This is a genomic window from Glycomyces xiaoerkulensis, assembly GCF_002798405.1.
GTDB lineage: Bacteria > Actinomycetota > Actinomycetes > Mycobacteriales > Micromonosporaceae > Glycomyces > Glycomyces xiaoerkulensis.
The window spans coordinates 341132-396886 of sequence record NZ_PGGV01000016.1 but is presented as its reverse complement, the minus strand read 5'-3'; the positions used below and the strand labels follow the sequence as shown (position 1 = coordinate 396886).

Genomic DNA, 55755 nt, shown 5'->3' with positions numbered 1-55755 from the left:
TATTCGGCCATTCCGCTTTCCTGAAGGTAACTGTACCAGGGGTCGTCCTCCCACCAATGGGACGATTGCTTGGAGAGCGGGCCCCGAATCTCCCGGTACCGAGATCCGAGCGCCACCGTGGCAATGAACTCCGGTACATCGGCGCACTCGACCAGTACGCCGGTGTCCCAACCGTGTTTGAAGTACGTGTAGTGATAGAGGAGGATGTTCCCGGATTCCTTATCCAGCAGCAGGGCGTCTTCTCCGACATCGCCGACCTGCACGCGATCGCGGTCATCGATGGGCTCGCCGGCCGCATCGACCGCGACTTGGTCCCGGAATCGTTTCTCGATCCGCATCACTATGTCGCCGAATCGGCCTCCGTTGGTCGCCGAGAAGAACTCGCCGAGCCCTCCGGGATAATCGCCCGACAATTCGGCCGGGTCGCGCAGTGTCAGCCTGGAGTCGTTGTAGCGGTCGGCGTATTCCTCATCCCAACGCCGCTCCATCTCATCGACGGCGTTCGACGAGCGAAGCGTCCGAATCTTCCGGCTCATCTCGTCGAGGTGGTTCATCGGAGGTCTCCTTGCCCTGGGTCCGTGGAAATCGGCGCCGTCCGGATCTTCGATGTCGGACTCCCTACATGATATTGACCTTTACTCTGGCGCCGTCGGGCACCCGTGAGAGCTGCGAGTTGATCTGACCGCCCATGCCGTGATTCGTGGCGGCGTCGATCGCCCACATGTTGGCGTGCTCGTCTCGACCTCCGAGCTGCAGTTCGTGGGCGTGATCGATCTGCTGGCCGTCCAGCTCATAGATCCGCTGGTCCAGGTCCTCCTGACTCTGAGCGTTGAAGAAGATCTCGCGTTCCTTGGCGGAGCGCCAGGTATCGACGGCGCCGCTGCGGTCCTCGCCGTCGCCGGTCTTCTTGTTGAGGGCGCCGTCCTCACCGAGCTGGCGGAGATGGTTGGACTTAGAGTCGAAGTCGCCTTGATCCCAGTCGTCGTGCTTTCTGAGATTGATCGTCCAACTGTCGGTCTCGGAATCGTACTTGGGCGGTGGCAGATTCTCGGTGTACCCGCTCGTGTAGTTGGTCTCCGGCCTATCCCGCGTCTCGGAATCCGGCATGGTGATCGTCGTCGTCTTGCCGGTCTCCGGGTCGGTGACCTGCCGCTTCCGCCCCCGCGGCAACCGTTGCCTCGGCGGAGTCGGCGCGGCGGGGGTCTTCGGCCGTGCCGTCGATCCGGTCGCCGTCGCGGTCAGGCTCGACTGCTGCCGGCCGACGGGAGCATCCGAGCCGGCGTGATTGGTCCTCGGTCGGCCGCCGCCGCTGTCGCCGTCCGACCCGCCGGAGGAGCCGGACCTGTTGCGCGGCTTGTAGAGGCCGGTGGCGAACACGATCGCCGTGAGCGCGAGTGCTCTGCTGAGGAATCGGGGAAGTCGTCTGCTCATGCGGCGGCCTAGATGTCGAGGAGGGCTCGGAGGTTCTGAATACTCTCCACCAGGCCCGTCAGGATGCTGAAGATGGTGCCGGTCCACTTCACAACCGCTGCGGCGAGCTGAGCGGCCACCACCGGTGTGGCCAGCCCGAGGCTGAAGACCACTTCGGCCAGCCAGACCACGACCCGGGCGATGCAGTCGGCGATGAATTCGCGGACGAACTCCCGCACCGCGGTCACCAGTCCACCGGCACCCCGGGTCGCCGACGCCATCCCGAGTGCGGTTCCGCCCGAGCCGTAGGCGACATCGGCGTTGACGCCCAGCATCTCCCGGTAGGCGTCGGCGGCCTGCCCCTGCCAGGTCTGCAGGTCGGTTTCGAGCCTCGCGACCAGCTCGTCACCGATGGCGAACAGCTCCTCGGCCATGTTGTCCCAGGTGATCGCGTGGGTCTCCACGGTCTCTGGGTCGCCGGCGAGCCAGTCGAGCGCCTCCCTGAGAGGCTCGACCTGCTCCATCGCCCACGAGATGCCCATCGCCAGCAGGGAACTGAACGGATCGATCACGGTGGCGGCGACATTGAGGCCCGCACCGATGCCCGCGACGGAGCCGGCGACCCAGTCGCCGGACTCGATGGCCTGCGAGATGCCCTTGTAGTCCTCGGCGAAGGACATGCCCGTCCAGCCGTCCCGGGCCATCGACGGGTCGATGTCGTCCGCGGAGGCGATCAGGGAGTCGTCCGCCATGCCAATAGCCCCTAAAGCTCGTCGGAAGCGTCGCCGAAGTCTCCGGCGTTGTCGTCGTCGGTGGCCTCGTAGTCGTCGGCGCACCCCTCCACCGCTCCGGCCAGCGCATCGACGTTGAACGCCAACTCGTCGACGAGCTCGTCCTGGGCCACGTGGCGGCCCTCGAGGATCGGCGGCAGCCATTGGCACAGTTGCCCGTAGGCCTCGTCGGCCTGGAAGATGTGGCCGCTGGCCTCCTTGACCGCCGCGAAGCGCTCGTGGATCGTCCGGAGGCTCGAGGCGTGGGCGCGCAGTTCCTCGGGGTCGACTTGAACGTGGTCCGGCACGGTCACCTCGCTCCGGGTTCGTCGCCGTCGTCGAGGCGCCGGGTGAAGCCGGACATCAGCGCCTTGCCGGTGGCGGAGTCGGATCCGACGGTGTCGGCGACGATCGCCGCGGCCTCTTCGGCGAGCTGCACCTGGGCCTTGCGATACGTGTCCAGAATGGTCGCTTGGGTGTGCTCGGCTGCTTGGCGCTGCACGCGCGAGGACAGCCTGATGTCGGTCATGGTGCCGCCGGAGTCGACGGTGATCTCGACCAGACCGTTGTCGTCCCCGGCGGTCACGGCCAGTTCTTGGAGCCTGGAGCCTGCCGCCTGCGTGTCGGCGGCCATCCGGTCGGCGCGATCCTTCCACGCTTCCAGGCGCTGGCGTGCGTCCTCCATGCCCAGGATGGGGTTGTCCATCGCGCCTCCCTGCTCCTGCCCGAGTTGAGGTTTCGTTAGCACTACTCTACCGATTCGTAAGTACTCGCACTGTCCGCAATGTCAGCCCTTGTGGCGCAGGCGATACCGGAATGACCAGAGTGCAACCGTTACAGCCGTGATAGGACGGTCCGGTGATGCGACCGGGACGCAGTGTGAATCCGAGGCCGTGAACGCGCGGAACGAACGTGACCGGCCCGGGGACGCGGGTACCGCCGAGACGCTCCGGACAACGTTTGCCGCCGCGCCACCCAGCGCCGGGGCCTCGGACAAGTCGGATACCGTTGACGCATGGACCTCAACGCGGACCTGGGGGAGGGTTTCGGGCGCTGGGAGCTCACCGACGACTCGGGGCTGCTGCGGGTGGTCACGAGCGCCAACGTCGCGTGCGGCTTCCACGCCGGCGATCCGCTCACCCTCCGGCGGGTCTGCGAGGCCGCCACCGCCGCCGGGGTGCGCATCGGCGCGCAGGTCTCCTACCGCGACCTGGCCGGATTCGGCCGCCGGGAGATGGACGTGCCCCGCCCTGAACTGGCCGCCGAGATCGCGTATCAGATCGGCGCCCTCCGGGTATTCGCACAGGCAGCGGGAAGCGAGGTCCAATATGTCAAACCCCATGGAGCGCTTTATCATCGAGCCGGACGCGACACCGACCAGGCCGGTGCCGTCGTAGAGGCCATGAGCCTCACGGGGGTGAGAGTGCTGCTGTGCCAGAGGGGGACCGAGCTGGAACGAGCCGCCAAGGCGGCGGGCCTGCGAGTGGTCGGCGAGGCGTTCGCCGACCGGGCCTACCGGCCCGACGGGACGCTCGTGCCGCGCGGCCGTCCGGGGGCGGTGCTCGACCGGGACTCGGCGGTGGCCCAAGCGGTGGACCTGGCCTCCTCGCGGGAGGCCACCGCGGACGACGGGAACCGAATCAGGGTGGAGGCGGAGTCGATCTGCGTCCACGGCGACGGCCGCGACGCCGTCGAGACCAGCGAAGCCATACGATCCGCATTGGACGACAGAGGCATCAAAGTGGAGGCCTTCATTTGAGTGTTCCGCGAAACAGAGCCACGAGAGGCGGTCGGCTGCAGCCGCTGCCCTCGGGACCGCGCGGCGTCCTCATAGACTGCGGTACGGGCGCGGTCGCCAGAGCCTGCTACCGGGCACTGCAGGCGCGGCGCGTCAACGGCTCGCTGGAGGCGACCGACTTGATTCCCGGAGCGACGACCGTGCTGGTGGACGGCGTGGAGGAACCCGAACTGCTGGCCGCCGAGATCCCCGACTGGGTTCTGACCGACGACACCGACCTGCCCGGGGAGGCCGTGGAGATCCCGGTGGCCTACGACGGACCGGACGTGGAGGCGGTGGCCGGACTCTGGGGCGTCGAGGTCGACCAGATCGCCCGCATCCACACCTCGGTGGAGTACGAGGCGGCCTTCTGCGGATTCACGCCCGGCTTCGCGTACCTGGAAGGTCTGCCCGAGCGGTACCACACGCCACGCCGCCAGGACCCGAGGAAATCGGTGCCGGCCGGGTCCGTCGGCGTCGCCGGACCGTATACGGGCGTGTATCCGCGCTCCAGCCCCGGCGGCTGGCAGTTGATCGCCACCATGACCAACCCCGGCCGGCTCTGGAACGAGCACCGCGAGCCGGCGGCGCTGCTGGTGCCCGGCACGCGGGTGCGATTCGTGGCGGTGAATCTATGAGCCACATCGAGATCCTCGACGCAGGCGCGCTGACCACCTGCCAGGACGGCGGAAGGCCGGGCTGGGCGCATCTGGCCGTGCCCCCGTCGGGGGCGGCCGACCGCCCCTCGTGGCGGCTGGCGAACCAGCTCTCGGGCAACGCCACCGCCGCCTGCGCGCTGGAGACGACCCTGACCGGCTGCACCGTTCGCGCCCACCGCAACGTGACCGCAGTGGTCGGCGGTGCGCCGTGCCCGGTCACCGTCGACGGGCACCCCGAGGCGTGGGGCCAGCCGGTGAAGCTCCCCGCCGGAAGCGTGCTCGAGGCCGGTGCCGCCGAAGTAGGCGTGCGCTCCTACCTTGCCTTCTCCGGCGGCCTGCACCCGAAGGCGAGCCTGGGCTCGCACTCGACGTGCCTGCTGTCGGGCCTGGGACCGGCCCCGGTGCGCGACGGCGACACCATCCCGCTGGGCCCGAGCCCGGCGCACCCGCCGCTGCCGACCCAGTGGCCGGCGCCGTGGGCGGGCGTGACCGACGAGATCGTGATGAAACTGCACCTGGGGCCGCGCCTGGACTGGTTCACCCCGGAGGCGGCGAACGACCTGGCCAAGGAGGTGTGGACGGTATCGGAGCACTCCAACCGGATCGGGCTGCGCCTGGCCGGACCGGAGCTGCGGCCCCGCGACCCCGGCCGGGAGCTCCCGAGCGAGGGGATCGTGGCCGGTGCGCTGCAGGTGCCGCCGAGCGGCCGGCCGATCCTGTTCGGCGCCGACCACCCCACCACCGGCGGCTATCCGGTGATCGGCGTGGTCGGCCCGGCGGCGCTGGCGGCGGCCGCGCAGGCCCGTCCGGGCACGAGGATCCGCTTCGCCCCCATTCCGGTTCCCCAGTGGGACGGCCGCCCCTGATCTGTCACCCGGAGCCGGTGGGGCGCAGCACCATCGTGCCGCGGTCATGCGGGAGCAGCTTCGACCTGAACCGCGGGTACCGCTCGATCCACTTCTCGCAGATGAGCTGCTCGTCGGCGCGCTTGGCGTCGTCCAAGACCACGATCGCCCGCTCACCGAGCCGGTCGGCCAGCAGCGGCAGCGCCGGGTACCTGGCCTCCGGCCCCGTCCCGGCCGGCGGGCCGTCCACCAGCAGCAGGTCGATGCCGTCGCCCCGGATCGCCTCCGGGTCGTACCACCGCCACGTCCCGGAATCGAGCTCCACGTCGGTCAGTTTGGCGTCGACGACCTCGGCCCAATCGCTCAGTCCGCGCTCGTCCAATTCGCGGCGGGTCTGCTCGGCGAACCGCGGGAGGTGCTCGAGCGCGACCACCCGCCCCGAGCCGAGCGCCCGCAGCGCGTAGGCCACGATCACGGTCGTCGAGCCCGAGCCGCATTCGAACACCCGGGACCGCTTCTGCTCGGTGATCTCCTCGTACAGGAACCGCAGCAGCTCGGGTCCGGCCGCCCATCCCCGCATGCGCGGCAGCGGCCGCTCGGGGTCGATGAGGCGGTACAGGGCCGTCATGTCCTCCACGTTCGCGTACGCGGCGCGGATGCTCCCCTGGAGGGCGCTGCGCTGGCGGCGCTGCTTGTCCTCCACGGCCTCCAGGCGTTCCTGGGTCTCCCGCTGGTTCTCCCCCAACGACTTCACGGCCGCCGAGAGCTCCTCCACGCTGCTCTGCAGTTCAGCGAGCAGCTTCCGGTCAGATCGACGCATCTCAGCCTCCAAGCCGGCCCACGACGGACTCGTATCCGCGGCCAACACTATTGAAGCCCACCGCAACCGCCCCTGCCGGGTCGCGGTCACGGCTCCAAGGCCCGGCCGAAGTCCGCGACCAGGTCCTCGGCGGCCTCGATGCCGGCCGAGAAGCGGACGAGATCCTCCTCGATCCCCTCGGCCTCGGCCGGACTCGAATGTCCACCGGCCGCCGGCAGGGTCACCAGCGACTCGACCCCACCGAGACTGGAGGCCGCGTACGGCAGCCGCAACGATTTGACCAGCGCCTCCGCAGCGGTGACACCGCCGGCCGGCCGGAACGACAGCATCGACCCGAACCCGTCGAACAGCGCCGCGGCGCGCCCGTGGTCGGGATGGCCGGGCAGCCCGGGGTAGCTGACGTGCGCGATCCGCTCGTGGCCGTCGAGGAACTCCGCCAGCGCCCGCGCGTTCGCGCACTGCGCCCGGACCCGCAGCGCGAGCGTCTTGAGCCCGCGCGACAGCAGGAAGCCCGCGTGCGGGTCGAGGCTCCCGCCGTAGTGGGACAGCGCCGACTCCACCCGGGCGATCAGCGGGTGCGAACCGGTCACCGCGCCCGCGGCGATGTCGGAGTGGCCGTTGAGTGCCTTGGTGGCCGAGTGGCACACCAGGTCGAACCCGACCTCGTGCGGCCGGAACACCACCGGGGTGGCCAAGGTGTTGTCGACCACCGACACCAGGCCGTGGCGCCGGGCGAAGCGGGCGATCCCGGCCAGGTCGCCTACCCGGATGAGCGGGTTGGTGATCGACTCGGTCAGGATGATTTTCGTGTTGGGGCGCAAAGCTTCCGACCAGGTGGCGGGGTCGGACGGGTCGGCGGTGTCGACCGTCCAGCCGAGGCGTGCGGCGTGTTCGTCGAGGAAGCGGGCCGGGCCGCCGTAGAAGGTCCCGGCGGCGATGAGGTGGTCGCCGGCCGCCATGACGCTGTGGAGGGCGGTGGTGAGCGCGGCCATGCCCGAGGCGGTGGCGACGGCGGTCTCGGCGCCTTCGAGCGAGGCGAGCCGGTCGTGCAGGTGCCGCTGCGAGGGGTTGGTGCCCATGCGGATGTAGCGGACGTCGCCGTGCGAGCTGCCGGGCGCGGTCTCGAAGACCGTCCCCTGGTAGATCGGGTGGACCACCGACCCGCCCGCGGCCGGGCGGGGCTCGCCGCCGTGGACGGCGAGGGTCTCGAACCTGGTGCGATCGTCGCTCATTCGGCTGAGGCTACGTACTCTCCCGTTGCGGCGGCAACGAATTGTCCTTAAGTTGCGCTTACTTCTGGTCGGGTACCCGCCGGAGGCCGGATCATGCGGTCGTCACCGGGCCGGGGCGGTCGGCCGCTAGCGTTCCTCTCGGTTGAGGCCGGCGAGGTAGGCGTTGTAGACCTCGTGCGGGTCGTCCTCGGGGCGTCCGCCGGCGGCGGCGCGTTCGGCCATGCGGTCCAGGCGCCGGCCTTCGCGCTCCTCCGAGCGGGCCCATTGGGCGATGAGGACGCCGATGATGATGAGGCTGGGGATCTCGCCGAAGGCCCAGGCGATGCCGCCGCCGGCGCGCTGGTCGGCGAGCAGGTCGCCGACCCACGGGAGGGCGAGGTCGGTGTACCAGGACTCGGCGATGACGCCGGTGCCCATCATCAGCGTGAGCCCGAAGATCGCGTGGAAGATGATCGACACGAAGTAGAGCAGGACCTTCGCCGGGTACGACAGCGGCCGCGGCTTGGGGTCGGGGCCGATCACGATCCAGAAGAACAGCGACCCGGCCAGCAGGAAGTGCGCGGTCATGACCAGGTGCCCGAAGTGGGAGCCGAGCGCCCAGGCGAACAAGCCGGTGAAGTACATGATGTAGAGGCTGGTCAGGTAGATCAGCAGCGCGATCAGCGGGCGGCAGACGAAGGCCGCGAAGCGGGAGTGGACCACCGCGAGGATCCATTCGCGGGGCCCGCCGGCCCGGTCGGGCCGGACGGCGCGCAGCGCGAGGGTGACCGGCGCGGCCAGCACCAGGAAGATCGGGGCGAGCATGTTGAGCGCCATGTGCTGGACCATGTGGGCGCTGAACAGCACCAGCCCGTACTTGCCCAGGCCGGTCGAGGTGGCCAGGACGACCACGGCCCATCCGGTGGTCCACAGGGCGGTGCGGTGCCGCGGCCAGGCGTCGCCGCGGCGGCGCAGCCGGCGCGCGCCTGCGGTGTAGAGGCCGACGCCGAGGATCGCCGCCGTGCACGGCAGCACCGCCGGGTACCAGTCCAGCACCAGCGATTCGAAGCCGACCGGCCCGGGCGTGGTGAAGCCGAGGACGGCGGTGTTGGGGTCGGGCAGCTCTGAGGCCGGCGGCGGGGTGACCGACAGGGAGGCGGCCAGGCCGAACGCGACGGCCATGAGCACGAGTTCGACGGCCGCCAGCCGCGTGAAGGCGCGGCGGTCGCCGGCCTCGACGCGCGGCAGGGTGCGGTGCCGGTGGGTCCGGCCGATGACCCCGCCGGCGGCGAGGACGGCGAGCTTGGCCAGCGCGATGAGTCCGTAGCCGGACTGCCACAGGTCGGTGAGGTCGACGTTGGCGACGAAGACGATCAGGCCGCTGGCGGCGATCGCCGGGTAGGCCAGGCCGGCGGCGCCGGAGTAGCGGCGGGCGGCGACCGCCGGGTCGGTGCGGGCGATGAACAGAGCGAACAGGCCGCCGACCCAGAAGGAGGCGGCCACGACGTGGACGATGAGCCCGTCGACGGCGATCTGGTGGTTGCCGTTGGCGGCCGAGTGGCCGGTGAAGATCGGCGGGAGCGCCGCCGCCAGCGCGAGCACCGCGGCCAGGACGGCGCCGGAGACCTTGAACGTGCGGCCGGCGACCAGGGACGCGGCCGCGGCCAGCAGCGCGGCGAGCGCCAGGCTCTGGCCCTGGTCGGACTGCAGAAGGTATGACCAGGTGCCGGGGGCCGTGACCTGCGAGAGCGGCCTGGCGAAGGTGTCGGCGAACTCGACCGGGAGCCGCGCCAGCGCCACGGCCGCCCACAGGGCCGAGGCGAGTGCCCCGACGCGCAGCCAGCGCCACGACTGGGCGGCGAGTCGGGCGCGGTCGGTCCGGCGGCCGGGCAGGAAGAACGCGGCCGCGACGGTGCAGCCGACGGCGGCGAGCATGAGCAGGTCGTAGACGTACCCCAGCAGTCCGGACGCCCAGGTGACGGTCGGGTCGGGGGCCGACAGGCCCGGGACGGGCTCCAGGTCGACCGCGCCGCCCCACTGGAGGGCGAGGACGGCGGCGAGGGCGCCGCCGACGGTGGCGACGAACACGGCCGTCACGCGCGCGCCCGACCGGGCCGGCGAGGTCCGGTCGGGTATGGTGTCGGCGGTGTTTTCGCTGGTCTCGGTCGACGTCGTCACGTGAACCAGCATGGCTGATCGTTCCGGCTCACGCCCCACCGGGTGGGGCGGATCATCTCTGACCAAACCCTGCGAGCCCGCGCACCGGACGGCCGGTGTGTCAGGGCGGTGAGGCATCCTGATCTGCAATGGGAATCATCGAAAAACGCGGTGACATCAAGCAGTTGCTGCAAGGGACCGACGGTGTCCTCGGGAACATGCACTTCACGCTCGACGGCTCCGACGATCCTTCTAACGTGCTCAATCTCATGAGTCTGGACGCGTATCTGGCCGGGAGGGAGCCGCATGCGGTGGTGCGGGCGCTGGAGTCGGTGGCCGACGACCTCGATCTGATCCCCCGGGGCGGGGAGCTCGTCCGGTCCATATCCGGGTCGACGTATCTGCAGTTGGTGCGCGGTGAGGGGTGGACGCTGCGGACCCAGCGGTGGCGCGACGGCTCCGGGCAGGCCCTGGTGACGGCCGGGACCCGCGAGCGGGCCGAGGAGGTCGCCGCGTTCGCGGTCGAGCAGGCCGGGGCGCCCGAGGAGGCCCGCGACGACAAGGTCGACATGGGGTTCTGGTACCGGTCGGCGCGCGGCCCGTTCCGGTCGTCCCGTTCGATCGCGGCGCCGCAGTGGTCCGACATCGAGCGGAACTACTCTTCGTCCGCGGTCTCGGCGCTGGGCAAGTTGATGGCGACGCGGCCGTCTGACGTGACCGGGCGGCTGGTGCTGCTCCACGGCCCGCCGGGGACGGGCAAGACGACGGCGCTGCGGGCGCTGGCGCGGGAGTGGGCCGAGTGGTGCCAGGTGGACACGGTTCTGGACCCGGAGTCGTTCTTCGCCGATCCGTCTTACCTGATGGAGGTCATCATCGGTTCGGAGATGGACCTCCATCTGCCCGACGAGGAGCCGGCCGGCGACCATTGGCGGTTGATGGTGCTGGAGGACTGCGACGAGCTGATCCGCGGCGAGGCCAAGGAGGCGTCGGGCCAGTCGTTGGCGCGGCTGCTGAACCTGACCGACGGGCTGCTCGGCCAGGGCCGGGAGATCATGGTGGCGATCACCACCAACGAGCGGCTCGACCGGCTGCATCCGGCGGTGGTGCGGCCGGGTCGCTGCCTGGCCCAGATCGGGGTCGGCGCGCTCTCCCCGGAGGAGTCGAGCGACTGGCTGGGCGGTGAGCAGGTGTCCGATGCGATGACGCTGGCGGAGTTGTACGCCCGGCGCGGCGGCACCGATCCGACCATCGCCGAGCCGGAGATTCCGCAGCAGCACACCGGTCAGTACCTCTGAACGTTCATTCCCACAGGTCCGCCGGCCAAGCCTGCAGCTCGGCGTCGTCGTGGTCGCCGACGCGGGTGACGATCTCGCCGGACGCGGTGTAGGCGACCGCGCCGGGGAGGGCGCGGACCTCGCCGGTGCCGAGCCGGTATCCGAAGGCGCCGTAGTCCCTCCAGCCCCACTGGTCGTCGCCGCCGTGGATCCACAGCGTGGAGCCGGTCACGGAGGTGGGGGTGTCGGCGTCGAGCGAGGCGGTCGATCGCCAGAGCTCGTCGCCGGTCTCGGTGTCGTAGGCGCGGAGGTTGTCCTCTTCGGCCTCCCAGTCCGCGGCGACCAGGACGTCGGCGTCCGGGCCGAGGGCCATCGCCCGGCCTTCGGTCGGTGCCGACCAGACCGGTTCGCCGTCGGTCAGGTCCACCACGGCCGGGAGCCCGTCGACGGTCAGCGCCAGTTTGCCGTCCTGCGGGACGACGCCGGGCAGATCGCCGCAGTAGCGGAGGTCGTCGGTGACGGCGAGGGCCGCCTCCAGCTCCCACTGCGGATCGCCGCCGGGCGCGTATCCGGTGAGGTGGGCGGTGCAGCCGTCGGCCGGGTTCCGGTCGTGGTGGTCGTAGACGATCAGGTGCCCCTCGGAGGCGATCGCGCCGCCGTCGGTCCGCACGCGGTGGAGTTCGGCGCCGTCGCCGCCGTAGGCGGTAACGGTGCGGCTGCCGTGGCCGGTCGGGAAGGACTCCACCAGCACCGGCTCGGGCATCGGCCGGCCGGTCCAGGGGCTGGGGCTGATGACGCGGGCGCTGGCGTACGTCGGGGTGGACCAGCGCAGGGACAGGTCGGCGGGGTTCCGGGCGTGGAGGGTGCAGTCGCCGATGCGGTCGTCCTGCTCGCCGGTGCATTCGGTCATGAGCAGCGTGTCGGAGAAGACGGTGACGAAGGAGGCGTCGCGGTCGCGCCACACCTCCTCGCCGGTCTCCAGGTCGAGCGCGACGGTGTCCTGCGTGCTCGGCCAGGAGTCGTCGCCTTCGAGGACGCTGGAGACTATCACGGTCCCGCCGGCGAGGCCGACCTCGGCGCGGTAGGAGTCCCAGGTGTACTCCCAGGCGGTGCGGTCGTCCGTTTCGAGCCGGAGCGATCCTTCGACGAGCACGAGCGTGCCCGGATCGACGTGGGCCACCTGGTCGCCGCCCTCGGAGGGCTCCGACCAGAGCGGTTCGCCGTCGTATGCGGCCACTCCGTCCGGCAGCGCGGGTCCGTCCCGCGCCGGTTCGTCTACGGCCACGGTGGCGCCCATTTCGGCGTCCGGCAACTCCCCTTCGGGCCAAGCCGACCGGTCCACGGTGTTCAGTCCGGAGTGGATGGCTGGCAGGGCGAGGCCCAGTGCGATCGCCGCAGCCGCGAACGCCACGACGCCGATCTGGGCGTACAGCGGCCAGCTTCGCAGCTCCCGCCACATGCCGTGCCCGCTCTCGTCCGACGACACGCGGCCCTCCCGGAGTACCGAATCCACAGTTGCGCCCGCACCCTACCGCCGGCCCGCAAACTTGCGACCGGCCGCTAGGATCGCCGCGAACGTCCCCAACCCCTCGGAAGTGCATGGCAACGGCAGCATCGCAGGTCGAACGGTCCCGCCGCGAAGGGCTCCGCGTGTGGTGGATCGTGCTGCTCTCCCTGCTGACGCTGATCCCGCTCGGCGTCTGGAACTCCCTGCGGGAACCGGACACCCCCGCCGAACTGGTGAGCGCCTTCTTCGAAGCCATCCGCGACAAGGACCTCGACCGGGCCTTCGGCTACACCGACGCGACCGTGCCCACCGGCGAGTCGGCCGCGTTCCTGCACCCGGACGCGATCGGCGACGAGTGGGAGGTCCTGGAAGTCAGCTCCCTGCCCGGCGAGTACACACACCAGACGACGGTGTCGGTCACCCTCGGCCACCCCGACGGCGTCGCCACCGGCACGGTCGAAGTCGTCGAGCGCCACGACGAACCGACCATCGAGAACCCGTTCCAGCGGGTCCTCTTCCCGCCGAGCCCGCAAATGGCGGTCCAGGTCAACGACCGGGTCGTCGACCGGGGCCGCGTCCGGTCCTGGAGCGACTGGCGCGAAGCCCAGACCCGCCACTACGAACTGCTGCCCGGCATCTATCGGTTCAACGGCGGTGAGCCGGCCGCGTTCCTGGAGACCGAGGCCTACGCGAGCCCCGTCGAGGTCCGGACCCCGACGCCCGAACCGACGCCGCAGCAGCTCGAAGCGTTGCAGACGCGCGTCAACGAACGCATCGACGCCTGCCTCGAATACGAGGTCGCCGCCCCGCCAGGCTGCCCCTTCTCGACCGACGGGCAGGTCGACACCGACGACCTGCAGCGGCTTGACGAGGTCGAGGAGGTCTCCTGGGACGTCCTCGAATACCCCGAGGCGACGGTCGTGCCCGCCGCGCTGGCGCAGGGAGCGGACATGCTGCGGGTCGAATTCACCGCCGGGGCGGCTCGAACTGTCGGGCACCGGCAGGCTCGGCCGCGACGACTGGATCGAATTCACCGCCGCCTGCCACTTCGGCGGCGGCGAACTGGCGGTGCTGCTGCACGGACAGGACGAGATCGAGCTCGCACCGCTGGGCGAGCCCGAAGCCGACACCTGCCGGGGGACCGTATGAGCGAGAAGGCGGGCGGCCCGATGCGCCGAGTGCTCCTCTGGGCGCGGCCACGCCGCTGGTCCCTCCTGGTCGAAGCGGTCCTGGCCGCTGCTCTGGCGGCCGTCGCGCTCCCGGTCCTGGCCCCACCCGGCAACGGCGACGAAGCGGTCGGGATGGTCGCCGACTACCTGGAGGCGGTGCGAGACGGCGACCTCGACCGGGCGCGGCAGTACATCGCCGAACCCGAACCGGAGGCCGACGACGACCCGTCGTGGCTGACCGCCGAGGCCCTGTCCTCGGACTGGCGGATCGAATCGGTCGAGCGCCGCTCGGGTTCCGAACGCGCCGTCCACGCGGTGATCGCCTCGGGCGACCGCACCGCCGAGACGGTGTTCCATGTGGGGGAGACCGAGCAGGGCCGACGCATCTCCAATCCGTACGCGTACCTGTCGGTCCCGCACCGCCTGCTGGCCGGCATCGAGCTGAACGGCCGCGTCGGCCCGATCGAATCGTCCGAGGAGTACGCCCGGGTGGACGTCGCGCTCTTCCCCGGCTCGTACACACTGTTCGGCGACAGCCTGTCGGTGCCGTTCCTGGCCCTGCCCGACCTCGACCGGCTGGATTCGGGCCGGATGCTGACCGACCTCCTCACCGGCGATTCCGAAGTGGAGGACCGGCTGAACGAGGACCTGGCCGCCTGGATCGACGACTGTGCGGAGAGCACCCGGCCCGCACCGGAGCAGTGCCCCTTCTCGGCCGCCGGCGACTACAGCGAGGTCGACGACGGCACCACCAACTTCGACGAGGTCGGGGAGCTCACCTGGGAGGTCTACCGCCATCCACGGGTCCGGTTCAACCACGACCTGCGGCTCCAGACCGTGTCACCGGGCTGGGTCACGGTCACCGGCACCGGTATCGAATGGGTCGACGAGACCGAGGAGACCATCGACGGCCGGTGCGAGATCAGCGTCTCCGACGCCAACGCCCGGATGCAGGCCGACGGCGGCTTCGAGTTCAGTGTGCACTCCTCGATATGGAGCACCTGCTACCGCGCGCAGACCTAGCCGGACACAAACGGTCGACGCGTCGCTTTCTACCCTTCAGAAGCGTTCCCGTCCGATAGGGTGATCGTCGCTTCCCCCGATTGCATTGACACCGATATGGGGGAACCGTGCCTGATTCGACCGCTGCGCCGAGCCCGCGCCGTACGTCGCCGACCGTCCGCCGCTGGATCCTCGTGATCGCGGGGGCCGCCGCCTTGGCAATAGGGATCGCCGGGGTCTTCAACCGTGCGTCGGCCGAGGTCGTCACCGTGTCCCCGCTCGATCCGGCACTGGGGTTCAACCTGTTCGTCGAGGGCGACACGGCGCTGGCCGAGCACGAGATCGAGGGTCCGGTCGCCACCGGCGGCGACCTGGTGGTCCAGGGGCTGTACGAAGTGGACGTCCATGGCGCCGCCGACTTCGTCTACGGCGACGACGCCGAACCCAGCGCGCTGGTCGTCGGCGGAGGGATCGACTACGGCCGGAGCACCGAGGACGGGATCGTCCGGGTCTTGAACGGCGGCTACGTCAAGATCGGTGACCTCACCGGAAGCGAGGTGATCAACACCGACGAGAACAACGCGAGCGTCGATACCCGCGTCGTCCCCGAAGGGGAAGGTTACGAGGGCTCTCCCCGGATCGAGCTCACGGTCACGCAGCCGGAGGACTCGGTGGAGTCGTCGCCGATCGACTTCGGCACGGCGTTCTCCACCATGCGGTCCAACTCGGCGACCCTGGCGGCCTGCCAGAACACCGTGACGATGACCGACTCCCGCGACTGGGGCCAGCCGGTGGCCAAGGGGGAGGTTCAGCCCGGTCAGCAGATCTTCATCGAACTGACCGCGGGCCAGACGAACGTCCTGAACGTCACCGGGGAGGACCTGAACAACATGGCCGACCTGACGTTCATCGACCAACCGTCCGCCGACACTCCGTTGCTGATCAACGTGGACACGTCGGCGGCCGGCGGCGTGTTCGACTGGGACGTCGCCCCGCAGGCCGGCATCAGCGGTCAGCAGGCGCCGTACATTCTCTGGAATTTCAACGACGCCACTGATCTGACGATCGCCGGCGGCGACACCGTGGAAGGCAGCATCTACGCGCCGAACGCCGACTTCACCGACCTGAGCATCACCAACGTCGAGGGGCAGATCGTCGCGGCGAACGCCCAGATCGGAACGGTCAGCGACAACTCCGGCGAGATCCACCACTATCCGTTCGAAGCAGAGCTGACCTGCGATACGGAGGTCGACCCGTCCCCGACCACAGATGAGCCGACGACCGACGAGCCGACCACTGACCAACCCACGACCGACCACCCCACCACCGACGAACCCACGACCGAGGCCCCGACTTCGGGCGCTCCGACCACGGCCGATTCAGTCGTTCCGAGCGACATTGGAACCGACGGCCAGCGGACTCCCGCAGGACTGTCGACCACCGGCGCATCGCTCACCGGGCTCGGGATCGCGGCGCTAGTCCTGGTCGCCGGCGGCACTGCCGCACTGGTCGCGAGCCGGAGGCGGAACCGCTCGACCGAATGACCGGCTTCGTCATAGGGCTCCAGTAGTCTGCGACGGTTCGCACCACCAGCACTGGAGCCCTATGCAGTTCAGAACGATCGACGATGACCGCTCGATGCGTCGGCCCGCGATCGAGACCGAGTCGCTGGCAAGGCTCGACGACGATCTCGACCACGACTTCGAATACGGTGAGCGTCTGCTCGACGGCATCGACTGGTCCGGAGGCGTCGGCGACGGCATCCTCGAAGAGAGTGTCGTCAACGACGCCGATCTCTCCGGTGCGGTCCTGTCCCCGTTCGCGATCGTCGACACCGTCATCGGCCGATCCGAGATCTCCAACGGACGATGGGAGCGGGTGACCGCTCGGCGTCTGGAGATCACCGACTGCCGACTCGTGGGCTGGCAGGCGCAGTTCTCGCTGGTCACCGACCTCTACATCGCCGACTGCCGGACCGACTTCGCCGGAATCTCGATCGGTACGGCGAAGGGCCCGATCGTCTTCGAGCGGTGCCGCTTCGCCAGCGCGAGCTTCCTGGGTGATCTGTCCCGGGCCATCTTCATCGACTGCACCTTCCGCGACGCCGACTTCTCCCGGGTGTCCGACGCACGCGGTTGCGACCTGCGCCGTTCCGACCTGGCCGGAGTGAACGGCCTGCTGAGCCTGAGCGGGGCGCTCATCACCGCCGAACAGGCCGTCGACATCTCCGGCGAGCTGGCGGTCGCGGCCGGATTCACGCTCGCTTAGCGTCCGATGCGGATGCCGACCCGAGGCAGGTAGAAGACGGCGGCCACGACCATCGCGGCCGCGAACAGGGCCAGCAGGACGATCGGATAGCCGATGCCCACGCCGATGTCCGTTGTCGCGAAGGCCGACTGGAACTCGTACAGCATCGTCATCGACGCGGAGTTCTGTTCGACTCCGGCGACTCCCACCTGCCATACCGTGTCCTGGGCGTTCACGAGCCAGATGAACATGCCGACGAGCGCGACCATCGGCAAGGCTCCGGTGGCGAACGCACCGGCGGCCTTTCCCGGCCGCGCGCCCGCGGCGACCATCGCCTGGCGTCGGTCCTCCAAGCCCCAGAACAGGGCCGTGAACACGAACAACGCCGGAATCGCGATCCACGCCCGCGGTAGCAGCGAGCCGTAGGATCCGATGTCGTCGGCATCAGCGAGCGACTGGTACGCGGCGAGTACGAGCGGCCCGGAACCGACGAACAGCCAGGGTGCGAACAGCAGCAGCAGCCATCGGGAGCCGCCGCCGAGCGGCCGAAACGCGCCGATGGCGAAGCCGCCGACGACCGAGGTGGTCAGTGCGATCCCGGTTGTCATGAGCGCCGGGAGCCAGGTGTCGAGCGCGACCTCGGTGCCGTCGACCCCCTCGACGGTCGACTCGTTGGTCAGCCGCGTGAGCCACGGCCACAGGCTGATCACGACACCGGCCGCGAAGAGCACCAGGAGTAGGATCCCGGCCGGGCCGGCGCCGAGATGGAAACGGCGGGGCTCGCCCGGCCCGGGCGAGACGTCGACGCGGGTTCGGGTGAGGATGAACAGCAGGGCGGCCCCGATGCCCAGCACCGCCAGGACCGCGAGCAGCACTGTGGACATGGCGGTCCCGATCCCGTATTCGAGGAGTCTGAAGCCTGAATCGAAGATCTGGACCAGCGGCGGCGGTTCGGAATCGACGGGAAGGGCGGTGAAGTAGGGGAAGGTGAAGGTCTGGAGACCGGCCGCCACCAGGGTGATCGCGGTGAGGCCGGCGGCGGTGAGCACCGTGGCGGCCTGCTTGCCGGTGTCGGTGCCGCCGCGGAAGGCGGCGAGGGCCACCAGGATGCCGGTGGCGAGGACGACGCCGGTCATGAGGCTCGCCCAGTCGAGCAACGAGGCGTCCTCCCATGGAGCGCCCTCGCCCGTGTGGTCTTGGATGACGCTGACGTACCAGGCGAGGGTCATGGCGGCGGGGGCGAACAGGACCGCCGCGATGCCCCAGACGATCCGGGACGCCAGCCGCGTGGCGGCGCCAGCGTGGTGGAGGCACCAAGCGACGAGTGGGGCGATGACAGCGCCCGCGATGACGGTCGCGAGCACCGGTCGCAGCAGGACCAGGAACCCGTCGAGGAATGGCAGGTCGCCGAGGACCAGTTCGTAGTTGTCGAGGCCGACCGACTCGGAGTCGCCGAAGAACGGCGCGCCGGACCGCATGCTGTGGGAGATCGTCCGGATCGTGGGCAGGAGGTAGGCGATCACAAGGGCCACCACCGGCACGATGAGCAGGGGCAGGCCGGCCGCGAGGCGGACGCCGCTGCTCGAACTCGGCGGGGCGGGGTACGGCAGCGGTGGTGGTTGCTGCGGCTGACCGTACGGTGCGGCGGGCTGCTCGCCAGGGGCGGGCGGAAAATTCACGGGGCCTCCTCGGTCGAGGTTCGCCGTCAGTCTAGTGTGAACTCGCCAACACCGGATGAAGCCTTCTCGAACGGCAGGAGGCCACCCCGGCGCCACCGGCGCGCCGCCGCGCCTTCCCTTGGGAGCCATCGAACTGCGATAGCGTGAGCCCCATGCCGGACGATCGGAAACCACCTGCGACGTTCATCGACGGTCTCGCCATGCATATCGCCGTGGCGTGCGCGTTCATCACCGACCCCGAGGGGCGGCCCCTCATCGTCGAGCCGAATTACCGCGACGGCTGGCTGTTCGTGGGCGGGCTGGTCGACCGGGGCGAGTCGCCGCACGAGGGCTGCGCACGCGAGATCAAGGAGGAGATCGGCCTGGATCTGCCCGTGGGCGACCTGCTGGTGGTCGATTGGGTCGCCAGGGGCGACCGGCTGGACATGCCGCTGACGTTCTATCTGTTCGACGGCGGTGTGATCGAGGACCCGGCGACGATCAAGTTGCAGGAGGAGGAGCTGTCCCGTTTCGAGTTCCTCTCGCCCGACGACGCGATCGGGCTGCTGGCCGACTTCAACCGGCCGCGAGTGCCGCTGGCATTGGAGGCTCGGCGCATCGGCAGGACGATCTACCAGCCCACCCACGTGGGCGCCGCATAGCGGTCCCGGGACGCTGACACCCAATGAATGACTCGAGGACGACCGGCGATCCGGGAAGCCGCCGCTTGTCGTGATACCGCGTCCGCCGTCTCGGCGGGTCCCGAGGACAGGACCGCCGAGCAGCGGATGCGCCTCGACCTGTCAGCCGGGAGCGACGACGCGTCGGACGCTCTCTCGCAGCAGGTCCCGGCGGCGGTCGTGGAGCTCCTCGGGTTCGCCCTCGGATGCGGCGTAGACGTTGCTGACCGGCGACCACGCCATGGACATCGCGATGACCATCGCCATCAGGTCGAACGGGTCGCCCGGGCGCACGAGCCCTTCGGCCTGCGCGGCGGTGATGGCGCGCAGTTTGGCCTCGTCGAGGCGATCGGCCTCGTCGACGAGGTGGCCGGTCGGGCGGCGCTCCAGGCGTGCCCAAGTGGCGAGCCTGATGAGGTCGGGACGGCGGAGATACTCGTCGTAGAGGCGCACGGCCCAGTCCGCGAGGTCGGTCGCGTCGATCGGCACGACGTTGACTATGCGCTCCAGGGATCCGTGGAAGATGGCGTCGAACAGGCCTTGCTTGCTGCCGAAATAGCCGTATAGCTGGGCCTTGTTCGTGCGCGCGGCCGCCACGATCCGCTCGATTCGCGCCCCGGCGATCCCATGCCGGGCGAACTCCCGTGTCGCGACCTCCAGGATGCGCTGCCTGGTCGCGGCACCTCGCGGTGTCAAAGGCTTGTCGGTCATGCCGAGACGATAACAACAGACCGGTCTGTTTGCTGAATCGGCGAGCCTTGACTAAACTCAAATAGACCGAACAGTCTGTTTATCAGGAGCTCGTATGAGGACCACTACCGGGTGGCGGGCCGAGCCGAACGCCGCCGAGCTCGCCCGCGACACGCTCAAGCACCGTGACCTGCGCGCAGACGACATCGCCGTGCGGATCGACTACTGCGGCGTGTGCCATACCGATCTCCATGCCGTCGAGGCGCACGCCCGCGAACCGGGCGGGCTTCTCGTCCCCGGCCACGAGTTCACCGGAACCGTGACCGAGATCGGAGGCGACGTCACTCGCTTCGCGGTCGGCGATGCAGTCGCGGTCGGCAACATCGTCGACTCCTGCGGCGAGTGCGACATGTGCCTGCGAGAGCAGGAGAACTTCTGCCGCGAGATCCCGACGCTGACCTACGGCGGCACCGACCGCCGCGACGGCTCCACCACGCTGGGAGGCTTCGCCCGCGAGTCCATCGTCCGAGACTGTTTCGCCCACCCGCTGCCGGACGGGCTCGACCCGGCGGCCGCCGCTCCCCTGATGTGCGCCGGAATCACCGTCTGGGAACCGCTGCATTCGCTCGGCGCCGGATCCGGTTCCCGTGTCGCGGTAGCCGGACTCGGCGGCCTCGGCCACCTCGCGGTGAAGCTCGCGGTCGCCCTCGGCGCCGAGACCACGGTCGTCAGCCGATCGTCAGACAAGGCCGACGACGCCCGCAGGCTTGGGGCCGACGATCTGATCGTCTCGACCGACGAACGGCGGATGACCGCCGCCAGGGACCGATTCGACATCGTCATCGACACCATCGCCGCCCCGCACGACCTCGCGCCGTATCTCGGACTCGTCGCCATGGACGGCACGCTCAGCAACGTCGGTCACCTCGGTCAGGTCACCGTGAACACGATCGACCTGCTCATCGGGCGCAAGAGCCTCAGCTCGGCCGGCAGCGGTGGAGTCCGGTCGACCGCGGCGATGCTGGAGTTCTGCGCCGAGCACGGCGTCGCCGCCGATATCGAACTCCTTCCCTCGAGCCGGGTGAACGATGCGCTCGACAGGCTGCGGCGCAACGATGTCCGGTACCGCTTCGTGCTGGACATGTCGGACCTCCCGTAGCGCCGCCGACCGATGGAGGATGAGCCTGTTTCGGGCTTGGAACCAGGCGTCGAAGGCTTCGAGATCGCGGTGGGTGACGCCCTGAGAGGCGTCAACGAGGCAGAGCAGAGCGGGGGCCCCGGCGTCCGAGTCGCTTGTTGCGGACACGATGCCGGTAGTGCAGCGGAGATTCGCCGATCTCGCGCTTGAAAGCGGTGCTGAAGGCCGCTTCGGATGCGTAGCCCATGTCGGCCGCGAGAGCCCCGACGCTCGTGTCGTCATGCATGAGGGCGCGCTGCGCCAGGAGCATGCGATAGCGGCTGAGGTAGGTGACCGGAGGTACGCCCGCCACGGCACGGAAGCGGCGGGCGAACGCGGAGCGGGACATCGCGGCGGCCTGCGCCAGGTCCTCCAGCCCCCACGGTTCGGCGGGCTCGGCGTGCATGCGAGCCAAGGCCGGGCCCAGGCGTTCATCGGTCAGCACCCGGAGCCAGCCCGGCGGGGCCGCATCCTGGTCGAGGTAGGCGCGCAGCACCGCGAGGACGAGGAGCTGGCCGTACTGCCGGATGGCGAAGGCGGAGCCGGTGCGGCTGCCGGCGACTTCGTCGAAGACCTGGTCGATGAGGGCGCGCAGCGGGGTGGCGGAGGAGGCTTTGACGACTCCCACGGGCGGCAGAGTCCGCAACAACAGCTCGTGGCCCGCCGAGTTCACGTCGACGGCGGTGCCGAGCACGACATCGTCCGTGGTGCGATCGGCCTCCGTGAGACCGGTGAAATTCTCCTCGGGACTGATCCGCCGGCGTGGACCGTCCCCCGGCGGACCGCCCTCGTACTCGAGCCAGGTGCGGTTGATGAGGATGGCGACATCACCGGCGGAGAGTTCGACCGACTCATCGAGGCCGTCGGTCAGCAGTCGGCCCCGACCGGCCACCATGGCGATGAGCTTCATCGCGTCGTGGCACGGCGAGCGTGCCACCCAACGTCCGTGGGCGGCGAACCCGCCGGACACCAAGCCCCGGATCTCGACGAGGTCGAGCACCTCGGACAACTGATCGCCCATGGCTGGGACTATCGCACAAAAAATAGGGACTTACAAGTATTCATAGTGCCACTGCTGCTCGTCAGACTGGAACCAGCGGCGACGGACGTCGTCGCGGCGACGACCGAAGAAAGGCACGACCATGGCACTTCAGGCCGCGGGCGAAGCCCGCACGATCATCCTCACCGGTGGCACCAGCGGCATCGAATTGGCCGCGGCCACCGCGATCCTCGGCGACAGGCACGGGCCATGGCACGTGGTGCTCCCCGTCCGCGACGCCGCCCGCGGCAGCGAAGCCACGGCGTCGCTCGCCTCCACCGCAGCCGGTGGCAACACGGTCGAGGCGATGACGATGGACCTCGCCTCGCTCGAATCCGTCCGAACGTTCGTCGCAGAGCTGACCGGTCGCGTGAAGTCAGGCCGGGTCCCCGCGGTGCACGCCTTGGTGTGCAACGCGGGCGTGCAGATGGGTACGAACCTCACCAGGACGGACGACGGTTTCGAGTCGACCTTCGGCGTCAACCACCTGGGCCACTTCGCCCTGGTCGATGCGCTGCTACCGGTGCTGAACGCTCCGGCACGTGTGGTCGTGACCTCCAGCGACACCCACGACCCGGCGCTCAAGCTGGGCCCCGCCCCCGCGTGGAGCGGCGCCGAGGCGCTGGCCCGCGGCGAGCTCGCGGCATCGGCGAAGGCGGACAACGCGTTCGTCGCCGGGCAGCGCCGCTACAGCACGTCCAAGCTCGCGAACCTCTATTTCACCTACGCGCTGGCCCGTCGGCTGCCCGAGGGCGTGACGGCCAACGCCTTCAACCCCGGCATGGTGCCGGGAACCGCCCTGGGCCGCTCGCTGCCCGCACCGGTGCGGTTCGTCGCCAAGCATCTCCTCCCACACCTGACCTGGCTGCTGCGCCGGGTGTTGACGCCCAACATCCACTCGGCCGCCGAATCGGGCCGTGCCCTCGCATGGCTGGCGACCGCCCCGGAGCTTGCCGATACCACGGGCCGGTACTTCGACGGTCGCACCCGGGCCCGCTCTTCGGAGGAGTCGTACGACGTCGAGCGCGCCGAGCAGCTCTGGACCGACAGCCTCAAGCTGACCGGCACGCGCGTCTGACGCGCACCGCCCGCCACTCCACCTCCGAGCGATGCACCGCGATGACCACTGAGGAAACGCGACGATGAACGATGCCGCCGGGCCGACTCTCTCGGCGGCCGAACGCGAACGGCGTTGGAACCTCGCCCGAGCACTCATGGCACGTGAGGACCTGGACGCACTGCTCGTTTTCGGCGAGCATGAGGACGCGGGGCCGGCCCAGGTCGCCTACGGCACCTGGTTCACCAACGAGCGCCGCGACGACCGTCGTATTCCCTCGCGACGGCGAACCGATCGCGCACCTGCCGGGACCGGTGTTCATCATGGACCATCTGGAGGCCAGCCGACGCGATTCCCGATCCTGGATCCCGCCGCATCACCTGCGCGGCTCCCGCGACTCTGCCGAGATCACGGACACCATCGCCGAGCTCGGACCGCGACTACCAGCTCACCGGCACACCCAAAGGACCCACCCGCTGAAAACCACGAACGGTCCGAACCTTCGCAGGTTCGGACCGTTTCCGATGTCCTGAGACATCACATTGGTCGGGTTGACAGGATTTGAACCTGCGACCCCCTCGTCCCGACCGCGCCCTGTCATATGTACAGGGAACTAGATGCAGGCTCAAATCTGGATTAAGGTCCAGGTCATGTGCCATTTTCTAGTGCTGAAACGTGCTGCCGCGTACTGGTTAGTACCAACCCGCCTGCTAACCATTCGCTAACCAGTACGAGGAGAACCACCCCATGGGTTACTCGATCAAGCGCAAGCGCCGGGACGGCTACCGCTATACCGCGATGTACAAGGATCCCGCAGGAGTCCACCGCTCCGCCGGGACCTTCCCCACCAAGAAGCGCGCCGATCAGGAGTGGAAGGCCGCCGAGACGAAGGTGGCCGAATCCCGCGGGAGCCACCTCGTCCGAGGCCGCCAGACCTTCAGGACCTACGTCGAGAAGTCCTGGCTCCCCAACCTCGCCGTCGAGGTCACCACGCGGGAGAACTACACCTACGCCCTCTACGCCCATCTGATGGGGTTCTTCGAGCACAAGCGGATGCTCGACATCTACGCCGACGACGTCCGCGCCTGGATCAAGGGCCTCAAGGACGCCGGCATGAGCGCGCACAGCCGGAAGTACTGCAAGATCCTCCTGTCGACCATCATGAACTGTGCGGTCGGCGACGAGGTCATCGCCGTGAACCCCTGCGCATCGGTGAAGATGGAGAAGGTCGCGGCGAAGCCGTTGCCGATCATCACCCCCGAGCAGTACCAGCAGTTCCACGACGCGCTCCCCGACGAGATGTCCAAGCTCCTGGTCGAAGTCGCGATCGAGACTGGCATGCGCTGGGGCGAGCTGACCGAACTGCGCCCCAAGGACATCAACCGGTCCACCCGGAGGCTCACCGTGGCCCGAGCGGTAGTCCAGGTCAACAAGAAGTTCCACCCAACCGGCGGGCGCTTCCACGTCAAGGACTACCCGAAAAACGGCGAGTGGCGCGCGTTCAAGATCGGCCAGCGCCTCTGCGACAAGCTCGACGGCTACATCTCCGAGAATGGGATCGGCAGCGAGGACTTGATCTTCTCCTTCGACGGGGAGGACTCCCGTGCGCAGCAGCAATCAGAACTCGCACAGACCGATCTCGGATTCACGGAGCCGAACTCGAAGGGTCGCAAGTACCGTCACGGCACGACCTCGGCCTACACCGCCGGAAAGTGCCGCTGCCAGCACTGCCGCCGGGCGATGGCCGACTACCGCGCCAGCCGCAGAGCCGAAGGCAAGGACGACCCCCGCAGCCCTCGGACCTGGGAGACCGACGGCCACATACCGCGCCGCTGGTTCCGTGAGAAGGTCATCAAGCCCGCGCTCGAAGAGGCCGACCTAGGCGTGGACATCCGGATGCACATGCTCCGCCACGCGCACGCTTCATGGCTCCTCAACGGCGGCGCGGACCTCATGGTGGTCAAGACCCGCCTGGGCCACGCCAGCATCACCACGACGGAGCGCTACCTCCACACCCTCGACAACGCCGACGAGACCGCCCTCGATGCCTTCGATGCTGTCCGCTTCCGAAACATCCCTAAGCAAATCTCTGGTGAAGCGGCCCAAGCGACGAGCTTGGTTTCTGATGGCGAGGAGAACGCGCAGCAGCTTCTCGCGCAGTTGACCGAGATCCAGACAAAGCTGGCGAAGCTCGTTACCTGAGGACACGTGTGGTCAAGCGGGTGGATGCGATGGAATCTGCCCATCGGCTCCTCACCGTCGACGACTCCTTCGCCTGCGTTCGCGGGCTTGCTGTCTCTGCTCCAACAACTCCTTGCGGTGTTCTGAGTCTTGGGGCCAGACCGCCCTTACCAAAGCGATACAGAGCCCTCGGATAATCAGCAGAACCGCAATGATTAGGACCGCAACCCACGGAATGGAGTCCGGCAGGGTAAACACGACTCACAGCCTTCCGACCTCGAACGGTCGGGGGGTCACTCAGGCAGCAAGTACGGCGCTCCCCAGCGCACTGCGTTGGTGTCCACCCCGATTCAGGAACAGGGGGAAGGCGGTGTTCGGCCCCCTAGGTGTGATCCGTGGGAAGGCATTGCGAGGACTGATCCTCCAGGAAAGTCCCTCGTCAGCTCGACTCAGCCGCCCCTCTAGCTGGGAAAGGAGCAGGATCAAGAGCCGCCCGAGGAATTGCAAGAGCTCGCGGATCGAGTCAGCCAGGGCCGCCAAGAACGCTCGCGCAGCCGCGCGTCTAGCATGAGCGCTTCTTGCCTTGCGCAGCTCGTCTGCGGCGTTCCGGAGGCGTTCCCGCTTATCGATTCCGGATCGGCTGCTCCGACCGAAGGTCCGACTGTACTCATCGAGTATTTGCAGGAGGGCTTCAGTCTTGCCAGATCCGGTAGGTACCTCGACGACCAGAGACGGTTCGCGAGAATCGAACCGGTTCAGCCGACCGATGGATTGAATGATCTCCGAGGCGGGAACCGTCCTGAAACGCAGCTCGACACCGACCTGGAGCATGTCGCTGCCCAACTCCATCTCACCTCCCCGGGAACGTCCTTCGGTGCTGGTAGTCTATCGGACCCGTACAATGCTTCCGTTCTGGCTATTTGCCCCGGTTTACGCACCCTGCGACTACATCCATGGCCCTGCATTTTTTGATCCATGATGTGTCCGTCAGTGATCCAGCAAGAAGGGGTGGACGCATGCCGTACTCTCTGGCAGTGGCTCGAACCATTTCTCGAAGTCGAGTCCGTGAGTGCTGAGCCAGCTCCGCAGGGATGCCTCGTCTTCTGCGCCGCCCGGGTCGTCAGCGTAGAGCCAGTAGAAGTCCTGATTGAGGAACGCTCGTTCTCGGAACTCCTCATAGATTTCCTCAACCTCGATACCGGCGTTGTCCTGCAAGATGGCAGCTGCCGTGTCGATGATCATGTGGAGTGCCAACGCCTCGCCGACGCAACAGGGCATCTGCCACACGTCTTCAACCAGCCGGTTCGAGACTGTGACTGCGGCGGTGATCATGTGCCTGACGAACAGCACGCCGTAGTGCTCTCGGAAGCGCTCCGGGAGCTGCCACAGGACGGTGTCATCGGTATCAGCGGCTGTTCCGCCGGACTGGCTCAGTTCTTCGTGGGCCTGGAACAGGTCTTCGAGGATGAGACTCGTGCACCAGATCAGAGCCCCGGCTGCGGTCTCAGCGGTCTCACGGTCAGCTTCAAACGTCGCGAGGCTGAAGGCGCGCAGTTGCTTCGCTTCTCCCCGGAGTCGCTCCGCCCACTCGGAGTGCTCTGCTGCCATGTCTCGGTCGTCGCTTGGCGATGGGGAGCGAGGCTCAATCTGTCCCGGGGTTGTTCTGGGATTCGCGAGCTTCTGCTTGAACTCTTCCTCGCCCAGGCTGACCTCGCACTTGGTCACCCGCCAGTCTTCAAGCGGTTCGATTTCTTCAAGGACCCCGTCGAGGATCGCTTCGGCTCCGCCTTCCGCGTCGTCCAGCGTCGGCGCGTCGATGACCAGGAGCAGCAACGCGCCCTGGGGATGGCCGCCGACCCAGTGCCGGACGAGGTCGATCGACTCGCCGTCTTCGGTTTCGGCTCCCCCGACCCGGTCGAGCGTCTGGTCGACCAGCGCGGTCGCGCCCGCGTTCTCAAGGGCATTGAGGTCCGGATGACCCTCTGGGAGCGCCAGTTCGGCATTGAGCACGTATTCGGTCATCGGGGCCTGCTGTCTAGTCCTGCTTCGGGGCGAAGTAGTCGACCAGCATTTCGCCGACCCAGGAGGGTTGAGCGGTTTCTCCGCGCGGCCCCATCTCGGCGAACCAGGGCTTGATGTCGAGGACCGGCGTGCCGTCCACGGCGTCGAGGTCTTCGACGTGGAGGTCGAGGCCGTCGACTTTGAGGAGCTTGCAGCGGCTCACGCCGAGCCAGTTGACCCGTCGCATGTTGCGGTGGCCGAACACGCCGACTTTCGGCCATGCCGGGTTGTCGCGGGCGGCTCGGGCGCCGAAGTGCAGGTCGGCAGGGTCCGTCAGGTGGAAGTAGAACACGACTTCGAGGTGGGAGAACTCGTCCAGTCCCCGAGTGGACTCCTCGTCGAACCTCGGGTCGTCGATGCGGATGATCGACTTCGTTCCGCCCCAGTAGTCGTCGGTGGGCTTCTCCCGGCCGCCGATGACGTGTGCGACCGGCCGGACGGTGAATTCCTCTGTCATGCTGCTCCTCGAATTCGTCACTGCGACTCTGTGAGTAGGTCGTTGGCGCGCTGGCGGAGTTCCGCGACTTGGTCGCCGCCCGCCCCTTGGTACGTGTCGAGCACTTCGATCATGTTGCCGATGACCTTCCTCGTGCGCCCGGACCGGACGCCGTTCATGGCGTCGAGGGCTTGCGACCAGGTATCGCTGGCCGCTTCAAGGTCACCGTCTCGGGCCTGGACCTCGGCGAGATATCCGAGTGTGACGGCGTGGGTTCGCGTGAAGGTGTGCGCCTTCGGGCCTCGACGCTCCGTTCGAACTCACGGATCGCACCGTCGTAGTCACCCATGTCCCGCAGCGCGGAGGCGGTCTCGTGCGCGAGCGCCGCCTCGCCGAAGAAGAAGACCCGGTCGGGTTCTGTATCGCCCGCGTTCGCCGAAGCGAGGTCGTCCTCGGCTCGGAGCAGGGCGCGCGAGGCGGCTTGGTGCTGATTGGCGGATACGAGGGCGCGGGCGTGTACGACGCCCATCAGCGCGCGCTCCTTCGGTCCGGCTTCACGGTAGGAATCGCCCTCGACAGAGGCGGAGGAGTACCGCAGAGCTTGAGAGACATAGCCGATGTCGTTGGCTTGATGTGCCATTGCGCGCAGCACGTGCCCGACCAGTGCCGCGTCATCGGCTTCTTTCGCCAGTTCGACGGCCAGAGCGAAGGCTCGGCGAGCTTCCTCGTGCTGGTTGTCGTCGAAGGACATCCATCCGACCAGGTATGCGGCTTCGCTGGCGGCGGAGAAGAGTTGACGCCGGTCCGTGTCGCTGCGGAACCGCCCGGTGAGGGAGTCGAGGACGTCGGTCATCAGGTACTGCGTCAAGGCGTTCCGTGCGTGGCCGCCGCCGTGCCGCTGGTCGGCGCGGGAGAACAGCGCGGTCATGTCCCGCACTGCCGCGACGTCACCGGCACCGATGGCTCTCGGACCGCCGATGAGGCCGGTCGCACTCACGGCAACCGACGACGACGCCACCATCAGGAAGCTTCTTCGTTCCACGTCTGAACCCTCTACCTGCCGTATCGATCGCAGCAGGTTCGGGCCGAATGCCCCTGCGTCCTCGCCCGCTCTCGCGAGATCGGACAGTTCGGTCGCACTTCCAAGGGCCTCGTCACACCGCTGCGCGACCTCGACGGTACCCGGATGCGCGCCGTTCTCAATCCGCCACAGATAGGTGTGGTCGAAGGACGTTCGCCGAGCTAGAGCACGGAGTGACACCTTGCGGGCCGCGCGCAACTCCTTCAACCGCCACCCGAACTCCATGCCACCTCCTCACGCCATGCAACAGCATGCAACAGCGGGCTTCTAGCTTCTGGTTCTCACGTGAGCCACGATACAACCATGCAGGAAGGAGACCGTGAATGAGCAGCATGTCAGCCTCTAGAGTGGCCGGATCGGCTCCCGATGGCGAACTCGGTTCGTTCAGCGACGGGCGAAGCGATTTCCTGGTCGTCAAGTCCAGTGAGGCGACACTCCACGTCTACTGCGGGCCCGTACTCGCGCTCGTACTGAGGGGCGTCGGTCCCAGTGCAGCCCCCTATGCCGTGTCCTGGTCCTCGCCGTGGCGGTCGTACAGCCGACAGTGGCAGCGCCGCTTCGTGTTCGAGACATTGATGGTCTTTCTTCGTCGTGAAGCAAGCCGAATCGCGAGAGAGTTGGTGGCCCCGCAATGAACGATGTCCACAAGCCCGAACACCGCCTCGGTGTGATCGGCCCCGGCGAGTTCCTTCAGTTCATCGTTTACGGCGACAACCGAACCGACCCCGACACCGTCGAGACCTGGTGCGGCGACTCGGTCAAACTCCTTCGGGTGACTGGCTTGCGGCAGCGCAGGTACGACTTCGGCGACTACGAGGCCGAATGGCCGGACTGGATCGATCCCGGCAATGGGTTCGCCCGAGTCTTGCTCTCCCACACGATCCACCGGGTTCAGCGTGCTAGGCGGAAGGAGCAGCGCGATGCCGTCCGAACACAAGCCTGACGACGAGGTAGCCGATCGCGGATCCGCCGCCGAGGCCGCCACAAAAGAGGAGCTCGGCGCACCGCCCCCAGACGCCACCGAGTTCGAGCAGGCGCGCTGGTACGTCCAGCACAAGCCGGGAGGAAGACTGCGGAAGGTCTTCCGCGCAAACAACAGTGATCCCCGTTCCGACGACAGGAGGTAGCAATGGAACATCAGCCGTGGGGCCTCTCCCGCCTCGCACCGTACGGCACGCCTTCGATGCTTGAGGGCGAGCCCGTTCGGGTGGACTCGGCAACCCAGATGGCCGTGTGGCAGGGTGCCGCAGGCGAGGTCATCCACAACGCCAAGCATCGCCAGTCGGTGAACCACCAGGCGACCACCACGCAGAACTCCACCGACGGCAGCAAACCCGGCGACACCAGCCGCTACACCGACACGAAGTCCTCGTATGACTAGCACCGTCATGGTCGTCACCGAGCTCGGCGACACCACCGCCGACTCGGTGATCGAACACCTGCACTCGACGGGGATGCGCGTCGCGAGGCTCGACCTGGTGGACTTCCCCGGACGGGTCGACTTCGAGATCACGGAGACCGGGCTCGGGAGTCTGGCGACGCCCACCCGGACGGTGTTCTTCAATGACGTCCGTGCGGTCTACTGGCGCAGGCCAACGCCGGTGAGTTGCCAGTACGACGATCCGGCCGTCGCGGAGTTCGCGGAACGGGAGGCTCGCGCCGGGTTCGTCGCGGCGTTGAAGGCGCTGCCGTGCCTGCACGTCAACTACCCGGACTTCACCCGCCGCGCCGAGAACAAGCCGCTCCAACTCCAGCACGCGGGTCGGCTCGGGTTCGCAGTGCCGGCGACCACGATCACGAACCGGCCCGCTCGTGCGCAGTCGTTCGCGCAGCGCCACGGCCCGGTGGTGTACAAGTCGCTCAGGCCGCCGGAGATCGATCGGGACGGGGAGCCGCTGGCGATCTGGGCCGGTACCGTAGCGCCGGAAGAGATCACCGGCGAGGTCGCGGCGACGGCTCACCAGTTCCAAGCCCAGGTCGACAAGATCGCCGACATCCGTCTGACTGCGATCGGCCGGGAGCTGTTCGCCGTCCGCATCGACAGCGATGTGCTCGACTGGCGATCGGACTACGACCAGCTCCGCTACGAGCCGGTGGAGGTACCAGAGGATGTCAGTAAAGCCGTGCGGCGCTATCTTGACGGCTTCTCGCTGCACTACGGGTGTTTCGACTTCGCGCTCACGGCTGCCGGGACGTGGGTCTTCCTCGAATGCAACCCGGCCGGGCAGTGGGCGTGGCTGGAGGACGAGACCGGACTGCCGATGGCGAAGAGCTTCGCCGAACTGCTAGCACGGGGGATGCATGGAATTCGATAGGGCCGCCGATCCCTACCGGCGCGGCATGGTCGCCGACCTCGTCGCCGAGGGCCGCATCTCCTCGCCCGAGTGGGAGTCGGCCTTCGCGTCGGTGCCGCGTCATGTGTTCGTGCCCTACTTCTTCGACCTCGATTCGGCCGGGAGGTGGATTCCGGTCACGGTCGAGACCACCGACGAGGCGAGTTGGCTCGGCCAGGTCTACACGGATCGGACCTGCGTCACCCAGCTCGACGGGGGGACCACTCCGCTCGACGTGCAAGGCGCCGTCGAGGGCCTGGCGACGTCGTCCTCCACTGAGCCGGGGCTCATGGCCGACATGCTCGAAGCACTTGAACTCGACGACGGCATGGCCGTGGTCGAGATCGGCACCGGTACCGGCTACAACGCTGCACTGCTCTCCGAACGGCTCGGCGAAGCGAACGTGACCTCCATCGAGGTTGATCCGAAGGTGTCAGCTGAGGCCAGCGAACAGTTGCGGAAGGCGGGCCTTGCGCCGCGCCTCGTGGTCGGTGACGGCGCGGTGCTCGGCGGCCCACGGGTCGATCGTCTGATAGCCACCTGCTCGTTCCCGACCATTCCCGACGCTTGGCTCAGCATGGTCAAACCTGGTGGCATCATCATCACCACCGTCTTCACCAAGCCCTTCGGCATGGCGATCGTCAAAGTAAGCGTCGGGGAGCGTCGCGGTGAAGGCGAGTTCATCGTGCCCGGCGCGAGCTTCATGGAGACCCGCACCCCGCCGTCCGGCCCGGTCCGGTTCCCCGACCTCGAACAGATCGAAGAGGCCACAGAGCGGGCTACGGAATGGAATCCCGCCGACCTCTTCAGATTCCCGGTCGGGTTTCTGGCCGGTTGGGTGCTCGGTGACGCCAGCTTCTATCCCGAATTCGAGGGGGGATGGCCCGTGATCATCGATCACGCCTCAGACTCATGGGCCGCGTTCACCGACGGCGAGCACGGGCACCGGGTTCGGGAAGGCGGCAAGCGCCGCATCTGGCAAGCCGTCGAGCAGATCCTCACCGAATGGCAGCGCAGCAGTGTCGACGATCTCAGCGGCTTCCGGTACGAGGTTGTTTCCGGGCATGACGGCTACGACGCGCTCGGCTCCCCCGCCATCGGCGTCAAGTGGCAACGCTTCAGGAACGGCTGAACACGATCCAGCGGGGCGGACGGTGGGGCCGCCCCGCCTCCGGCCCGCCAAGGTGGAGGAGGGCCAAGCGCCGGGGCGCGAAATGATCTCGCACCCCGGCGTTTCCCGGTTTCAGGACCTCGAAGTCGGCACCGAACGGGCAGGAAAACATCACGCATCGCCCGGCGAATACCGAGAGGAATCAGCGGAACCGTCACTACAAAGCCGAGAATCCTCCTGCAATGAATGCAATCTCAAGACGACCTGGTACCCGCAGTGATAAGTCAGTACGCTCCAGTACGATTCAATACGGATCAGCAAGAAATGACAGGTAGATTAGACAATCTACCTGCAACAATACCACCTTCATAACCAAGGGAGAAAAGAGCAAGACACATCTTGCACTCTGCGAGTGCGGGATGTAGTGTTGCCGATCCGGCCGCTTCCCCGGCGTCGTTGGTGTCATTTCCTGTCGACTATCTCCCTCTCCTGGTTTGGTGGTATGCGCTGCTTTCGTTGAAGAAGATCTACGCCGGTTCGGGCTACCTGTATCTGACCGAGTCGGTCGCGGCCGGGGACACCCCGAGGGTGTTCGCGACCGAGGCGGACGCGGTCGCCTACTACAACGCGCGCGGGAACCCGCCCGGTGTCTGGCTCGGGTCCGGGCTCGACGGCCTCGACCTGAAGCCCGGCGACAAGGTCGCCGAGGAGCAGATGCGGTTCCTGTTCGGCGAGGGGATGCGCCCGGACGCGCAGCGGGTCATGGACGCCTACAAAGCCGCCAACGCCCACCGGGTGCGCAAGCCCGGTGATGCGGAGCGGATCGCCGAGGAGGCCGTGCGCGCCGCACGACTCGGGCGGCCGTTCCCGAAATATCAGCAGGTCACGGCCGACTACGCCGAGCGGTTCCACCGGCAGGTCGACAAGATCTTGATCGAGCAGGGCCGGGGGCCGACCCCGGGCGAGCTGCGCGAGGCCCGGAAGGTCGCGGCCCAGAAGAGCAAGCAGGCCGTGGCCGGGTACGACCTGGTGTTCGCGCCGGTGAAGTCGGCGTCGATGCTGTGGGCGCTGCACGATTCGCAGCAGGTCCGGGCGCAGGTGAAGTGGGCGCACGACGCCGCCGTGGCCGAGGCGGTGAAGTATCTGGAGGAGCACGCGGCGTTCACGCGGGTCGGGGCCGGCGGCCCAGCGCAGGTAGACACGAACGGGCTCGTGGCGGTCGCGTTCGATCATTTCGACAACCGCAACGGCGAGCCGCACCTCCACACCCATGTCGCGGTCGCCAACCGGGTCCAAGCGGTGACGGACGGGAAGTGGCGGACCATTGACGGGCGCCCGCTGCACTTCATCACCGTGACCGCCGGGGCTGTCTACGACTCGGCGTTCCGCGCCGAACTCACCAGACGCCTCGGGGTCGAGTGGCGGATGCGCACCAACACGCGGGCGGACAAGGAACCGGTGTGGGAGATCGCCGGGGTCAAGGACGAGTGGATCAAGTCCTTTTCAAGCCGCCGTGAGGGCATCGTCGAGCGCTACTACGAACTGGTCGCCGACTACCGCAACGCCCACGGCCGCAGCCCCGACAAGGCCACCGAGCGGCAGCTTGCGCGGACGGCGAACCTCGACACCCGCAACGTCAAAGGAACCGCAAAGTCGCTGGGAGAGTTGAACGCGGCATGGCGGGGGCAGTTCACCGACCGGTTCGGCGCCGACGCCCTGGAGGGATTCCAGCGCGTCGCGGGCAAGAGCCGTGCTCGGTCTCGACGCCGGTGTCCGGACTCGACCTCCTCGCGCTGGCCGAAGCAGTCACGGCGCGGGTGTCGGAGTACCGGGCGACCTGGAACCGGTGGAACATCGAGGCCGCCGCCCACCGCACCCTGGCTGAGCACGGTGTCACCCTCACCGACCACGCCCAGCGGAAATCGCTGGTCGAACAGATCACCGACACCGCGTTGAGCGCGAGCATCAGCCTGGAGGCTCCGGCAGTCGTGCCCAAACCGGCCACGCTGCGCCGCAAGGACGGCGTCTCAGTGTTCACCGCGCACGGAGCGGCCCGCTACACCTCCGAACAGATCCTCACCGCCGAAACCGACCTCGTCCAAGCCGCCACCATCCCCGGCGTCATCACCGCCACCGCGCCCGAACGGGCCGCCGCCACGCTCACGGACTTCGAGCGACAAGCAGGCCAGCAGCTTGACGCGGGGCAACGGAAACTCGTCGAGTCGTTCGCGACCGACACCCGCCAGACCGTCGCCGGGATCGGCCCGGCCGGAACCGGGAAGACCACCGCCATGCGCGCCCTCGCCCACGTCCTCAACGCTGACGGGCGCCGCTTGGTGCCGCTCGCGTCCTCCGGCACCGCGGCCGCAGTCCTCGCCGCCGAACTCGGCCTCCCGTCCGAGAACGTCCACAAGTTCGTCCACAAACACACCAAAGGCACGTCGGCAACCGACCTCTACCAAGGTCAGCCGGTCCCGGCCGAGGTGGAGCAGTTCCGTCTCCGGCCCGGCGACGTGGTCCTGGTCGACGAGGCCGGCATGACCGGGACGCCGAACCTCGACCGGCTCCGGCAGATCACCGACAACCACGGCACCGCGCTGCGGCTGCTCGGCGACCACTACCAGTTCTCCGCCGTCGAATCCGGCGGGGCACTGCGCCTCCTCGCTTCAGAGACTCCGACCGTCGTCCTCGACGAAGTCCACCGCTTCAACGACCCCACCGAAGCCGCCGCCTCGCTCCAGCTCCGCGAAGGCGACAACGCTGCCGTCGACTTCTACGCCAACGCGGGCCGCCTCCACGCCGGAGACAACGACGACTTGCGGGAGCGGGTCTACCAGGCGTGGCTGGCCGACACCCAAGGCGGCAGGGACTCGCTCACGATCGCCGGAACCAACCAAGAGGTCACCGCGCTCTCCGAACGAGCCCGCGAAGACCTCGTCGCAGCCGGGAAGGTCGCCGCGGACGGGGTCACACTCCACGACGGGAACCAGGCCGGGACCGGCGACCTCATCGTCACCCGCACCCCGAGACGCGACCTCGCCTGCCAGGGCGGGCAGTTTGTCAAGAACGGCGACACCTGGACCGTCGAGACTCGCCACGGTGACGACGCCCTGGCCGTAAGACACGCCGAACACGGCGGGCGCCTGGTCCTGCCCGCCGCGTACGTCGCCGAGTCGGTCGAACTCGCTTATGCCGTCACCGGGCATCGCTCTCAAGGCCGCACCGTCGACACCACCCATTCCCTCATCGACCCCGAGCTGTGCGGCAGAGAAGGCGCCTACGTCCCCGTCACCCGAGGCAAAGAGGCCAACCACCTCTACTTTGCGGTGGAGGTCCCCGAGGACCAGCCGCTCACTCCGGACCAAGAACAGTCCGAAGCGCAAGCCGCGTTCGTGCGCGTCCTCGACCGCGACGACGCCGAACGCTCCGCCACCGAGACCCTGCGCGACAAACTCGCCCGCGCCGGAACCATCGCCGACCTCGCCGACAAACTCGCCTACACCGAAGAACTCCGCGCCGCACACAGACGAGACCCCGACCCGGCCGAACATGCGGTGCTCAACTCCGCCCCATGGATCACCGTCGCACCAGTCGGGGACGACCCAACACCCGACAGGCTCGCCGGATACACCAGCGCCCTCGCCGACGCCATCGGCGAACGCGCCCGCACCCTCGCCGAGCAAGCCATCACCGAACGGCCCCACTGGATGGACTACCCCGGCGAAGAACCCACCGACCCCACCGCCAAGGAGATGTGGCACGAGCGCGTCGCCCTAATCTGCGCCGCAACCGACCATGTCGATGCCGAGCAACACAACCCATGGGGCTGGACGCCGAAGACCCCAGAAGAGCGCCGCATCCTCGACATCGCCTCCGCCGCCGCCCACCAAGCCCACGACATCACCACCGGCCGACGCACACCCGATCAAATCCCCTACCCCGAAGTAGAAGCGCGCCAGCAGCAACCAATCCAACCTCAGCGCGACGAACTAGCATATGGCGGTTTCGATCCCACCCTCCTGGAAACACCGAACTATCAGACTATCCAAGGACCGGCCGGGCCTCGCCTCATCTGATCGATATGGGGAAACTGGCTGGTCCAGGTTCCTTTGCATGCTCATTCGCTGAGACGGAAGCGCCTCCCGCGACGGATGAGTCACTTTCCTTCTCGAAGTTGATGATCCTTTACGACATAGAAAGGAATTCGTATACCAAGAATCGTTGCCGGGTTCTTCTTTCGGTAATTCGATATCATCGCGCTCGTGTCATGCCGACTGCCTTCACGCACATTGCAGCTTCGGCAGAGCCAACCTCGAACGAGGCCAGTTTCGTGATCATGGTCGAGAACCAGATCAGCATAGATACCGCATGCGGCGCACCTGCCATTCTGCCATTCCTCCATGATCTTGAACCCTTCATACGATTCCGGGTCCAAGTTCTCTAGCGATCTAACGGGCCATTCCCAGCAGATCGGGTCCGCCTTTGCGAACTTCTCAATGGCACCAGGAATCCGTGCAACGCAGCGCTTGCAGAATTTCCGTCGTCCGCTCTTCGCAGTATTTCGCGCCAGCCATTCATCCAACTCCTCATATGCCAAGAGAGCATACGGCCCCGGACGGTCTCCTACATACCCACCATGCGTGAAGTCCTCCAACCGCATTGGAGGGCTTGGAAGATGAATTCTGGCCGAGCCGCAGTCAGCAGCGTGAATTCGATTCTTGGTGACCACGATGTCGAAGTTGGTCCGCGCCTCCTCAAGCAGCTCTTGTTGCGCGAAATGCCTATCGAAATTATCCCAAACCTTCAGGTAACTGTCGTAGGAGTAGGCGCACATGGAACAACAGCCGCCCATCAGCCCAGGCTCTGGGGCAACATCCTGGGCAACATCTTCCAAGACCTCACGCACTTCATCAATCGAAGCATCACCCATGCTCATTGCTTGGAGCAACTGAACCACCACAGGAAGTTCGATGAACGCACCGCGCCCGAGAGCTTCAGACCGGCCTTTCCCGATCGCGCAATCTGCGATCACCTGGACCTTCTCATAGATCGCTTCACCGACCGTCAGGTTGTAGAACTGGTTGTAGGGCATGCCAATGGTTCTATCCGACGGGTATGACATCCCAAGCACCACAACCAAACTAAGAAACTGGTTGCATCGACTGGCTGGCCCGGTGTCACCGAAGGAACGTCAGCAGGAGAGACGCGCGCTAAGCGGCCACACCGCGCGTTGCCCACGGGAGTTGACGAAGCAATCAGCACAGACCAACGGAGTGTCCAAGGTCACTTCGCCAACCCTCGGGCTTACAGCTACTATCACGAACTGACGTTGTGTTTCACTAACCAGGCGCTAGCCAGGCCGGTTCGGAAACCAGTCAGGCCCCGTCGAAGACAGAGCCTGAGCTGGGATTCTTTGGTCGGGTTGACAGGATTTGAACCTGCGACCCCCTCGTCCCGAACGAGGTGCGCTACCAAGCTGCGCCACAACCCGAAGGTATTCGCTTATCCGTGAGCACGCCGGGGCACCCACACCGGGATCAAATGTTACCCGAAGCGCACCGTCTGCGTCGAACGGGGTCCGGCCGGGCCGGACCCCGTCACAGGCCGAGTGCGCTTCGGGTTCAGCGCTCGGTGGGGACGAAGGTGAGCAGGCTGGCCTCCGGGGCGCAGGCGAATCGGACCGGCGCGTACGGGGACGTCCCCAGGCCCGCGGAGACGTGGATCAACATGTCGTCCCACGTGTGGAGGCCCTTCACGCGCGCGCGGTCGATGCCGCAGTTGGTGACCAGGGCGCCCACGCCCGGCATGCAGACCTGGCCGCCGTGCGTGTGGCCGGCGGCCGCGAAGTCGTAGCCGTCGGCCGCGAAGGCGTCCAGCACGCGCGGCTCGGGCGTGTGGGTCAGACCGATCGACAGGTCGGTGTCCTTCGGGACCCGGCCTGCCACGAGGTCGTAGTCGTCGAGGTCGAAGTGCGGGTCGTCCACGCCGGCGAAGTGGACGTTCAGGCCCGAGACGACCGCGTCGGCGGAGGCGTTGTTCAGGTCGGTCCAGCCGCCGTCGACGAGGATCTTATGCAGGTCCTCGGTCGGCAGCGGCTCGCCGTACCTGTGCTTGTGGTTCGGGTTGAAGTACTGGAAGGGGTTCTTGAACACCGGCGCGTAGTAGTCGTTCGAGCCGAACACGAACGCCCCGGGGGCCTTGAACAGCGGCCGCAGGGTCTTCGACACCAGGTCGAGCGACTCCGGGTGGCCGAGGTTGTCGCCGGTGAGCAGGACCAGGTCAGGGTCGAGCGCGGCCAGCGACGCCACCCAGTGCGCCTTCCTGACCTGCCCCGGCGTCATGTGAAGGTCGGAGATGTGCAGGACTCGGATCGGTTCGGCGTCCGGTGGCAGCACCGGCACCGCGAAGTGGCGGAGCGTGTATTGGACCCGCTCATAGAGCGAGGCGTACGTGAGTGCCAGCGCCCCGGCGCCGACCCCGATTCCGGCTGCTGCGGCAAGGCCACGGCTCATCTTCATACCCCAACGGTAGATTGTCGTTCTATGAGCAGACTAAAGACCCAGTTGGAAACGGATATGAGAGATGCGCTCAAGTCACGGGACAAGGTGACGCTGGGCACTCTGCGGATGGTGCTGTCGGCGGTCCGGAACGAAGAGGTCTCGGGCAAGGCCGCCCGCGAGCTCGGCGACGACGAAGTCGTCAAGGTGCTCACCAAGCAGGCCAAGCAGCGCCGCGAGGCCGCCGAGGCGTTCCAGGAGGGCGGGCGGCCCGAGCAGGCCGAGGCCGAGCTGGCCGAGGAGGCGGTCATCAAGCGCTACCTGCCGGAGCCGCTGAGTGAGGCCGAACTCACGGAAATGGTCCGTGACGTGATCGCCGAGGGCGGCTACGCCGGACCGGGCGACATGGGGAAGGCCATGAAGGCCGTGCAGCCGAAGGTGGCAGGGCGGGCCGAGGGCAAGGTCGTCGCCGGCATCGTGAAGAACGAGCTCTCCTCGGGCGCCTGACCGGGGCCGCCGGCCGTCCCCGGCCCGCGCCCGACCGGACCGGCCGCAGGTCACGGCTATCGTTGATCGTCGGGTCCGAACCACACGTCTTACCTTGAGGAATCCATGTCCAGCCAAATCACGGCCGAATCCGCACGTCGTCGCACCTTCGCCGTCATCTCCCACCCCGACGCGGGAAAGTCGACGATCACCGAGGCCCTCGCCCTCCACGGCCAGGCCATCTCCTCGGCCGGCGCCGTCCACGGCAAGGGCGGCCGCAAAGGCGTCGTCTCCGACTGGATGTCCATGGAGCAAGACCGCGGCATCTCCATCACCTCGGCGACGCTGCAGTTCGAATACCGCGACTGCGTCGTCAACCTCCTCGATACGCCCGGCCACGCCGATTTCTCCGAGGACACCTACCGGGTCCTGACGGCCGTGGACGCCGCGGTCATGCTCCTGGACGCCGCCAAGGGCCTCGAACCGCAGACCCTCAAACTGTTCGAGGTCTGCCGGGCCCGCCGCATCCCCGTCATCACCTTCATCAACAAGTGGGACCGCCCCGCCAAGGACGCCCTCGAACTGCTCGAGGAGATCGAGGACCGCATCGGCATCAAGCCGACCCCGGTCACCTGGCCGGTCGGCATCGGCGGCGAGTTCCGCGGTGTCGTCGAACGGACCGCCATCGGCGGCAGCCGCGCCCCCGGCATGATCCGCTACGAGCGCTCCCCCGGCGGGCAGCAGCTCGCCGTCACCGAAGCCCTCGACGCCGACACCGCCGCCGACCGGTTCGGCGACGACTTCGAGCGCGCGGTCGAGGAGTCCGAACTGCTCGGCGAGGTCGAGGCCGACTTCGACCAGAAAACGTTCGAGGAGGGTCAGACCACCCCCACCCTGTTCGGCGCCGCCCTGGTCCACTTCGGGGTCGGGCAGTTGCTCGATCTGCTGGTCGACATCGCCCCCTCGCCGTACGCCCGCGAAGACGTCTCCGGCGCGCCCCGCGACCTGGAAGCGGGATTCTCCGGGTTCGTCTTCAAGTCCCAGGCCAACATGAACGCCTCCCACCGCGACCAGCTCGCCTTCGTCCGCATCTGCTCGGGCCGTTTCGAACGCGGCATGCAGGTCACCCAGGCCCAGGGCAAGCGCACCATGTCCACCAAATACGCCCAGACCCTCTTCGGCTCCTCCCGCGGCACGCTCGAAGAGGCGTGGCCGGGCGACATCATCGGCCTGGTCAACGCCTCCGGCCTGGCCGTCGGCGACACCATCTACGCCGGCAAGCCCGTCGAGTTCCCGCCGCTGCCGGCGTTCGCGCCCGAGCACTTCGGCGCCCTCCAGATGCACGACACCTCCAAGGCCAAGCGATTCCGCCGCGGCATCTCTCAACTCGACGCCGAGGGCGTGGTGCAGGTCCTCTACTCCGAGCGGCGCGGCGACGCCACGCCGGTGCTGGCCGCCGTCGGCCCCCTCCAGTTCGAGGTCACGCTCGCTCGCCTGGCCGCCGAGTTCGACGTCCCCGCGGCCATCGACCACCTGCCCTACAGGCTGGCCCGGCTCACCGACGACGACGGCGCCAAGCGGCTCCGGAACGCCCCCGGCGTCGAGGTGTTCGACCGGCCCCGCGACGGCGCCCACCTGGTCGCCATGCCGAACAAGTACCGCATCCAGACCATCGCCAACGACTACCCCGACGTCAAACTCGAACCGCTCCTCGCCGGCGGCCGGGACTGACATGGCCCGGCTGCTGACCTCGTCCGACATCCGGACCCTGGCCCGGGGCCTGGGCATCCGGCCCGCCAAGAAGTGGGGGCAGAACTTCGTCGTCGACGCCAACACCGTGCGCCGCATCGCCGCCGCGGCCGACCTCGGGCCCGACGACGTCGTCATGGAGGTCGGACCGGGAGTCGGCTCGCTCACACTGGCGCTCATCGAGACCGCCCGCCGCGTGATCGCCGTCGAGATCGACCCGAAACTGGCCCTGGCCCTGCCCACGACCGTCGCCCACCGGGCGCCGGCCGAGCACCGCCGGCTGACCGTCGTCGAGGCCGACGCCGCCCGCATCGCCCCCGGCGACCTGCCCGAGCCGCCCACGGTGCTGGTCGCGAACCTTCCCTACAACGTCGCCGTCCCGGTCGTCCTGCACGCCCTCGAGACCTTCCCCGGCCTCACCGGCGGCCTGGTCATGGTCCAGAAGGAGGTCGCCGACCGGCTGACCGCCGGACCCGGGTCCAAGATCTACGGCGCCCCGTCGGTCAAACTGGCCTGGTACGCCAAGGCCAGGCGCGCCGGCTCGGTCTCGGCCAACGTATTCTGGCCGATGCCCAACGTCTCCAGTGGACTGGTTGCCTTCGAGCGGATCGAGTCGCCGCGAGCCGACCGGGCCGAGGTCTTCGCCGCCGTCGACGCCGCCTTCGGGCAGCGCCGCAAGATGCTCCGCCAGGCCCTCAAGTCCTGGGCCGGGTCGGTCGGCGCCGCCGAGGCGGTCCTCGCCCGCGCCGGGATCGAACCTACCCGCCGGGGTGAGTCGTTGGACATCGCAGAGTTCATCGCGCTCGCCGAAGCCAAGGAGGACCCGTGAGTGGTCAGACCGCACCCGCCGCGCCCGAGGCGGCCGTCACCGTCGACGTGCCGGCCAAGATCAATCCGCATCTGGGCGTTGGCGACGCCCGCGCGGACGGATACCACGCGCTCGCCACCGTCTACCAGGCGGTATCGGTCTACGACACCGTCACCGCCGAGCGCCGGTCCGAGCCCGGCGTCGAGCTGACGATCATCGGCGAGGGCGCCGACACGCTGCCGACCGGCGAGAGCAACCTCGCCCACAAGGCCGCCCAGTTGGTCGCCCTCTACGGCGAGATCGAAACCGGCGTGCGTCTCCGCCTGCACAAGCGCATCCCCGTGGCCGGGGGCCTGGCCGGCGGCTCGGCCGACGCCGCGGCCGCGCTGGTGGCCTGCGCCCGCCTGTGGGAGATCGAGATCGGCGACGCCGAGCTGCACCGGCTCGCCGCCGGACTCGGCTCCGACGTGCCGTTCTGCCTCAAGGGCGGGGTCGCCGTCGGCGCCGGGCGCGGCGAGGAGCTCACGCGGGTCGACGCCCGCGGATCGTGGCACTGGGTCGTGGCCACCACCGACACCCAGATCCCGACCCCCGAGTGCTACGAGGAGGTCGACCGGCTCCGCGCCGAGGGCATCGGCCGCTTCTCCGACGACGTCGAACCGATCGTCAAGGCATTCGAGTCCGGGGTCGGCGCCGACGACCTCGCCCGGCTGCTGGTCAACGACATGGAGGCCGCGGCGGTGAGCCTGCGCCCGCAGTTGGCCTCGCTCATGCACGGCGGCCTCGAGGAGGGCGCGCTCGCGGCGCACGTGTCCGGGTCCGGCCCCACGGTCCTGTTCCTGGTCGAAGGCTCCAAGCACGCCTCGGCGCTGGCGCGGCGCCTGCGGATGCGCGGCGGCGCCCGGTCGGTCCACCTCGCGCACGGCCCGGTGGCCGGTCCGCTCGAATGACCCGGCGGGCCGCTCAACGGTTGCGGTCGAAGATCATCCGCAGGCCGTGCAGGGTCAGGTTCGGCTCATAGGCGGTCACGGTCTCGCACTGCTCGATCACCAGCGGGGCCAGGCCGCCGGTCGCGACCACGGCGGTCGGCACCGTGTCCAGCTCGGCGGTGATGCGGCGGACCAGGCCGTCCACTTGGGCGGCGGTGCCGTACACCATTCCCGACTGGAGGCACTCGACGGTGTTCTTGCCGATCACGCCGCGCGGCTTCGCCAGCGGGATCTTCAGCAGGTTCGCCGCCCGCGACGCGAGCGCGTCGATCGAGATCTCGATGCCCGGCGCGAAGGCGCCGCCCAGGAAGTCGCCGTTCTCGGAGATCACGTCGATGTTGGTGGAGGTGCCGAAGTCGATGCTGATGCAGGGGCCGCCGTAGAGGTGGAAGGCCGCGTGGGTGTTCGCGATCCGGTCCGGGCCGGCCTCCTTGGGGTTGTCGATGCTCAGCCGCACGCCGGTCTTGACGCCCGGCGCGATCGACACCAGGTGCGCGTGCGGGTAGTAGCGCTGGACCATCTTGCCGACCTCGGCGCCCTGCTGCGGCACGGTGGAGGACAGGGCGATCCCGGTGATGTCCACGCCGTCGCCGTCGAGGAGGGCCCGAAAGGTCACGCCGATCTCGTCGGCGGTCGCGTCCGGGTCGGTGCGGATGCGCCAGGAGTGCTTGAGGTGCTCGCCCTCGAACACGGCCAGCACGGTGTTGGTATTGCCGATGTCGACGCACAGCAGCACGTGTTCACTCCTCGAAGTCGAGTCCGATGTCGAGTACGGGCGAGGAGTGGGTGAGGGCGCCGACGGAGAGGTAGTGGACCCCGGTCTCGGCGTATTCGACCGCGGTGTCCAGGGTGATCCGGCCGGTCGCCTCCAGTTCGGCCCGGTCGCCGACCGCGTCGACCACTTCGGCCAGCTCCTTGGGGTTCATGTTGTCGCACAGCAGGAACGTCGCGCCGGCCGCGACCGCCTCCAGCGCCTCCTCGAGGGTCTCGATCTCGACCTGGATCTCGATGTCGGGCTCGGCCGAGCGCACCGCCAGGTAGGCGTCGGAGACCGATCCGGCCGCCTCCTTGTGGTTGTCCTTGATCATGGCGGCGTCGAACAGGCCCATGCGCTTGTTGTCGCCGCCGCCGACGCGGACGGCGTACTTCTCCAGCGCGCGCAGCCCCGGGGTGGTCTTGCGGGTGTCGAGCACGGTGGTCGGCCAGTCGGCGAGCACGTCGGCGAAGCGCCGGGTGTGGGTGGCGATGCCGCTGAGGCGGCCCAGCAGGTTGAGCGCGGTGCGCTCGGCGGCCAGCAGGTCGCGGGTGGGGCCGGCGATGCGGGCCAGCGCCCGGCCTTCCCGGATGCGCGCGCCGTCGCCGGCGAGGTAGGTGAATTCGACGTCGCCGGACAGGGCGCTGAAGACGGTGTGGGCGACCGGGAGGCCGGCCAGGACGCCGTCGGCGCGGGCGGCGAGGACGACCACGGAGGTGTGCTCGGGCCCGAACACGGCCTCGGAGGTGGCGTCGCGTCGCTCGGGGGAGAGGTCCTCGTCGAGGTAGTCCCGTACGGCCTCGCGCACCGCCAGCGGGTCGAGGCCGCCTGCCACGAGCCGGGCCTCGGCGTTCCAGTCTTCGCTCATGCGGACTCCCAGGTCGTGTCGAGCCGCCCGTCGGGGCCGAGCGACAGGTGGAGGTGGCCGAGCCAGTCGTCGGAGGCTTCGGGGTGGTCCTCGCGCCAGTGGCTGCCGCGGGTCTCGCGGCGCCGGTGGGCCGCGGCGGTGAGGGCGGTCGCGACCGTCAGGAGGTTGGTGGCCTCCCAGGTGGCCGGGCGCGGGCGCCCGGAGACGTTCTCCCCCAGTGCGGTGAGGGCCTCGGCGGTGGCTTCGAGGCTGGATTCGGACCGGAGGACGCCCGCTCCGGCCGTCATCGCCTCTTGGAGCGGGGCGCGGGAGGTGGTGGAGCTGACCCAGCCTTCGGTGCCGCTCAGTTCGGGGGCGCCGGGCTCGGGTTTCTCCTCGGCGAGGTCGTCGGCGATCCGGCGGGTGAAGACCAGGGCTTCGAGCAGGGAGTTGGAGGCGAGCCGGTTGGCGCCGTGCAGGCCGGTGCAGGCGGCCTCGCCGGCGGCGTAGAGGCCGGGGACGGTGGTGCGTCCGCGCAGGTCGGTGCGGACGCCGCCGGAGGCGTAGTGGGCTGCGGGCGCTACGGGGACGAGGTCGGTGACCGGGTCGATGCCGAGCGCCCGGCACGAGCCGGTGACGGTCGGGAACCGCTCTTCGAGCATGGTGCGGCCCAGGTGGCGGGCGTCGAGCCACACGTGCGGACGGCCCTGTTGCCGCATCCGGGCGGTGGCGGCCTTGGCGACCACGTCGCGCGGGGCGAGCTCGGCCAGTTCGTGGACGTCGGTCATGAACCGCTCGCCCGAGTGGTCGCGCAGGTAGGCGCCTTCGCCTCGGATCGCCTCGGTGATGAGCGGCTGCCGGGCGCTGCGGGCCACCTCTTCGCCTTCGTCGCGGTCGGGCGCGGGTTCGGGTGCGGCTTCGCCGGTGAGGAACAGGGCGGTGGGGTGGAACTGGACGAACTCGAGGTCGGTCACGGCGGCCCCGGCGCGGAGCGCGAGGGCGACGCCGTCGCCGATGGAGACCGACGGGTTGGTGGTGGACTGGAAGATCTGGCCCATGCCGCCGGTGGCGAGCACGACCGCGCGGGCCTCGACGCCGCCGACGCCGTGCTCGACGCCTTCGCCGAGGACGTGGAGGCTCACCCCGGCGGTGCGGCCGGCGGCGTCGGTGAGGAGGTCGAGCACCATCGCGTGCTCGATGATGCGGATCCACGGGTCGCGCAGCACCGCTTGGTGCAGGGCGCGCTGGATCTCGGCGCCGGTGGCGTCGCCGCCGGCGTGGACGATGCGCCGCGCCCGGTGCCCGCCCTCGCGGGTGAGCTGGAGCGAGCCGTCGGCGTGCCGGTCGAACCTGGCGCCGAGGTGGACGAGCTCGGCGATCCGTTCGGGCCCCTCGGTCACGGTGACCTCGACCGCGGCCGGGTCGCACAGGCCCACGCCCGCGATCCGGGTGTCGCGCGCGTGGGCCTCGGGCGTGTCGAGCGGGTCGAGGACGGCGGCCACGCCGCCCTGCGCCCACCGCGTGGAGCCGTCGTCGATGCGGACCTTGGTGACCACGGTGACGTGGAATCCGGCTTGGCGGAGGTTGAGGGCGAGGGTCAGGCCGGCGACGCCGGAGCCGATGACGCACACGTCGGTGGTCTCGGTCCACGACGGGGCCTCGGCCCGCAGCCGCCGCGGCAGTCGCGGCAGCCGGGGCGGCGGCACGGGCGGCGGTGTCACCGGTTCGAGGCCCTCTGGATGAAGTCGGCCAGATCGGCGGACTGCTGGACGCGGGAGGGCTCGTGGACGTACATCATGTGCCCGGCCGGGTAGGTCTTGGTCTCGATCCGCTCGCGCGCCTCGGACGGGACCTCGAGGTGGTCGAGGGTGTACTCGATCGCCTCGACCGGGACGCCGCCGTCGTAGCGGCCCATGGCGACGTGGACCTTCATGTGGGGGTTGAGCCGCATGGCGCTCGCCAGCTTGTCGGTGACGTCGACCGCTTCGCCTTCGAATTCCTTGAACGACCAGGGGTGGACGGCCCGCGACAGCGTCTCGTAGACCGCCTCGTTCTCGTATTCGAGTTCGGCTCGCAGGTAGTGCTGGAGGGCCGCGGTGTAGGGGCCGGCGGTGGCCGACAGGAACGGGTCGTACGGCATCCGCTCGTGGAGGTGGTGGTCGGCCGGGCCGGTGAAGCGGGTGTCCAGGCGGCCGGTCACGAGCTTCCGGTGGCGCTGGAGCTCGGCGTAGTAGCGGGTGTGCTCCAGGCGCAGGTTGGCGTTGTCGACGTACTGTTCGCCGACGCCGGACAGGGAGGCGAGCTTGGCGACGGCATCGGCCCGCTCGGCGGGGTCGAGGTTGTGGCCCTTGGCGAGGATAGCGCGGTACCGGTCGGTGTAGTCGCGGGCCTCGGCGACCAGTTCTTCGAGGTCGCGGCCCTCCTGGAGCCCGTGGTAGTGGGAGGTGGCCGCGTAGGTGGGCAGGAACAGCGGGTTCGGCAGGTCGGAGCGGTTGGACAGGTACAGCGTCTCGAGGTTGAACGCCGGGGCCAGGAACATGGCGCCGTTGAGGAACAGGCCGTACCGGGTCATGAGGTGCTCGGCCAGCCCGGCGCCGCGGGTGCCGCCGTAGGACTCGCCGATGAGGAACTTCGGCGACAGCCAGCGGTTGTGGCGGGTGGTCCACAGGCGGATGATCTCGCCGACCGATTCGATGTCGCCGGTGAAGCCGTGGTAGTCCTTGGCCTTCTCGCCTTCGACGGCGCGGGAGTAGCCGGTCGAGACCGGGTCGATGAACACCAGGTCGGTGTGCCGCAGGAGGGTCTGGTCGTTGTCGAGCAGCCCGTACGGCGGCGGGGTGCGTTCGCCGACGTCGCCGGAGTCGACCCGGCGCGGCCCGAGCAGGCCCAGGTGCAGCCAGATCGAGGACGAGCCGGGACCGCCGTTGAACGCGAAGGTGACCGGGCGGGAGGTCACGTCGGCGTCGTCGAGGGTGTAGTAGGTGATCGAGACCTCGGCCTTGGGTTTGCGGCCGGTGTACTTCTCGTCCTCGACGACTTCTTCTCGCAGCACGATCCGCCCGGTGGTGGCGGTGTAGGCGAGGTCGCCGAGGCGGTGGCGGGTGGTCTTGAGGTCGTCGGCGGGCTCGGGCTTGCCGTTCCCGGCCTCCCGCTCGCCGGTGCCCTTGTCCTCGGCTTTGTCGTCTTTTCGTTGCTCGTCGCTCATGCTCAAGAAAATTACCGCCCGGCCAGTGGGGATGCCAACGCGTTCCCGGCCGTCCCCGGGGCGGGGCGGGCCTTGTCGCCGTCGACCTCGACGATCCGGTTGCGCTCGTCCACGTGCACCACGCGCGGCACGAAGCGGCGCGCCTCGGCGTCCTCCATCTGCGCGTACGAGATGAGGATCACCAGATCACCGGGGTCGACCAGGTGGGCGGCGGCGCCGTTGATGCCGATGACGCCGCTGCCGCGCTCGCCGGCGATGGTGTAGGTCTCCAGCCGCGCGCCGTTGGTGATGTCGACGATGGCGACCTGCTCGCCGTCGAGGATGTCGGCGGCCTCCAGCAGGTCGGCGTCGACGGTGACCGATCCGACGTAGTGCAGGTCGGCCTCGGTGACCGTGGCGCGGTGGACCTTGGACTTGAACATGTTCCTAAGCATCGGGTTCTCCGATCCGGACGGGGGCGTTGTCGATCAGGCGGGTGGTGCCCGCCCTGGCGGCGATGAGCAGGCGGGCGGGCCCGGATTCGGGTGGCTCGCCGAGGTCGGGGCCGCACAGGACCGTGTAGTCGATCGTCAGGCCGGGCTCGGAGGCGAGCACCTTCTCGGCGGCCGCGAGCGGTTCGGGCGAGTCCTGGGCGGCGCGGATGGCGTGCGGGATGGCCAGGGCGGCGGCGCGCTCGGTCTCCGACAGGTAGGTGTTGCGGCTGGACAGCGCCAGGCCGTCCGGCTCGCGGACGGTCTCGACCGGGACGATCTCGATCCCGAAGTCGAGGTCGCGGACCATGCGGCGCACCATCGCCAACTGCTGGAAGTCCTTCTCGCCGAAGCAGGCGAGGTCGGGCCGGACCAGATGGAACAGCTTCGCGACCACGGTGAGCACGCCGGTGAAGAACCCGGGCCGGCACGCCCCTTCGAGGATCTCGCCGCCGGATCCGGCGTGGACGGTGGTGAGGCCGTGGCGGCCCCCCGGGTACAGCTCGGCCTCGACCGGGGCGAAGACGAGGTCGACCTCCTCTTCCTCGCACACGGCCAGGTCGGCGTCGAGGGAGCGCGGGTAGCGGTCGAGGTCCTCACCGGGCCCGAACTGAAGCGGATTGACGAAGACGGTGACGACCGTCGAGTCGGCGACCTCCTTGGCGCGCCTGATGTTGGCGCGGTGGCCGTCGTGGAGCGCCCCCATGGTGGGGACCAGGCCGACGCGGCCGGTCAATCCGGAACGGGCCCGGGCCAGATCGGGCCGGGTGTGGACGAGCAAGGTCATCAGGGGGTGTCCTCCTTGTCCTGGGGGTGGGCTAGGACGTCGAGCAGTCCCTCGGCGTCGGCGGGGTCGAGGCGGCCGGAGTCCAGGGCGCGCTCGGCGGTGCGCCGCGCCAGCGCGCGGTAGGCGCCGGCGAGGTCGGTGCCGTCCAGGGCCCGCAGGTGCCCGGCGACGGTGCCGGAGTCGCCGCGGGCGACCGGTCCGGTGAGCCCGGCGTCGCCGTGGCGCAGGGCGTTTTCGAGCGCGGCCGCCGCCAGCGGGGACAGCAGGCGCTCGGGGGCGCGGACGCCCATCCCGCGGAGCTGGTCGACGGTGTCGTTGACGAGGGTGACCAGGTGGTTCGCGGAGTAGACCAGCGCGGCATGGTAGCGGGCGCGGTCGGCCTCGGACAGGTGCTCGGGCTCGCCGCCCATTTCGACCACGAGGGCCTCCCCGATCAGGCGGGCGTCGTCCTCGGCGGTGATCGCCCAGGACGCACCGGCGAGCCGTTCGAGGTCCTCGGGGCGGCCGGTGAAGGTCATGGCCGGGGCGAGGGCGATGGTCAACGCGCCGGCGTCGGCTGCCGGCCGGAGGATCCCGGCGCCGTTGGCGCCGGAGGTGTGGACGACGATCTGGCCGGGCCGGAACCGCAGCGAGGCCGCCAAGGAGGCGAGGGCGTCGTCGGGGACGGCGAGGACGAGCAGTTCGGCCGCGGCGGCGACGGCGTCGGGGGCGAGGATCTCGGCGTCGGGGAAGCAGCGGGCGGCGCGGGCGCGGGAGGCCTCGGAGCCGGCGGTGGCGGCCACGACGCGGTGGCCGGCCCTCTCGAGGGCGGCGCCGATCGCGGAGCCGACGCGTCCGGCGGACACGACGCCGACCGCGAGGCGGCTGGCCGTCTGGGTCGCGGCTCGCCGCGTGGACCCGGCGCTGGGGTGATCCATGATGCTGATCCAGTCCTGTGGGAGGTACCGGTCATTGCTTACGGATTAATTGTGCTTCGTCAGAATGCCGATGCCAGCCCGGGAGCCTGGGAGTGGCGAGATTCACTCGGCCGCTAGGGTCGGTGCATGGTGGGGTTCGAGCGCTGGAGCGCTGCAATGGACAGGGCCCTCTACGGGCCCGGCGGCTTCTACCGCCGCGAGCTGCCGCGGCACCACTTCTCGACCAGCGCGCAGACTCCCGTGTTCGCCGAGGCGGTAGCCCGGTTGGCCGACGCGGTGGACGCGGGCCTGGGCCGCCCGGAGGCGTTCGAGGTCGTCGACGTGGGCGCCGGGAACGGCGAGCTGATCGGGCACCTGGACTCGCTGCTGGACGAGCGGGCGCGGCTGACGGCCGTCGAACTCCGCCCCAAGCCGGGCGACCTGCCCGAGCGGGTCAACTGGCAGTCGCACCTGCCCGACCGCGTGGTGGGGCTCGTGGTCGCCTGCGAGCTGCTGGACAACGTGCCGTGCGACGTGGCCGTGGTCGACCCCGAGGGCGGGCTGCGCTACGAGGAGGTCGACGAGCACGGCGAGACCCGGCCGGGCGGGCCGGTCGACGACGCCGACGCCAAGTGGCTGGACGAATGGTGGCCGCTGCCCGAGCCGGGGCGGCGCGCCGAGATCGGACGGCCGCGGGAGCGGATGTGGGAGGCGCTCACCGGTCGCGTGGCGTCGGGGACGGCGCTGGCGATCGACTACGGGCACACCCGTGCCGATCGGCCCGAGGCCGGGAGCATGTCCGGTTTCCGCGGCGGGGGCACCGTCCGGCCGGTGCCCGACGGCAGTTGCGACATCACCGCGCACGTGGCGGTCGACGCGCTGGGGAGCGACCGGCTGGTGACGCAGCGGGAGGCGCTGCGCGACCTGGGGCTGCCGGTGGAGCGGCCGCCGCTGTCGCTGGCCTACCGGGACCCGACCCGGTACGCGGTCGACCTGGCGCGGGCCTCGGCCTCGGCCCGGTTGACCGACCCGGGGGGACTCGGGGCGCATTGGTGGATACTCAGTTCCCCTGTCGCTTAGGGCAAGGCCGTATCCTGGTGGTCCGAAGACCAAGCAGGAGAGACGACAGGCGGCGTGGGCAGTAGCGGGGTTCCCGAGCGGGAGTGGAAGTACGAGGACGAGAAGCGCATCCGTGCGCGCGATCGGCAGCGGCGCAACACGTTGGCGATGTTCGACGGCATCGAGCAGATGCTGCTCAACGACATCGCGGCGGGCATTCCGCTGAAGCAGGCGGTCGAGTGGTACGGCCTGACGCTGCGAGGGGTGCACAACCGCGCCAGATGGGACGCCGAATGGTCGGAGCGCCTGGACGCGTCGCTGCTGGCCGGGCGCGATCCGGACCTGGAGCACGGCAGGGACCCGACCTACAAGCGGTTCGGGTGCCGGTGCCCCGACTGCCGCGACGCCCACCGGGCCGGCAAGGGCCGGGATCGGGGCTCCTGACCGTCCGGCGGGGGCGAGGCATACTCGGAGCGGACCGTGCCCGCCTCCGGGGCACCGATCGGAAGGACTCCGCAGCATGTATCGACCCGTCAGCCGCATGGGCCGCCTCTTCGCGGCCGTCGCGTTCATCGAGGCCGCCACGTGGGCCGGGCTGCTGGCGGGGATGTACTTCAAGTACATCCCCGAGACCACCGAGCTCGGCGTGCAGATCTTCGGGCGGCTCCACGGCGGGGCGTTCATCGCCTATGTGGCGGTGACGCTGGTCGCGGCGGTGCGGCTGCGGTGGCGGTGGTGGGTCGCGGGCGTGGCCCTGGCCGCCTCGATTCCGCCGTTGGCGACCGCCCCGGTCGAAGTGTGGCTGCGGCGCACGGGACGCCTGGCACCGAGGGCGCCTGCGAAGAACGCCGAGACCGAGATGGCCCCGGTCGGCTGACCGATCGCCGCTAGTCCTCCGCGAACAGGTCGGCTGCGCTCTCGACCGAGGGCGCCCGCAGAAGCCAGCGCCGCAGCAGTCCGGGATCGGTGCAGGCGGTGATGCGGTCCCGGTCGGCGTCGCCGACGTCCACTCCGCGCTCGCTCAGGAAGGCCAGGATCGCTTCGGCCAAGCCCTCGACGCGCCCCTCGACGCGCCCTTCGGCGCGACCGGTGGCTTCGCCTTCGAGGCGAAGGGCGGACTTGTATCGGTACGGCATGGTCCTCATTATGTTCCTCCAGCTTTCTCGTGCGCAACCTTTGCCGAGGCCGCCCTCGGTGAACTCGGCCCAGTAGGCGGCCGTCTCGGGATCGAGCGAGTCGAGCGCCTCGGCGAGCGGGCGCATCGCCTTCTCGATGTCGGGATCGAGCCGATGGCAGAGTACGGCGAGTACGCAGAAGACCACGTCCTCGGCGGCGGTCTCCGGATCGGTGATGAACGGCGTGTTGTCCGGTCCGACCACGAACGGGAACAGCCTCAAGGACGGGCATCCGGGCGGACCGAGTGTGAGTGGACCCCGCGCCCAACGTGCGGTTTCCTCCTTCGGCGTGATCACCAAGAGCGTGGCCGGGATCTCGTACTTGTTCTCGAGGCAGCTCAGGTAGTAGGCCCAGCTACGGACCTTCTTCTCGCTTACCTCGGTCTGCGGCTCGATGACCAGAAGTCGCGGACCTTCGGCGGTCTCGGCCCTGAGGATCGTGTCGACTCTCCGCTCGAGGGCATCGATCTCGGTCAGGTCGCCGTTGACGAGGCCGACCGCCTCGACTTCGGGGAAGTTCTCGGCTATCACCCGCCTCAAGGTCCGGGTGAACAGGCCGGCGTCCTCGCGGAAGATGTGGTGCAGCGCCTCATGGGGGATCTTCGCCATGACCGAACCGTAAGCGGAGGGTCGCTCGTTCGGGTGGATCCGCTGCGCGTGTCGTCTGTCGGAGAACCGACAGGAGCCCGACCGGTCAGAGCATTTCGAGGAGGGCTTCGATGTACTGGGCGACGCCGTCGTCGTCGTTGCCGGCGGGGGCGATCTCGTCGGCGGCCTGCTTGACCCAGGGGTGGGCGTCGGGCATGGCCACCGCGTGCCCGGCACTGCGGAGCATCGGCAGGTCGTTGGTGGCGTCGCCGAGTACGAGGACGTCGTCCCAGTCGATGTCGAACTTGTCGAGCACGACCTGGATCCCGGCGGCCTTGTTGACGCCGACGGGGCAGACTTCGAGGATGCCGACACCGGACTCGGTGACGGTGACCCGATCGGTGTCGACCACCTCCTGGGCGGCTGTGAGCAGGTCGGGGCCGGAGTGCTCGTCGGAGACGAAGTAGCCCTTGACCATCGGGCCGCGGAAGGCCTCGTGGCGGGGCGCGGTCATGAGGGTGACGGTCGGCCACGGCCAGTTCGGCATCTCGTCGCCGGTGATGTGGCGGTCGGGGTCGGCCGGTTCGGCGAGCGCGCGCAGCGGTCCGACCCGTTGCTCGATCCGCCGGAGTGCGGTGTGGAGGACCTCGCCGTCGACCGAGCGGTTGGCCATCTCGACGACGGTGTCGTCGTAGCGGCACTCGTAGACGAAGGCGCCCTGGCCGAGGACCAGGTAGTCGGCGGAGGGGACGTCGTTGCGGCACAGGTCGAGCAGGCGCGGACCGCGGCCGGTGGCGCCGACGACGATGACGCCGGAGGCGGCCAGGCGCTTGAGTGCGGCCATGCTGCGGGGGGAGACGCTCTCGTCGGAGCGGACGAGCGTGCCGTCGAGGTCGGTGGCGACGAGCCGAGGCGTCTTGCGAAGGTCGATCATGCATCCTCCTTGGTCGTCGAGCTTCGGTCCGCCGCCCCCGGTCGGGTCAGAACCACCGGCGCAGTACGTGCGCGACGCCGTCGTCCCACACGGGCGGGGCCACCTCGTCGGCGGCGCTGCGCACTTCGGGGGCCGCTTGTCCCATCGCCACCGCGTACCCGGCCCACCCGAACATGGTCAGGTCGTTGTGGGCGTCGCCGAAGACGACGGTGTCGGCCGATGATACGCCGTAGTTTCCGGCGATGCGCGCCAGTCCCGTGGCCTTGGTCACTCCCGGGGGTCCGACGTCGATCCAGCCGTTGAAGCCGACCTCGACGTGGTAGTCGGCCGCGTCCAGGGCGGCGGTCTCGGCCAGGCGCAGCGCGTTGGGGCATTGGCGGCCGATGTTGTTGCCGCCGGCGGCTTCCACGCGCGCCACGATCCGCGAGGTGGGGCGGTCGACCAGGTCGTCGAGGCTGATCTGTCCGGCCCACTGGGCTTCGAAGTCTCGCTTGAAGCCCTTGGTGTGGTACCAGCCTTCCATGTCCCAGGCGACGGCGAACTCGACCGAGTCGTCGGCGGCCATGAGCGCTTCGACGGCCGGGCGGGGGTCGAGTTCGGTCTGGTGGGAGAGTTCGCGGGCGGTGAGGTCGTATTCGGAGGCGCCGTGGGAGGCGGAGGCGAAGCCGTCGTCCAGTTCCAGGTCGTCGGCGGTGCGCCTGGCGCCCCAGACCGCGCGCCCGGTCACCACGGCGACCGGCACCCCGGCGTCCCGGACGGCCGCGAGCGCCTCGATCACCGGGCGGGTGGGCCGGGTGAACTCGACGTGCTTGTAGTCGACCACGGTGCCGTCGAGGTCTACGGCGACGAACTTGGGAGGATCCTCCCGGGGGGTCGATGGGGCGTATTGCTGCATTTGACAACGGTATACCGCCGGAGGTGAACGGCAGGGGACCGAGCGGCTGAACTCACGGGGACGCGATTCGCCCCAAACTCACCCATTCAGGCGGCGCGCGGCATACGGTGCCACTATGGCCGACATCACGATTGAGCGCGTCTACGACTACCGGGCCGACCCGGACCGTTCCGGCGCGGTATTCCTGGTCGACCGGCTGTGGCCGCGGGGCGTCAGCAAGGAGGACCTGGCGGGCGTCACCTGGCTGCCCGACGCGTCGCCGTCGCCGAATCTGCGGATCTGGTTCGGGCACAGCACCGAACGGTTCGACGAGTTCACCGGCCGCTACCGCGCCGAGCTGGACGGGCGGCCCGAACATGCCGAACCGATCGTCGAGGCCGCCCGCTCCGGGCCGGTGACACTGCTCTACGCCGCGAAGGACCCGCAGGTCAACCACGCCGTGGTGCTCAAGGCATGGTGCGAGGACGAGCTCGGCGACTGACGCGAGCGAACCGGATCGTAGATCCTATAGGATATAGGATCTCCCCCTATTTGGGTTCGATGACGTCCTTGCCCAGGAACGGCTGCAGCGCCTTCGGCACCCCCAGCGAACCGTCGGGACGCTGGTGGTTCTCCAGGATCGACACCAGCCACCGGGTCGTGGCGAGCGTCCCGTTCAAGGTAGCGGCCACGGCGTTCTTGCCGTGCTCGTCGCGGTACTTGATGTTCAGCCGCCGGGCCTGGAACGTGGTGCAGTTCGAGGTCGAGGTCAGCTCCCGGTAGCGGCCCTGGCTGGGCACCCACGCCTCGCAGTCGAACTTGCGGGCCGCGCTCGTGCCCAGGTCGCCGGCGGCGACGTCGATCACCCGGTAGGGCAGCTCCATCTTCTGCAGCATCCGCTCCTCGTACTCCAGCAGCCGCTCGTGCTCGGCCGCGGCGTCCTCGGGACGGCAGTAGGAGAACATCTCCACCTTGTCGAACTGGTGGACGCGGATGATCCCGCGGGTGTCCTTGCCGTACGAGCCGGCCTCGCGGCGGAAGCACGACGACCAGCCCGCGTACCGCACCGGCTCCGACAGCTCCCCGAGGTTCTCCCCCGAGTGGTACGCGGCCAGCGGGACCTCCGAGGTCCCCACCAGGTACATCTCGTCGCGCTCGAGGTAGTAGACCTCATCGGAGTGCTCGCCGAGGAACCCCGTGCCCTCCATCGCCTCCGGGCGCACCAGCACCGGCGGAATCACCGGCGTGAAGCCGGTCTCGACCGCCTGCTGCACCGCCAGATTCA

Annotated in this window: 54 protein-coding genes and 1 tRNA gene (2 of these 55 only partly in view); 25 read left to right on the top strand and 30 right to left on the bottom strand. The window is 68.9% G+C overall.

Translation table 11 applies throughout. The features are described 5' to 3' along the window. The 5 genes from CUT39_RS07545 to CUT39_RS07525 form a co-directional block, all read right to left on the bottom strand. Positions 1-554 carry the 5' portion of a hypothetical protein gene (locus CUT39_RS07545; RefSeq protein ID WP_100445339.1) on the bottom strand. 1 nt of this gene lie to the left of the window's left edge, so 554 of the gene's 555 nt are visible here — the first part of the coding sequence; its start codon is at positions 552-554; only part of the stop codon is in view: it crosses the left edge, with 2 bases visible at positions 1-2. Positions 555-618: 64 nt separating this feature from the next. Next, on the bottom strand, positions 619-1431 hold the full coding sequence (locus CUT39_RS07540) for a hypothetical protein (protein ID WP_157930535.1): 813 nt from the start codon (positions 1429-1431) through the stop codon (positions 619-621). An 8-nt stretch (positions 1432-1439) separates the two neighbouring features. After that, positions 1440-2162: a WXG100 family type VII secretion target gene (locus tag CUT39_RS07535; protein WP_100445337.1), complete on the bottom strand. Its 723-nt coding sequence runs from the start codon at positions 2160-2162 to the stop codon at positions 1440-1442. An 11-nt stretch (positions 2163-2173) separates the two neighbouring features. Next, the gene (locus CUT39_RS07530) at positions 2174-2488 is read right to left on the bottom strand and encodes a type VII secretion target (protein WP_198586943.1); all 315 of its coding nucleotides are present in this window, start codon (positions 2486-2488) and stop codon (positions 2174-2176) included. A gap of 2 nt (positions 2489-2490) precedes the next feature. Then, complete coding sequence (locus CUT39_RS07525; RefSeq protein WP_100445335.1) at positions 2491-2886, bottom strand: YbaB/EbfC family nucleoid-associated protein; 396 nt, start codon at positions 2884-2886, stop codon at positions 2491-2493. 309 nt (positions 2887-3195) lie between these two features. On the opposite strand from CUT39_RS07525, the gene CUT39_RS07520 reads away from it, so the two are divergent. Genes CUT39_RS07520 through CUT39_RS07510 form a run of 3 tightly spaced genes read left to right on the top strand, consistent with a single transcriptional unit; the run spans position 3196 to position 5482 of the window. Then, positions 3196-3939 (top strand): LamB/YcsF family protein, encoded by a 744-nt coding sequence (locus CUT39_RS07520; RefSeq protein ID WP_100445334.1) that lies wholly within the window; start codon positions 3196-3198, stop codon positions 3937-3939. After that, positions 3936-4595, top strand: a complete 660-nt coding sequence (locus tag CUT39_RS07515; RefSeq protein ID WP_198586942.1) for a 5-oxoprolinase subunit B family protein — start codon at positions 3936-3938, stop codon at positions 4593-4595. Before CUT39_RS07520 ends, CUT39_RS07515 begins: the two co-directional genes overlap by 4 nt. Beyond that, complete coding sequence (locus CUT39_RS07510) at positions 4592-5482, top strand: 5-oxoprolinase subunit C family protein (protein WP_100445333.1); 891 nt, start codon at positions 4592-4594, stop codon at positions 5480-5482. Before CUT39_RS07515 ends, CUT39_RS07510 begins: the two co-directional genes overlap by 4 nt. 4 nt (positions 5483-5486) lie before the next feature. Here CUT39_RS07510 and CUT39_RS07505 read toward each other — a convergent pair whose 3' ends face one another. From CUT39_RS07505 to CUT39_RS07495, 3 genes are all read right to left on the bottom strand, one after another. Next, positions 5487-6281, bottom strand: coding sequence for a class I SAM-dependent methyltransferase (locus CUT39_RS07505; RefSeq protein ID WP_100445332.1), 795 nt, complete (start codon positions 6279-6281; stop codon positions 5487-5489). 86 nt (positions 6282-6367) lie between these two features. Continuing rightward, entirely contained in the window at positions 6368-7513 is a 1146-nt protein-coding gene (locus tag CUT39_RS07500) for a trans-sulfuration enzyme family protein (RefSeq protein ID WP_100445331.1), read from the bottom strand. 126 nt (positions 7514-7639) lie between these two features. Next, positions 7640-9670 (bottom strand): cytochrome c oxidase assembly protein, encoded by a 2031-nt coding sequence (locus CUT39_RS07495; protein ID WP_157930534.1) that lies wholly within the window; start codon positions 9668-9670, stop codon positions 7640-7642. Between the two features lie 128 nt (positions 9671-9798). Here CUT39_RS07495 and CUT39_RS07490 point away from each other — a divergent pair, with 128 nt between their 5' ends. Continuing rightward, a complete protein-coding gene (locus tag CUT39_RS07490; RefSeq protein ID WP_198586941.1) occupies positions 9799-10944 on the top strand; it encodes a DUF5925 domain-containing protein in 1146 nt (381 codons plus the stop codon). A gap of 4 nt (positions 10945-10948) precedes the next feature. Here CUT39_RS07490 and CUT39_RS07485 read toward each other — a convergent pair whose 3' ends face one another. Continuing rightward, positions 10949-12409: an outer membrane protein assembly factor BamB family protein gene (locus tag CUT39_RS07485; protein ID WP_100445329.1), complete on the bottom strand. Its 1461-nt coding sequence runs from the start codon at positions 12407-12409 to the stop codon at positions 10949-10951. 113 nt (positions 12410-12522) lie between these two features. On the opposite strand from CUT39_RS07485, the gene CUT39_RS07480 reads away from it, so the two are divergent. From CUT39_RS07480 to CUT39_RS07470, 3 genes are all read left to right on the top strand, one after another. After that, a complete protein-coding gene (locus CUT39_RS07480) occupies positions 12523-14622 on the top strand; it encodes a hypothetical protein (RefSeq protein ID WP_100445328.1) in 2100 nt (699 codons plus the stop codon). A gap of 107 nt (positions 14623-14729) precedes the next feature. Next, positions 14730-16145 (top strand): collagen-binding domain-containing protein, encoded by a 1416-nt coding sequence (locus CUT39_RS07475; protein WP_100445327.1) that lies wholly within the window; start codon positions 14730-14732, stop codon positions 16143-16145. 61 nt (positions 16146-16206) lie between these two features. Further along, positions 16207-16869, top strand: coding sequence for a pentapeptide repeat-containing protein (locus tag CUT39_RS07470; protein ID WP_100445326.1), 663 nt, complete (start codon positions 16207-16209; stop codon positions 16867-16869). On the opposite strand, the gene CUT39_RS07465 is transcribed toward CUT39_RS07470, so the two are convergent. After that, positions 16866-18527, bottom strand: coding sequence for a hypothetical protein (locus tag CUT39_RS07465; RefSeq protein WP_157930533.1), 1662 nt, complete (start codon positions 18525-18527; stop codon positions 16866-16868). The two genes, CUT39_RS07470 and CUT39_RS07465, sit on opposite strands and share 4 nt — an antisense overlap. A gap of 152 nt (positions 18528-18679) precedes the next feature. On the opposite strand from CUT39_RS07465, the gene CUT39_RS07460 reads away from it, so the two are divergent. Beyond that, the gene (locus CUT39_RS07460; RefSeq protein WP_100445324.1) at positions 18680-19168 is read left to right on the top strand and encodes an NUDIX domain-containing protein; all 489 of its coding nucleotides are present in this window, start codon (positions 18680-18682) and stop codon (positions 19166-19168) included. Positions 19169-19309: 141 nt separating this feature from the next. On the opposite strand, the gene CUT39_RS07455 is transcribed toward CUT39_RS07460, so the two are convergent. Then, positions 19310-19897 carry a TetR family transcriptional regulator gene (locus CUT39_RS07455; protein ID WP_100445323.1) on the bottom strand — a complete coding sequence of 196 codons (588 nt, stop codon included), beginning with the start codon at positions 19895-19897 and terminating at the stop codon, positions 19310-19312. A 94-nt stretch (positions 19898-19991) separates the two neighbouring features. Here CUT39_RS07455 and CUT39_RS07450 point away from each other — a divergent pair, with 94 nt between their 5' ends. After that, positions 19992-21035 carry an NAD(P)-dependent alcohol dehydrogenase gene (locus tag CUT39_RS07450; protein WP_100445322.1) on the top strand — a complete coding sequence of 348 codons (1044 nt, stop codon included), beginning with the start codon at positions 19992-19994 and terminating at the stop codon, positions 21033-21035. Between the two features lie 91 nt (positions 21036-21126). Here the strand turns inward: CUT39_RS07450 and CUT39_RS07445 are convergent, their stop codons facing one another. Continuing rightward, positions 21127-22074, bottom strand: coding sequence for an AraC family transcriptional regulator (locus CUT39_RS07445; RefSeq protein WP_100445321.1), 948 nt, complete (start codon positions 22072-22074; stop codon positions 21127-21129). Between the two features lie 121 nt (positions 22075-22195). Here CUT39_RS07445 and CUT39_RS07440 point away from each other — a divergent pair, with 121 nt between their 5' ends. Continuing rightward, entirely contained in the window at positions 22196-23170 is a 975-nt protein-coding gene (locus CUT39_RS07440) for an SDR family NAD(P)-dependent oxidoreductase (RefSeq protein ID WP_100445320.1), read from the top strand. Positions 23171-23896: 726 nt separating this feature from the next. Continuing rightward, on the top strand, positions 23897-25351 hold the full coding sequence (locus CUT39_RS07435) for a tyrosine-type recombinase/integrase (protein ID WP_100445319.1): 1455 nt from the start codon (positions 23897-23899) through the stop codon (positions 25349-25351). 966 nt (positions 25352-26317) lie between these two features. On the opposite strand, the gene CUT39_RS07430 is transcribed toward CUT39_RS07435, so the two are convergent. From CUT39_RS07430 to CUT39_RS20195, 4 genes are all read right to left on the bottom strand, one after another. After that, positions 26318-27352, bottom strand: a complete 1035-nt coding sequence (locus CUT39_RS07430; protein WP_100445318.1) for a hypothetical protein — start codon at positions 27350-27352, stop codon at positions 26318-26320. Positions 27353-27365: 13 nt separating this feature from the next. Next, on the bottom strand, positions 27366-27848 hold the full coding sequence (locus CUT39_RS07425) for an SAM-dependent methyltransferase (protein WP_100445317.1): 483 nt from the start codon (positions 27846-27848) through the stop codon (positions 27366-27368). Positions 27849-28002: 154 nt separating this feature from the next. Continuing rightward, positions 28003-29133, bottom strand: a complete 1131-nt coding sequence (locus tag CUT39_RS07420; RefSeq protein WP_100445316.1) for a helix-turn-helix domain-containing protein — start codon at positions 29131-29133, stop codon at positions 28003-28005. Between the two features lie 274 nt (positions 29134-29407). Continuing rightward, positions 29408-29785 carry a hypothetical protein gene (locus CUT39_RS20195; RefSeq protein ID WP_157930532.1) on the bottom strand — a complete coding sequence of 126 codons (378 nt, stop codon included), beginning with the start codon at positions 29783-29785 and terminating at the stop codon, positions 29408-29410. 43 nt (positions 29786-29828) lie between these two features. On the opposite strand from CUT39_RS20195, the gene CUT39_RS07410 reads away from it, so the two are divergent. The 6 genes from CUT39_RS07410 to CUT39_RS07385 all read left to right on the top strand — a co-directional run bounded on the left by CUT39_RS07410 (position 29829) and on the right by CUT39_RS07385 (position 36428). After that, on the top strand, positions 29829-30035 hold the full coding sequence (locus CUT39_RS07410; protein ID WP_100445314.1) for a hypothetical protein: 207 nt from the start codon (positions 29829-29831) through the stop codon (positions 30033-30035). Positions 30036-30037: 2 nt separating this feature from the next. Next, positions 30038-30289: a putative ATP-grasp-modified RiPP gene (gene tgmA, locus CUT39_RS07405; protein ID WP_100445313.1), complete on the top strand. Its 252-nt coding sequence runs from the start codon at positions 30038-30040 to the stop codon at positions 30287-30289. Further along, positions 30282-31223 carry an ATP-grasp ribosomal peptide maturase gene (gene tgmB, locus CUT39_RS07400; protein ID WP_100445312.1) on the top strand — a complete coding sequence of 314 codons (942 nt, stop codon included), beginning with the start codon at positions 30282-30284 and terminating at the stop codon, positions 31221-31223. The genes tgmA and tgmB overlap by 8 nt, the downstream gene beginning before the upstream one ends. A gap of 25 nt (positions 31224-31248) precedes the next feature. After that, positions 31249-32373, top strand: a complete 1125-nt coding sequence (locus tag CUT39_RS07395) for a methyltransferase domain-containing protein (protein WP_157930531.1) — start codon at positions 31249-31251, stop codon at positions 32371-32373. A gap of 495 nt (positions 32374-32868) precedes the next feature. After that, positions 32869-34308 (top strand): MobF family relaxase, encoded by a 1440-nt coding sequence (gene mobF, locus CUT39_RS21075; protein WP_157930530.1) that lies wholly within the window; start codon positions 32869-32871, stop codon positions 34306-34308. Positions 34309-34340: 32 nt separating this feature from the next. Further along, positions 34341-36428 (top strand): ATP-dependent DNA helicase, encoded by a 2088-nt coding sequence (locus tag CUT39_RS07385; RefSeq protein ID WP_232805652.1) that lies wholly within the window; start codon positions 34341-34343, stop codon positions 36426-36428. Between the two features lie 80 nt (positions 36429-36508). Here CUT39_RS07385 and CUT39_RS07380 read toward each other — a convergent pair whose 3' ends face one another. From CUT39_RS07380 to CUT39_RS07370, 3 genes are all read right to left on the bottom strand, one after another. Then, positions 36509-37444: an endonuclease domain-containing protein gene (locus CUT39_RS07380; protein WP_157930529.1), complete on the bottom strand. Its 936-nt coding sequence runs from the start codon at positions 37442-37444 to the stop codon at positions 36509-36511. A 322-nt stretch (positions 37445-37766) separates the two neighbouring features. After that, a tRNA-Pro gene (locus CUT39_RS07375) sits at positions 37767-37843 on the bottom strand. 130 nt (positions 37844-37973) lie between these two features. Beyond that, positions 37974-38870 (bottom strand): metallophosphoesterase, encoded by an 897-nt coding sequence (locus tag CUT39_RS07370; RefSeq protein ID WP_100445307.1) that lies wholly within the window; start codon positions 38868-38870, stop codon positions 37974-37976. Positions 38871-38894: 24 nt separating this feature from the next. On the opposite strand from CUT39_RS07370, the gene CUT39_RS07365 reads away from it, so the two are divergent. From CUT39_RS07365 to CUT39_RS07350, 4 genes are all read left to right on the top strand, one after another. Next, on the top strand, positions 38895-39356 hold the full coding sequence (locus CUT39_RS07365; RefSeq protein WP_100445306.1) for a GatB/YqeY domain-containing protein: 462 nt from the start codon (positions 38895-38897) through the stop codon (positions 39354-39356). A gap of 105 nt (positions 39357-39461) precedes the next feature. Continuing rightward, positions 39462-41066 carry a peptide chain release factor 3 gene (locus CUT39_RS07360; RefSeq protein WP_100445305.1) on the top strand — a complete coding sequence of 535 codons (1605 nt, stop codon included), beginning with the start codon at positions 39462-39464 and terminating at the stop codon, positions 41064-41066. A 1-nt stretch (position 41067) separates the two neighbouring features. Then, positions 41068-41913 (top strand): 16S rRNA (adenine(1518)-N(6)/adenine(1519)-N(6))-dimethyltransferase RsmA, encoded by an 846-nt coding sequence (gene rsmA, locus CUT39_RS07355; protein ID WP_100445304.1) that lies wholly within the window; start codon positions 41068-41070, stop codon positions 41911-41913. Next, on the top strand, positions 41910-42842 hold the full coding sequence (locus CUT39_RS07350) for a 4-(cytidine 5'-diphospho)-2-C-methyl-D-erythritol kinase (protein ID WP_100445303.1): 933 nt from the start codon (positions 41910-41912) through the stop codon (positions 42840-42842). The genes rsmA and CUT39_RS07350 overlap by 4 nt, the downstream gene beginning before the upstream one ends. 13 nt (positions 42843-42855) lie before the next feature. Here CUT39_RS07350 and CUT39_RS07345 read toward each other — a convergent pair whose 3' ends face one another. The 7 genes from CUT39_RS07345 to CUT39_RS07315 are packed head-to-tail and all read right to left on the bottom strand — an operon-like array spanning position 42856 to position 49861. Further along, positions 42856-43617, bottom strand: coding sequence for a type III pantothenate kinase (locus CUT39_RS07345; RefSeq protein ID WP_100445302.1), 762 nt, complete (start codon positions 43615-43617; stop codon positions 42856-42858). 4 nt (positions 43618-43621) lie between these two features. After that, positions 43622-44503, bottom strand: coding sequence for a carboxylating nicotinate-nucleotide diphosphorylase (gene nadC / locus CUT39_RS07340; protein WP_100445301.1), 882 nt, complete (start codon positions 44501-44503; stop codon positions 43622-43624). After that, a complete protein-coding gene (locus CUT39_RS07335; protein WP_232805645.1) occupies positions 44500-46203 on the bottom strand; it encodes an L-aspartate oxidase in 1704 nt (567 codons plus the stop codon). The genes nadC and CUT39_RS07335 overlap by 4 nt, the downstream gene beginning before the upstream one ends. Then, positions 46200-47687, bottom strand: coding sequence for a S10 family peptidase (locus tag CUT39_RS07330; RefSeq protein WP_100445299.1), 1488 nt, complete (start codon positions 47685-47687; stop codon positions 46200-46202). Before CUT39_RS07330 ends, CUT39_RS07335 begins: the two co-directional genes overlap by 4 nt. 11 nt (positions 47688-47698) lie before the next feature. After that, complete coding sequence (gene panD / locus CUT39_RS07325) at positions 47699-48121, bottom strand: aspartate 1-decarboxylase (protein ID WP_100445298.1); 423 nt, start codon at positions 48119-48121, stop codon at positions 47699-47701. Next, entirely contained in the window at positions 48114-48944 is an 831-nt protein-coding gene (panC, locus tag CUT39_RS07320) for a pantoate--beta-alanine ligase (protein WP_100445297.1), read from the bottom strand. Before panC ends, panD begins: the two co-directional genes overlap by 8 nt. Next, on the bottom strand, positions 48944-49861 hold the full coding sequence (locus CUT39_RS07315) for a Rossmann-like and DUF2520 domain-containing protein (protein ID WP_100445296.1): 918 nt from the start codon (positions 49859-49861) through the stop codon (positions 48944-48946). Before CUT39_RS07315 ends, panC begins: the two co-directional genes overlap by 1 nt. Positions 49862-49987: 126 nt before the next feature. On the opposite strand from CUT39_RS07315, the gene CUT39_RS07310 reads away from it, so the two are divergent. The 3 genes from CUT39_RS07310 (at position 49988) to CUT39_RS07300 (ending at position 51776) form a co-directional block, all read left to right on the top strand. After that, on the top strand, positions 49988-50920 hold the full coding sequence (locus CUT39_RS07310) for an SAM-dependent methyltransferase (protein WP_100445295.1): 933 nt from the start codon (positions 49988-49990) through the stop codon (positions 50918-50920). 54 nt (positions 50921-50974) lie between these two features. Further along, entirely contained in the window at positions 50975-51343 is a 369-nt protein-coding gene (locus CUT39_RS07305; protein ID WP_100445294.1) for a hypothetical protein, read from the top strand. 76 nt (positions 51344-51419) lie between these two features. Beyond that, a complete protein-coding gene (locus tag CUT39_RS07300) occupies positions 51420-51776 on the top strand; it encodes a DUF3817 domain-containing protein (protein WP_198586939.1) in 357 nt (118 codons plus the stop codon). A gap of 10 nt (positions 51777-51786) precedes the next feature. On the opposite strand, the gene CUT39_RS07295 is transcribed toward CUT39_RS07300, so the two are convergent. The 3 genes from CUT39_RS07295 to CUT39_RS07285 form a co-directional block, all read right to left on the bottom strand. Continuing rightward, on the bottom strand, positions 51787-52683 hold the full coding sequence (locus tag CUT39_RS07295) for a hypothetical protein (RefSeq protein ID WP_100445292.1): 897 nt from the start codon (positions 52681-52683) through the stop codon (positions 51787-51789). An 85-nt stretch (positions 52684-52768) separates the two neighbouring features. Further along, entirely contained in the window at positions 52769-53596 is an 828-nt protein-coding gene (locus CUT39_RS07290) for an HAD family hydrolase (RefSeq protein ID WP_100445291.1), read from the bottom strand. Positions 53597-53642: 46 nt separating this feature from the next. Then, on the bottom strand, positions 53643-54491 hold the full coding sequence (locus CUT39_RS07285; protein ID WP_100445290.1) for an HAD family hydrolase: 849 nt from the start codon (positions 54489-54491) through the stop codon (positions 53643-53645). A 115-nt stretch (positions 54492-54606) separates the two neighbouring features. Here CUT39_RS07285 and CUT39_RS07280 point away from each other — a divergent pair, with 115 nt between their 5' ends. Further along, a complete protein-coding gene (locus tag CUT39_RS07280) occupies positions 54607-54972 on the top strand; it encodes a DUF488 domain-containing protein (protein ID WP_100445289.1) in 366 nt (121 codons plus the stop codon). 46 nt (positions 54973-55018) lie between these two features. On the opposite strand, the gene serS is transcribed toward CUT39_RS07280, so the two are convergent. Further along, on the bottom strand, positions 55019-55755 hold the 3' portion of the coding sequence (serS, locus tag CUT39_RS07275) for a serine--tRNA ligase (RefSeq protein WP_100445288.1). Its footprint extends 520 nt past the window's final position; the window shows 737 of its 1257 coding nt (coding positions 521-1257); its start codon lies off the right edge, out of view — the gene reads right to left on this strand; it ends in the stop codon at positions 55019-55021.

Excerpts from the sequence above, each read along its gene's own strand:
- CUT39_RS07290 (WP_100445291.1), bottom strand. The coding sequence starts at position 53,596 with ATGATCGACCTTCGCAAGACGCCTCGGCTCGTCGCCACCGACCTCGAC.
- CUT39_RS07480 (WP_100445328.1), top strand. The coding sequence starts at position 12,523 with ATGGCAACGGCAGCATCGCAGGTCGAACGGTCCCGCCGCGAAGGGCTC.
- CUT39_RS07535 (WP_100445337.1), bottom strand. The coding sequence starts at position 2,162 with ATGGCGGACGACTCCCTGATCGCCTCCGCGGACGACATCGACCCGTCG.
- CUT39_RS07295 (WP_100445292.1), bottom strand. The coding sequence starts at position 52,683 with ATGGCGAAGATCCCCCATGAGGCGCTGCACCACATCTTCCGCGAGGAC.
- CUT39_RS07500 (WP_100445331.1), bottom strand. The coding sequence starts at position 7,513 with ATGAGCGACGATCGCACCAGGTTCGAGACCCTCGCCGTCCACGGCGGC.
- rsmA (WP_100445304.1), top strand. The coding sequence starts at position 41,068 with ATGGCCCGGCTGCTGACCTCGTCCGACATCCGGACCCTGGCCCGGGGC.
- panC (WP_100445297.1), bottom strand. The coding sequence starts at position 48,944 with ATGACCTTGCTCGTCCACACCCGGCCCGATCTGGCCCGGGCCCGTTCC.
- CUT39_RS07395 (WP_157930531.1), top strand. The coding sequence starts at position 31,249 with ATGGTCGCCGACCTCGTCGCCGAGGGCCGCATCTCCTCGCCCGAGTGG.
- tgmA (WP_100445313.1), top strand. The coding sequence starts at position 30,038 with ATGGAACATCAGCCGTGGGGCCTCTCCCGCCTCGCACCGTACGGCACG.
- CUT39_RS07430 (WP_100445318.1), bottom strand. The coding sequence starts at position 27,352 with ATGACCGAATACGTGCTCAATGCCGAACTGGCGCTCCCAGAGGGTCAT.
- CUT39_RS07285 (WP_100445290.1), bottom strand. The coding sequence starts at position 54,491 with ATGCAGCAATACGCCCCATCGACCCCCCGGGAGGATCCTCCCAAGTTC.
- CUT39_RS07420 (WP_100445316.1), bottom strand. The coding sequence starts at position 29,133 with ATGGAGTTCGGGTGGCGGTTGAAGGAGTTGCGCGCGGCCCGCAAGGTG.
- CUT39_RS07310 (WP_100445295.1), top strand. The coding sequence starts at position 49,988 with ATGGTGGGGTTCGAGCGCTGGAGCGCTGCAATGGACAGGGCCCTCTAC.
- CUT39_RS07300 (WP_198586939.1), top strand. The coding sequence starts at position 51,420 with ATGTATCGACCCGTCAGCCGCATGGGCCGCCTCTTCGCGGCCGTCGCG.
- CUT39_RS07365 (WP_100445306.1), top strand. The coding sequence starts at position 38,895 with ATGAGCAGACTAAAGACCCAGTTGGAAACGGATATGAGAGATGCGCTC.
- CUT39_RS07450 (WP_100445322.1), top strand. The coding sequence starts at position 19,992 with ATGAGGACCACTACCGGGTGGCGGGCCGAGCCGAACGCCGCCGAGCTC.
- CUT39_RS07540 (WP_157930535.1), bottom strand. The coding sequence starts at position 1,431 with ATGAGCAGACGACTTCCCCGATTCCTCAGCAGAGCACTCGCGCTCACG.
- CUT39_RS07360 (WP_100445305.1), top strand. The coding sequence starts at position 39,462 with ATGTCCAGCCAAATCACGGCCGAATCCGCACGTCGTCGCACCTTCGCC.
- CUT39_RS07470 (WP_100445326.1), top strand. The coding sequence starts at position 16,207 with ATGCAGTTCAGAACGATCGACGATGACCGCTCGATGCGTCGGCCCGCG.
- CUT39_RS07425 (WP_100445317.1), bottom strand. The coding sequence starts at position 27,848 with ATGACAGAGGAATTCACCGTCCGGCCGGTCGCACACGTCATCGGCGGC.
- tgmB (WP_100445312.1), top strand. The coding sequence starts at position 30,282 with ATGACTAGCACCGTCATGGTCGTCACCGAGCTCGGCGACACCACCGCC.
- CUT39_RS07280 (WP_100445289.1), top strand. The coding sequence starts at position 54,607 with ATGGCCGACATCACGATTGAGCGCGTCTACGACTACCGGGCCGACCCG.
- CUT39_RS07370 (WP_100445307.1), bottom strand. The coding sequence starts at position 38,870 with ATGAAGATGAGCCGTGGCCTTGCCGCAGCAGCCGGAATCGGGGTCGGC.
- CUT39_RS07490 (WP_198586941.1), top strand. The coding sequence starts at position 9,799 with ATGGGAATCATCGAAAAACGCGGTGACATCAAGCAGTTGCTGCAAGGG.
- nadC (WP_100445301.1), bottom strand. The coding sequence starts at position 44,503 with ATGAGCGAAGACTGGAACGCCGAGGCCCGGCTCGTGGCAGGCGGCCTC.
- panD (WP_100445298.1), bottom strand. The coding sequence starts at position 48,121 with ATGCTTAGGAACATGTTCAAGTCCAAGGTCCACCGCGCCACGGTCACC.
- CUT39_RS07410 (WP_100445314.1), top strand. The coding sequence starts at position 29,829 with ATGCCGTCCGAACACAAGCCTGACGACGAGGTAGCCGATCGCGGATCC.
- CUT39_RS07455 (WP_100445323.1), bottom strand. The coding sequence starts at position 19,897 with ATGACCGACAAGCCTTTGACACCGCGAGGTGCCGCGACCAGGCAGCGC.
- CUT39_RS07525 (WP_100445335.1), bottom strand. The coding sequence starts at position 2,886 with ATGGACAACCCCATCCTGGGCATGGAGGACGCACGCCAGCGCCTGGAA.
- CUT39_RS07380 (WP_157930529.1), bottom strand. The coding sequence starts at position 37,444 with ATGCCCTACAACCAGTTCTACAACCTGACGGTCGGTGAAGCGATCTAT.
- CUT39_RS07445 (WP_100445321.1), bottom strand. The coding sequence starts at position 22,074 with ATGGGCGATCAGTTGTCCGAGGTGCTCGACCTCGTCGAGATCCGGGGC.
- CUT39_RS07435 (WP_100445319.1), top strand. The coding sequence starts at position 23,897 with ATGGGTTACTCGATCAAGCGCAAGCGCCGGGACGGCTACCGCTATACC.
- CUT39_RS07330 (WP_100445299.1), bottom strand. The coding sequence starts at position 47,687 with ATGAGCGACGAGCAACGAAAAGACGACAAAGCCGAGGACAAGGGCACC.
- CUT39_RS07440 (WP_100445320.1), top strand. The coding sequence starts at position 22,196 with ATGGCACTTCAGGCCGCGGGCGAAGCCCGCACGATCATCCTCACCGGT.
- CUT39_RS07315 (WP_100445296.1), bottom strand. The coding sequence starts at position 49,861 with ATGGATCACCCCAGCGCCGGGTCCACGCGGCGAGCCGCGACCCAGACG.
- CUT39_RS07510 (WP_100445333.1), top strand. The coding sequence starts at position 4,592 with ATGAGCCACATCGAGATCCTCGACGCAGGCGCGCTGACCACCTGCCAG.
- CUT39_RS07505 (WP_100445332.1), bottom strand. The coding sequence starts at position 6,281 with ATGCGTCGATCTGACCGGAAGCTGCTCGCTGAACTGCAGAGCAGCGTG.
- CUT39_RS07520 (WP_100445334.1), top strand. The coding sequence starts at position 3,196 with ATGGACCTCAACGCGGACCTGGGGGAGGGTTTCGGGCGCTGGGAGCTC.
- CUT39_RS07460 (WP_100445324.1), top strand. The coding sequence starts at position 18,680 with ATGCCGGACGATCGGAAACCACCTGCGACGTTCATCGACGGTCTCGCC.